The organism is Streptomyces albiflavescens (assembly GCF_014645835.1).
In the GTDB taxonomy this organism is placed as follows: domain Bacteria; phylum Actinomycetota; class Actinomycetes; order Streptomycetales; family Streptomycetaceae; genus Streptomyces; species Streptomyces albiflavescens.
On the sequence record NZ_BMMM01000009.1, the window covers coordinates 275,960 to 333,630 of the forward strand.

The 57,671-nt window shown below is 70.9% G+C and carries 49 protein-coding genes and 2 pseudogenes (1 of these 51 cut by a window edge); 25 read left to right on the plus strand and 26 right to left on the minus strand.

All coding sequences use genetic code 11. The annotated features are described in order from the left end of the window. Positions 1-136: 136 nt before the first annotated feature. The 7 genes from IEY95_RS24985 (at position 137) to IEY95_RS25015 (ending at position 10,243) form a co-directional block, all read left to right on the plus strand. Positions 137-1,336, plus strand: coding sequence for an ROK family transcriptional regulator (locus tag IEY95_RS24985; protein ID WP_189188347.1), 1,200 nt, complete (start codon positions 137-139; stop codon positions 1,334-1,336). A 133-nt stretch (positions 1,337-1,469) separates the two neighbouring features. Continuing rightward, on the plus strand, positions 1,470-2,567 hold the full coding sequence (locus IEY95_RS24990; RefSeq protein WP_189188484.1) for a substrate-binding domain-containing protein: 1,098 nt from the start codon (positions 1,470-1,472) through the stop codon (positions 2,565-2,567). 183 nt (positions 2,568-2,750) lie between these two features. Next, the gene (locus IEY95_RS24995; RefSeq protein WP_189188348.1) at positions 2,751-3,542 is read left to right on the plus strand and encodes an ATP-binding cassette domain-containing protein; all 792 of its coding nucleotides are present in this window, start codon (positions 2,751-2,753) and stop codon (positions 3,540-3,542) included. Beyond that, entirely contained in the window at positions 3,539-4,831 is a 1,293-nt protein-coding gene (locus IEY95_RS25000) for a sugar ABC transporter permease (protein ID WP_189188349.1), read from the plus strand. The genes IEY95_RS24995 and IEY95_RS25000 overlap by 4 nt, the downstream gene beginning before the upstream one ends. Before the next feature lie 275 nt (positions 4,832-5,106). Then, positions 5,107-7,038, plus strand: coding sequence for a 1-deoxy-D-xylulose-5-phosphate synthase (dxs, locus tag IEY95_RS25005; protein WP_189188350.1), 1,932 nt, complete (start codon positions 5,107-5,109; stop codon positions 7,036-7,038). A gap of 144 nt (positions 7,039-7,182) precedes the next feature. Next, entirely contained in the window at positions 7,183-8,706 is a 1,524-nt protein-coding gene (locus IEY95_RS25010; protein WP_189188351.1) for an amino acid permease, read from the plus strand. Between the two features lie 73 nt (positions 8,707-8,779). After that, positions 8,780-10,243, plus strand: coding sequence for an ArnT family glycosyltransferase (locus tag IEY95_RS25015; protein WP_189188352.1), 1,464 nt, complete (start codon positions 8,780-8,782; stop codon positions 10,241-10,243). Between the two features lie 455 nt (positions 10,244-10,698). Here IEY95_RS25015 and IEY95_RS25020 read toward each other — a convergent pair whose 3' ends face one another. Then, complete coding sequence (locus IEY95_RS25020; RefSeq protein WP_189188353.1) at positions 10,699-11,121, minus strand: PIN domain-containing protein; 423 nt, start codon at positions 11,119-11,121, stop codon at positions 10,699-10,701. A 4-nt stretch (positions 11,122-11,125) separates the two neighbouring features. Further along, positions 11,126-12,019 (minus strand): hypothetical protein, encoded by an 894-nt coding sequence (locus IEY95_RS25025; RefSeq protein ID WP_189188354.1) that lies wholly within the window; start codon positions 12,017-12,019, stop codon positions 11,126-11,128. 101 nt (positions 12,020-12,120) lie between these two features. Here IEY95_RS25025 and IEY95_RS25030 point away from each other — a divergent pair, with 101 nt between their 5' ends. From IEY95_RS25030 to IEY95_RS25055, 6 genes are all read left to right on the plus strand, one after another. After that, positions 12,121-13,335, plus strand: coding sequence for a CapA family protein (locus tag IEY95_RS25030; protein WP_229703313.1), 1,215 nt, complete (start codon positions 12,121-12,123; stop codon positions 13,333-13,335). 282 nt (positions 13,336-13,617) lie between these two features. Further along, complete coding sequence (locus tag IEY95_RS25035) at positions 13,618-15,876, plus strand: HAMP domain-containing protein (protein WP_189188355.1); 2,259 nt, start codon at positions 13,618-13,620, stop codon at positions 15,874-15,876. A 6-nt stretch (positions 15,877-15,882) separates the two neighbouring features. Next, a complete protein-coding gene (gene pgsB / locus IEY95_RS25040) occupies positions 15,883-17,502 on the plus strand; it encodes a poly-gamma-glutamate synthase PgsB (RefSeq protein WP_189188356.1) in 1,620 nt (539 codons plus the stop codon). Next, positions 17,499-17,981 (plus strand): poly-gamma-glutamate biosynthesis protein PgsC/CapC, encoded by a 483-nt coding sequence (locus IEY95_RS25045; protein ID WP_145486594.1) that lies wholly within the window; start codon positions 17,499-17,501, stop codon positions 17,979-17,981. The genes pgsB and IEY95_RS25045 overlap by 4 nt, the downstream gene beginning before the upstream one ends. 37 nt (positions 17,982-18,018) lie before the next feature. Then, positions 18,019-19,074 (plus strand): NlpC/P60 family protein, encoded by a 1,056-nt coding sequence (locus IEY95_RS25050; protein WP_189188357.1) that lies wholly within the window; start codon positions 18,019-18,021, stop codon positions 19,072-19,074. A gap of 89 nt (positions 19,075-19,163) precedes the next feature. Next, the gene (locus IEY95_RS25055; protein WP_189188358.1) at positions 19,164-20,180 is read left to right on the plus strand and encodes a PLL family lectin; all 1,017 of its coding nucleotides are present in this window, start codon (positions 19,164-19,166) and stop codon (positions 20,178-20,180) included. Positions 20,181-20,267: 87 nt separating this feature from the next. Here IEY95_RS25055 and IEY95_RS25060 read toward each other — a convergent pair whose 3' ends face one another. After that, entirely contained in the window at positions 20,268-22,400 is a 2,133-nt protein-coding gene (locus IEY95_RS25060; RefSeq protein ID WP_189188359.1) for a 3-hydroxyacyl-CoA dehydrogenase NAD-binding domain-containing protein, read from the minus strand. Next, positions 22,397-23,617 carry a thiolase family protein gene (locus IEY95_RS25065; RefSeq protein ID WP_189188360.1) on the minus strand — a complete coding sequence of 407 codons (1,221 nt, stop codon included), beginning with the start codon at positions 23,615-23,617 and terminating at the stop codon, positions 22,397-22,399. The genes IEY95_RS25060 and IEY95_RS25065 overlap by 4 nt, the downstream gene beginning before the upstream one ends. 236 nt (positions 23,618-23,853) lie before the next feature. Here IEY95_RS25065 and IEY95_RS49200 point away from each other — a divergent pair. Next, positions 23,854-24,123: pseudogene (locus IEY95_RS49200) on the plus strand (carbohydrate ABC transporter permease); the annotation flags it as partial. 156 nt (positions 24,124-24,279) lie between these two features. Here the strand turns inward: IEY95_RS49200 and IEY95_RS25070 are convergent. From IEY95_RS25070 to IEY95_RS25080, 3 genes are all read right to left on the minus strand, one after another. After that, positions 24,280-25,563 carry a ribonuclease D gene (locus tag IEY95_RS25070; RefSeq protein WP_189188361.1) on the minus strand — a complete coding sequence of 428 codons (1,284 nt, stop codon included), beginning with the start codon at positions 25,561-25,563 and terminating at the stop codon, positions 24,280-24,282. A 217-nt stretch (positions 25,564-25,780) separates the two neighbouring features. After that, entirely contained in the window at positions 25,781-26,443 is a 663-nt protein-coding gene (locus IEY95_RS25075) for a response regulator transcription factor (protein WP_019073943.1), read from the minus strand. A 478-nt stretch (positions 26,444-26,921) separates the two neighbouring features. After that, positions 26,922-27,590, minus strand: coding sequence for a DUF3000 domain-containing protein (locus IEY95_RS25080; protein ID WP_189188362.1), 669 nt, complete (start codon positions 27,588-27,590; stop codon positions 26,922-26,924). Positions 27,591-27,866: 276 nt separating this feature from the next. On the opposite strand from IEY95_RS25080, the gene hemE reads away from it, so the two are divergent. Further along, positions 27,867-28,934 carry a uroporphyrinogen decarboxylase gene (gene hemE / locus IEY95_RS25085; protein ID WP_189188363.1) on the plus strand — a complete coding sequence of 356 codons (1,068 nt, stop codon included), beginning with the start codon at positions 27,867-27,869 and terminating at the stop codon, positions 28,932-28,934. 13 nt (positions 28,935-28,947) lie between these two features. On the opposite strand, the gene IEY95_RS25090 is transcribed toward hemE, so the two are convergent. Further along, on the minus strand, positions 28,948-29,766 hold the full coding sequence (locus IEY95_RS25090) for a rhomboid family intramembrane serine protease (protein ID WP_189188364.1): 819 nt from the start codon (positions 29,764-29,766) through the stop codon (positions 28,948-28,950). 120 nt (positions 29,767-29,886) lie between these two features. Between IEY95_RS25090 and IEY95_RS25095 the strand changes: the two genes are divergently transcribed. Continuing rightward, positions 29,887-30,219, plus strand: a complete 333-nt coding sequence (locus tag IEY95_RS25095; protein ID WP_189188365.1) for a hypothetical protein — start codon at positions 29,887-29,889, stop codon at positions 30,217-30,219. 104 nt (positions 30,220-30,323) lie between these two features. Here the strand turns inward: IEY95_RS25095 and IEY95_RS25100 are convergent, their stop codons facing one another. Continuing rightward, a complete protein-coding gene (locus IEY95_RS25100; RefSeq protein ID WP_189188366.1) occupies positions 30,324-31,733 on the minus strand; it encodes an FAD-dependent oxidoreductase in 1,410 nt (469 codons plus the stop codon). A gap of 27 nt (positions 31,734-31,760) precedes the next feature. Further along, positions 31,761-32,762, minus strand: a complete 1,002-nt coding sequence (locus IEY95_RS25105) for a DUF4349 domain-containing protein (protein WP_189188367.1) — start codon at positions 32,760-32,762, stop codon at positions 31,761-31,763. A 173-nt stretch (positions 32,763-32,935) separates the two neighbouring features. Between IEY95_RS25105 and hemG the strand changes: the two genes are divergently transcribed. Together hemG and hemQ are read left to right on the plus strand one after the other, a co-directional pair. Further along, on the plus strand, positions 32,936-34,444 hold the full coding sequence (gene hemG / locus IEY95_RS25110; RefSeq protein ID WP_189188368.1) for a protoporphyrinogen oxidase: 1,509 nt from the start codon (positions 32,936-32,938) through the stop codon (positions 34,442-34,444). 294 nt (positions 34,445-34,738) lie between these two features. Continuing rightward, positions 34,739-35,458 carry a hydrogen peroxide-dependent heme synthase gene (hemQ, locus tag IEY95_RS25115; RefSeq protein ID WP_189188369.1) on the plus strand — a complete coding sequence of 240 codons (720 nt, stop codon included), beginning with the start codon at positions 34,739-34,741 and terminating at the stop codon, positions 35,456-35,458. Between the two features lies 1 nt (position 35,459). On the opposite strand, the gene IEY95_RS25120 is transcribed toward hemQ, so the two are convergent. The 9 genes from IEY95_RS25120 to IEY95_RS25160 form a co-directional block, all read right to left on the minus strand. Next, positions 35,460-37,172, minus strand: coding sequence for an alpha/beta hydrolase (locus tag IEY95_RS25120; protein WP_189188370.1), 1,713 nt, complete (start codon positions 37,170-37,172; stop codon positions 35,460-35,462). Positions 37,173-37,339: 167 nt separating this feature from the next. Further along, positions 37,340-38,125 (minus strand): TIGR04222 domain-containing membrane protein, encoded by a 786-nt coding sequence (locus IEY95_RS25125; RefSeq protein ID WP_189188371.1) that lies wholly within the window; start codon positions 38,123-38,125, stop codon positions 37,340-37,342. Positions 38,126-38,336: 211 nt separating this feature from the next. Next, positions 38,337-39,104 (minus strand): DUF4142 domain-containing protein, encoded by a 768-nt coding sequence (locus IEY95_RS25130; protein ID WP_189188372.1) that lies wholly within the window; start codon positions 39,102-39,104, stop codon positions 38,337-38,339. A 250-nt stretch (positions 39,105-39,354) separates the two neighbouring features. After that, entirely contained in the window at positions 39,355-40,728 is a 1,374-nt protein-coding gene (locus tag IEY95_RS25135) for an MbnB/TglH/ChrH family RiPP precursor modification enzyme (RefSeq protein WP_189188373.1), read from the minus strand. A 159-nt stretch (positions 40,729-40,887) separates the two neighbouring features. Next, positions 40,888-41,682 carry a DUF4142 domain-containing protein gene (locus IEY95_RS25140; RefSeq protein WP_189188374.1) on the minus strand — a complete coding sequence of 265 codons (795 nt, stop codon included), beginning with the start codon at positions 41,680-41,682 and terminating at the stop codon, positions 40,888-40,890. A 175-nt stretch (positions 41,683-41,857) separates the two neighbouring features. Then, entirely contained in the window at positions 41,858-42,466 is a 609-nt protein-coding gene (locus tag IEY95_RS25145; protein WP_189188375.1) for a TIGR03086 family metal-binding protein, read from the minus strand. A 102-nt stretch (positions 42,467-42,568) separates the two neighbouring features. Beyond that, complete coding sequence (locus IEY95_RS25150) at positions 42,569-43,204, minus strand: TetR/AcrR family transcriptional regulator (protein WP_189188376.1); 636 nt, start codon at positions 43,202-43,204, stop codon at positions 42,569-42,571. 307 nt (positions 43,205-43,511) lie between these two features. Further along, positions 43,512-44,003, minus strand: coding sequence for a cupin domain-containing protein (locus IEY95_RS25155; protein ID WP_189188377.1), 492 nt, complete (start codon positions 44,001-44,003; stop codon positions 43,512-43,514). 42 nt (positions 44,004-44,045) lie between these two features. Continuing rightward, a complete protein-coding gene (locus IEY95_RS25160; protein ID WP_189188378.1) occupies positions 44,046-44,417 on the minus strand; it encodes a DUF4267 domain-containing protein in 372 nt (123 codons plus the stop codon). 87 nt (positions 44,418-44,504) lie between these two features. Between IEY95_RS25160 and IEY95_RS25165 the strand changes: the two are divergent. Further along, positions 44,505-44,612, plus strand: a pseudogene (locus IEY95_RS25165) (TetR family transcriptional regulator); the annotation flags it as partial. Positions 44,613-44,893: 281 nt separating this feature from the next. Here the strand turns inward: IEY95_RS25165 and IEY95_RS25170 are convergent. Beyond that, a complete protein-coding gene (locus tag IEY95_RS25170) occupies positions 44,894-45,481 on the minus strand; it encodes a TetR/AcrR family transcriptional regulator (RefSeq protein ID WP_189188379.1) in 588 nt (195 codons plus the stop codon). A gap of 287 nt (positions 45,482-45,768) precedes the next feature. On the opposite strand from IEY95_RS25170, the gene IEY95_RS25175 reads away from it, so the two are divergent. Next, positions 45,769-46,710 carry an alpha/beta hydrolase family protein gene (locus IEY95_RS25175; RefSeq protein WP_189188380.1) on the plus strand — a complete coding sequence of 314 codons (942 nt, stop codon included), beginning with the start codon at positions 45,769-45,771 and terminating at the stop codon, positions 46,708-46,710. Between the two features lie 87 nt (positions 46,711-46,797). Here the strand turns inward: IEY95_RS25175 and IEY95_RS25180 are convergent, their stop codons facing one another. Continuing rightward, a complete protein-coding gene (locus IEY95_RS25180) occupies positions 46,798-49,281 on the minus strand; it encodes a tetratricopeptide repeat protein (RefSeq protein WP_229703315.1) in 2,484 nt (827 codons plus the stop codon). Positions 49,282-49,461: 180 nt separating this feature from the next. Between IEY95_RS25180 and IEY95_RS25185 the strand changes: the two genes are divergently transcribed. Together IEY95_RS25185 and IEY95_RS25190 are read left to right on the plus strand one after the other, a co-directional pair. Next, complete coding sequence (locus IEY95_RS25185) at positions 49,462-49,917, plus strand: carboxymuconolactone decarboxylase family protein (protein ID WP_189188382.1); 456 nt, start codon at positions 49,462-49,464, stop codon at positions 49,915-49,917. A 115-nt stretch (positions 49,918-50,032) separates the two neighbouring features. Then, complete coding sequence (locus tag IEY95_RS25190) at positions 50,033-51,277, plus strand: MFS transporter (RefSeq protein ID WP_229703317.1); 1,245 nt, start codon at positions 50,033-50,035, stop codon at positions 51,275-51,277. A 111-nt stretch (positions 51,278-51,388) separates the two neighbouring features. Here the strand turns inward: IEY95_RS25190 and IEY95_RS25195 are convergent, their stop codons facing one another. Continuing rightward, positions 51,389-52,144: a peptidyl-tRNA hydrolase gene (locus IEY95_RS25195; protein WP_189188383.1), complete on the minus strand. Its 756-nt coding sequence runs from the start codon at positions 52,142-52,144 to the stop codon at positions 51,389-51,391. 72 nt (positions 52,145-52,216) lie between these two features. Between IEY95_RS25195 and IEY95_RS49205 the strand changes: the two genes are divergently transcribed. Both IEY95_RS49205 and IEY95_RS49210 read left to right on the plus strand, forming a co-directional pair. Beyond that, entirely contained in the window at positions 52,217-53,119 is a 903-nt protein-coding gene (locus IEY95_RS49205) for an ABC transporter ATP-binding protein (protein WP_229703319.1), read from the plus strand. After that, the gene (locus IEY95_RS49210) at positions 53,116-53,787 is read left to right on the plus strand and encodes an ABC transporter (protein WP_229703321.1); all 672 of its coding nucleotides are present in this window, start codon (positions 53,116-53,118) and stop codon (positions 53,785-53,787) included. Before IEY95_RS49205 ends, IEY95_RS49210 begins: the two co-directional genes overlap by 4 nt. A gap of 65 nt (positions 53,788-53,852) precedes the next feature. Here IEY95_RS49210 and IEY95_RS25205 read toward each other — a convergent pair whose 3' ends face one another. The 3 genes from IEY95_RS25205 to IEY95_RS25215 form a co-directional block, all read right to left on the minus strand. After that, entirely contained in the window at positions 53,853-54,032 is a 180-nt protein-coding gene (locus IEY95_RS25205; protein WP_189188384.1) for a hypothetical protein, read from the minus strand. 28 nt (positions 54,033-54,060) lie between these two features. Beyond that, on the minus strand, positions 54,061-54,918 hold the full coding sequence (locus tag IEY95_RS25210; RefSeq protein WP_189188385.1) for a polysaccharide deacetylase family protein: 858 nt from the start codon (positions 54,916-54,918) through the stop codon (positions 54,061-54,063). A 124-nt stretch (positions 54,919-55,042) separates the two neighbouring features. Beyond that, complete coding sequence (locus tag IEY95_RS25215) at positions 55,043-55,633, minus strand: TetR/AcrR family transcriptional regulator (protein ID WP_189188386.1); 591 nt, start codon at positions 55,631-55,633, stop codon at positions 55,043-55,045. 92 nt (positions 55,634-55,725) lie between these two features. Between IEY95_RS25215 and IEY95_RS25220 the strand changes: the two genes are divergently transcribed. Beyond that, positions 55,726-56,079 (plus strand): DUF2867 domain-containing protein, encoded by a 354-nt coding sequence (locus IEY95_RS25220; RefSeq protein ID WP_189188387.1) that lies wholly within the window; start codon positions 55,726-55,728, stop codon positions 56,077-56,079. Between the two features lie 22 nt (positions 56,080-56,101). Here the strand turns inward: IEY95_RS25220 and IEY95_RS25225 are convergent, their stop codons facing one another. Beyond that, on the minus strand, positions 56,102-57,671 hold the 3' portion of the coding sequence (locus tag IEY95_RS25225; protein ID WP_189188388.1) for a SpoIIE family protein phosphatase. The gene runs 563 nt beyond the window's last position; only the last 1,570 of its 2,133 coding nucleotides appear in the window; the start codon falls outside the window, past its right edge; it ends in the stop codon at positions 56,102-56,104.

Here is a 57,671-nt window from a genome sequence, read left to right on the forward strand (position 1 = left end):
TGTGTACGGCGGATGGAACCGATTTCTGTCAAGGGCTTGACGCCACAGGTGCATCCAGCGGAGTTTGGGGTTCATAACTTGTACAAGGCTCAGTCACCCGGTGTGACGCGAGCCAGGGGCTAAGGGTGGAGAGTCAATGGAGACTCCGGGGTCGCAGTCGTCGCTGCATCGGGCCAATCTGGAGCGCGTCGTACGTGCGGTGCGCCTTGCCGGTTCGCTCACGCAGGCGGAGATCGCGAGGACGACGGGTCTGTCCGCCGCGACCGTTTCCAATATCGTCCGGGAGCTCAAGGACGGCGGAACGGTCGAGGTCACACCCACTTCGGCGGGCGGCCGCAGGGCCCGCAGCGTCAGTCTGAGCGGGGACGCCGGCATCGTCATCGGGGTCGACTTCGGGCATACGCATTTGCGCGTCGCGGTCGGGAATCTCGCCCACCAGGTGCTGGCCGAGGAGTCCGAGCCGCTGGATGTGGACGCCTCTGCCGCGCAGGGCTTCGACCGGGCTGAAGAGCTGGTCAGCCGCTTGATCGCGGCAACCGGGGTCGACCGGTCCAAGATCGCGGGCGTGGGGCTCGGTGTGCCCGGCCCGATCGATGTGGAGTCGGGGACCCTCGGGTCCACCGCCATCCTGCCGGGCTGGACCGGGGCGAGGCCCGCCGAGGAGCTGCGGGGGCGGCTCGGCGTGCCCGTGCACGTGGACAACGACGCCAACCTGGGCGCGCTCGGCGAGATGGTCTGGGGGAGCGGGCGCGGGGTCAAGGACCTGGCGTACATCAAGGTCGCCAGCGGTGTCGGCGCGGGTCTGGTGATCGACGGCAAGATCTATCGCGGACCTGGCGGCACCGCGGGTGAAATCGGTCATATCACTCTTGATGAATCCGGCCCTGTCTGCCGTTGCGGCAACCGGGGCTGTCTGGAGACGTTTGCGGCGGCGCGCTATGTGCTGCCGCTCCTGCAGTCCAGTCACGGCACCGATCTGACCATGGACGGCGTGGTCAGGCTGGCGCGGGACGGGGATCCGGGTTGTCGTCGGGTGATCGCCGACGTCGGTCGTCACATCGGCAGCGGAGTCGCGAATCTCTGCAATTTGCTCAACCCGAGCCGGGTGGTCCTCGGCGGCGATCTCGCCGAGGCCGGGGAGCTGGTTCTCGGGCCCATCAGGGAGTCGGTCGGCCGCTACGCGATCCCCAGCGCCGCACGTCAACTCTCGGTGTTGCCAGGGGCACTTGGGGGCCGCGCGGAGGTCCTCGGGGCACTCGCTCTCGCACTCAGCGAGATGGGCGATTCGACCCTTTTGGACGGCTCGCTGTCCGCAGTCGCCCCTGCCTTCACTTAGAGAACGCATGGCACCGTTGCCATCTCGTTAAGTATTTACTTCTTGACGTCGCACGTGTGGCCGAGTTGACTTCCAGCCACCTCGGCCGCAACGACGCGGCCTCGTCAGGGAGGTTTCTGAAGTGAACACGCGTATGCGTCGTGCCGCCGTTGCCGTTGCCGCTGGTGCGATGGCCGTCTCGCTGGCCGCCTGTGGCAGTGCCAAGGAGTCCGGTGACAAGAGCGACAGCTCCAGCTCTGCCAAGAAGGGCGACGCGATCAAGGTCGGTCTGCTCCTTCCCGAGAACCAGACCGCGCGTTACGAGAAGTTCGACAAGCCCCTGATCACGAAGAAGATCAAGGAGCTGACGAACGACAAGGGCGAGGTCGTCTACGCCAACGCCAAGCAGGACGCCAGCACGCAGAACCAGCAGGTCGACACGATGATCACCAACAAGGTGGACGTGCTGATCGTGGACGCTGTGGACGCTGCCGCCATCAAGAACTCGGTGCAGAAGGCCAAGGACGCCGGCATCCCGGTCGTCGCCTACGACCGTCTCGCGCAGGGCCCGATCGACGCGTACACCTCGTTCGACAACGAGACCGTCGGCAAGACCCAGGGCGAGGCGCTCCTGAAGGCCCTTGGCTCCAAGGCCAAGAGCGGCAAGATCGTCATGATGAACGGCTCGGTCACCGACCCGAACGCCGCGCTCTTCAAGAAGGGCGCCCACTCCGTCCTCGACGGCAAGGTGAACGTCGGCAAGGAGTACGACACCAAGGAGTGGAAGCCGGAGAACGCCAACTCCAACATGGAGGGCGCCATCTCGGCTCTCGGCAAGAAGAAGATCATCGGTGTCTACTCCGCCAACGACGGCATGGCCGGCGGTATCATCACCGCCCTGAAGGCCGCGGGCATCTCCGTCCCGGTCACCGGCCAGGACGCCGAACTCGCGGGTGTGCAGCGCATCGTCGCCGGTGAGCAGTACATGAGCGTCTACAAGCCGTACGCCCCGGAGGCCGACGCCGCCGCCGAGATGGCCGTCGCGCTCGCGCAGGGCAAGGCGCTCGACACGATCGCCAAGGACAAGGTCGACAGCCCGACCAACAAGGCCGTCCCGTCGGTGCTCGTCCCGGTCACCTCGCTGACCAAGGAGAACATCAAGGACACCGTCATCAAGGACGGCGTCTACACGGTCACCGACATCTGCACCACCGCGTACAAGGCCGACTGCGACAAGATCGGTCTGAAGTAAGTCACCGCAAGTCTCTATCCACGTACGGGAATTCGTTCTTGAATTCCCGTACGGGACTTGCGTAATCGAGCCCCTCCGGCGCCCCGCATCCAACAGCCCCGCAAGCTAAGCGGGGCGCCGGACGGTACAACCCCCCTCCAAAACTTTCTGCACAACCTCCCGCCGGGTCAGGCGGCGAAGGAGATGGTTCACGTGTCCGCTACGCCTGTCCTGGCGTTGCGCGGGGTCTCCAAGCGATTCGGTGCCGTCCAGGCGCTCACCGATGTAGAGCTTGAGGTCCACGCCGGCGAAGTGGTCGCCCTGGTGGGCGACAACGGCGCCGGAAAGTCCACGCTGGTCAAGACGATCGCCGGCGTGCACCCCATCGATGAGGGCGCCATCGAGTGGGACGGCAAGACCGTCCAGATCAACAAGCCGCACGACGCGCAGGCGCTGGGCATCGCGACGGTCTACCAGGACCTCGCGCTGTGCGACAACATCGATGTCGTCGGCAACCTCTACCTGGGCCGCGAGCTGAAGAAGCGCGGCATCCTGGACGAGGTCGAGATGGAGCGCCGCTCGCGCGAGCTGCTGGACACGCTGTCCATCCGCATCCCCAGCGTCCGTATCCCGATCGCCTCGCTCTCCGGTGGTCAGCGCCAGACGGTGGCGATCGCCCGTTCGATGCTCGGCGCGCCCAAGCTCGTCATCCTCGACGAGCCCACCGCCGCTCTCGGTGTCGAGCAGACCGCCCAGGTCCTCGACCTGGTCGAGCGGCTGCGCGAGCGCGGCCACGCGGTGATCCTCATCAGCCACAACATGGCTGACGTGAAGGCTGTGGCCGACAAGGTCGCCGTCCTGCGCCTGGGGCGCAACAACGGCGTCTTCGAGGTCAAGTCGACCTCCCAGGAAGAGATCATTTCCGCCATCACGGGCGCCACGGAGAACGCCGTGACCCGTCGTGCGGCGCGCAGCAATGGGGAGGCTCAGAAGTGAGCATCGACAAGACCTCCGCCACCCCCGACGAGCACGTCGTGGAGAACCCCGAGGCGGCGCAGGCTGCGGTCACCGCGGTCGACCCCCGGCTGCTCGTCCGGGAACAGGGCCTCAAGGGCTACATCACCGAGTTCAAGCGGAAGATGAAGTCCGGCGACCTGGGCTCCATTCCCGTCGTCATCGGCCTGATCATCATCTGGGCGATCTTCGCCAGCCTGAACTCGAACTTCCTCACCGCGGGCAACCTGTCCGACATCTCCGTCGCCATGGTCGGCACGGGCATGATCGCCGTCGGTATCGTCTTCGTGCTGCTGCTCGGCGAGATCGACCTGTCGGTCGGTTCGGTCTCCGGTGTCGCGGGCGCCGCCTTCGCCGTGCTGAATGTCACGCACGGCATGAACGAGTGGCTGGCCTTCGTGCTCGCCATCCTCACCGGCACGGCCGCCGGTGCGATCCACGGCTTCGTGTTCGCGCGCATCGGTGTGCCGGCCTTCGCCGTCACGCTGGCGGGTCTGCTGTTCTGGAACGGCTTCATGCTCCAGATCCTCGGCAGCAACGGCACCATCAACCTGGACAGCGAAGGCGTCGTCGCCAAGCTGACCAGCTACTACTTCACCGATGTGGCCGCCGCCTACGCCCTCGCGGTCGCCGTGACCGCGGTGTACTTCCTCACCTCGTACTTGGGCAACCGCCGCCGTGAGGCCGCCGGTGTGCCGTCCGCGCCGCTGAGCGAGACCATCGCGCGCACCGTGCTCCTGGCGATCCTCTCCTTCGCCGTGGCGATCCTCTACAACCAGTACAAGGGTCTGCCGCTGGCCGTGGTGATCTTCGTCGCGGTGCTGCTGCTCACGGACTTCGTGCTGCGCCGCACCTCGTACGGTCGCAAGATCTTCGCGCTCGGTGGCAGCGTCGAGGCCTCCCGGCGTGCCGGTATCAACGTGGAGATGGTCCGGATCTCGGTCTTCGCGATCTCCGGCACCTTCGCCGCGATCGGCGGTCTGTTCATCGCCTCGAAGATCGCCTCCGCCAACCAGGGCGCGGGCGCCGGTGACCTCCTGATGAACGCCATCGCGGCGGCCGTCATCGGTGGAACCAGCCTCTTCGGTGGCCGTGGCCGCACCTGGAACGCGCTGCTCGGTGTGCTCGTGATCGTCTCGATCCAGTACGGCCTCGCCCTGCAGGGCATCGCCTCTCCGGTCCAGTACATGATCACCGGTGGTGTGCTTCTCGCCACGGTCGTCATCGACGCGGTCACCCGCAAGACCCAGAAGACGGCAGGCCGCGCCTAGCGGTCCGGCCCCTTCCGGCCCTGGACGAAGTGCCCGGTACCAATGGCGGTACCGGGCACTTCCATGTCCGTACCCAGGCACTTCCACGCGCGGACCCGGGCACGCCGTTGTCCGCGAACGGACGTGCGTACGGGCGTAGAGGAAACGTGCGTATGGATGATTTACGGCCGAACGCGCGACGTGCAACGCGGAGCCCGGACGTCGACGTGAAAGGCGGAACATTAGACTCGATTGACCCGGCAAAGCTCGAACAGCTCTACTGCAAGGAGGCACGGGTGCCGCTGCTGACCCGCATCAGGGGACCGCGCGATCTGGACCGGCTCAGCCTGGAGCAGCTGGACCAGCTGGCCGGCGAGATCAGGACCTTTCTCGTCGAAGCGGTCTCCAAGACAGGCGGCCACCTCGGCCCCAACCTCGGTGTCGTGGAGCTCACCATCGCCCTGCACCGTGTCTTCGAGTCGCCCAAGGACAAGGTGTTGTGGGACACGGGCCACCAGTCCTACGTCCACAAGCTGCTCACCGGCCGTCAGGACTTCGCGAAGCTGAAGATGAAGGGCGGCCTGTCCGGCTACCCCTCGCAGGCCGAGTCCGAGCACGACGTCATCGAGAACTCGCACGCCTCCACGGTCCTCGGCTGGGCCGACGGCCTCGCGAAGGCCAACGAGGTGCGTGGCAAGAGCGACCACGTCGTCGCCGTCATCGGTGACGGCGCCCTGACCGGCGGCATGGCCTGGGAGGCGCTCAACAACATCGCCGATGCCAAGGACCGCCCCCTGGTGATCGTCGTCAACGACAACGAGCGTTCGTACGCCCCCACGATCGGCGGCCTCGCCAACCACTTGGCGACCCTGCGCACCACGGACGGCTACGAGCGCTTCCTGGCCCGCGGCAAGGACCTCCTGGAGCGCACCCCGGTCGTCGGCCGGCCCCTCTACGAGACCCTGCACGGTGCCAAGAAGGGCCTCAAGGACTTCATCGCCCCGCAGGGCATGTTCGAGGATCTGGGCCTGAAGTACGTCGGTCCGATCGACGGCCACGACATCGAGGCCCTGGAGTCGGCGCTCGCCCGTGCCAAGCGCTTCGGCGGCCCGGTGATCGTGCACTGCCTCACCGAGAAGGGCCGCGGCTACCAGCCCGCCCTCCAGGACGAGGCCGACCGCTTCCACGGCATCGGTCCCATTCACCCCGACACGGGCCTGCCCATCAAGGCCTCGGGTGCCGACTGGACCTCCGTCTTCGGCGACGAGATGGTCGAGCTCGGCAAGGAGCGCAAGGACATCGTCGCGATCACTGCGGCGATGCTGCAGCCGGTCGGCCTGAAGAAGTTCGCGGACGCCTTCCCGAACCGCATCTACGACGTCGGCATCGCCGAGCAGCACGGCGCCGTCTCCGCGGCGGGCCTCGCCACCGGCGGACTGCACCCCGTCTTCGCCGTCTACGCGACCTTCCTCAACCGCGCCTTCGACCAGGTCCTGATGGACGTGGCCCTGCACAAGTGCGGCGTCACCTTCGTCCTGGACCGGGCGGGCGTCACCGGCACCGACGGCGCTTCGCACAACGGCATGTGGGACATGTCGATCCTTCAGGTCGTGCCGGGCCTCAGGCTCGCCGCGCCGCGCGACGCCGACCAGGTCCGCGCCCAGCTGCGCGAGGCCGTCGAGGTGAAGGACGCGCCGACCGTGGTCCGCTTCTCCAAGGGCGCGGTCGGCCCGGCCGTGCCCGCCGTGGGCCGGATCGGCGGCATGGACGTGCTGCGCGCCCCGGGCAGCAATGTGCCCGATGTGCTGCTCGTCTCCGTGGGCGCGCTCGCGCCGATGTGCCTGGAGATCGCCGACCTCCTGGACAAGCAGGGCATCTCCACGACCGTCGTCGACCCGCGCTGGGTCAAGCCGGTCGACGAAGCCATGGCTCCGCTCGCCGAGCAGCACCGCGTGGTCGTCACCGTCGAGGACAACTCCCGTGTCGGTGGCGTCGGTTCGGCGATCGCGCAGGCCCTGCGCGACGCGGGCGTCGACGTCCCGCTGCGCGACTTCGGCATCCCGCCGCGCTTCCTCGACCACGCCTCCCGCAAGGAGGTCATGGCGGAGATCGGCCTGACCGCTCCGGACATCGCCCGCCAGGTCACCGGCCTCGTCGCCAAACTCGACGGGCGCTTCGACCGCTCGGCGGCGCAGGCCGTGGACTCGGTGGAACCCGCGCGCGACTGACGAATTGCTCGGTCTGACGGGCCGGTTTCGGCACCCTGTAAGGGTGGTGAAACCGGCCCTTTCGCGTGAATCGACCTATGTCGGGGCATATCCACCACGAACCCCCTCGATCATGTCGAGGACGGCAAGGTGGGAGGTACGCCCGTGAGCAGCACCCTCTTCAGGACGAAGAAGGTCGAGCAGTCGATCTTGGACACTGAGGAGCCGGAGCACGCACTCAAGAAGTCGCTGTCCGCCCTGGATCTCACCGTCTTCGGCGTCGGTGTCATCATCGGCACCGGCATCTTCGTCCTCACCGGCAAGGTCGCCAAGGAGAACGCGGGCCCGGCGGTCTCCCTGGCGTTCGTCGTGGCCGGCGTCGTCTGTGCCCTCGCCGCGCTCTGCTACGCGGAGTTCGCCTCCACGGTCCCGGTGGCCGGATCCGCGTACACCTTCTCGTACGCCTCCCTTGGTGAACTGCCCGCCTGGACCATCGGCTGGGACCTGGTCCTGGAGTTCGCGCTCGGCACGGCGGTGGTCGCCGTCGGCTGGTCCGGCTACATCCGTTCGCTCCTGGACAACGCGGGCTGGCACATGCCGGAGGCGCTCAGCGGCCGGGAGGGGGCCACGGGGTTCGGCTTCGACATCCTGGCCGCGGCCCTGGTGCTGGTGCTCACCGTCATCCTTGTGCTCGGCATGAAGCTGTCCGCGCGCGTCACCGAGGTCGTGGTCGCCATCAAGGTGACCGTCGTCCTCATCGTGATCATCGCGGGCGCCTTCTTCGTCAACTCCTCCAACTACAAGCCGTTCATCCCGAAGACCCAGACCGTGGAGGCGGCCGGCAATCTCAAGGCGCCGCTCATCCAGCTGATGTTCGGCTGGGCGCCGTCCAACTTCGGTGTGATGGGCGTCTTCACCGCCGCCTCGGTGGTCTTCTTCGCCTTCATCGGCTTCGATGTCGTGGCCACCGCCGCCGAGGAGACCAAGAACCCGCAGCGGGACATGCCGCGCGGCATCCTCGGCTCGCTGTTCATCTGCACCGTGCTGTACGTCGCCGTGGCGATCGTGGTGACCGGCATGCAGCACTACTCCAAGTTGTCCGTGGACGCCCCGCTCGCCGATGCCTTCAAGGCCATCGGGCACCCCTGGTACGCGGGTGTGATCAGCTTCGGCGCCGCCGTCGGCCTGACCACGGTCTGCATGATCCTGCTCCTCGGCCAGACCCGGGTGTTCTTCGCGATGAGCCGTGACGGACTGCTGCCGCGCTTCTTCTCGCGCGTCCACCCCCGCTTCAAGACCCCCCACCGGCCGACGATCCTGCTCGGTGTGGTGATCGCGATCCTCGCCGGCTTCACCAGCCTCAGCGAACTCGCCGAACTGGTGAACATCGGCACGCTCTTCGCCTTCGTCGTCGTCGCCATCGGCGTGATCATCCTTCGCCGCACCCGCCCCGACCTGCACCGCGCCTTCCGCACGCCCTGGGTGCCGTTCCTCCCGATCGTGTCCGTCCTCGCCACGCTGTGGCTGATGCTGAACCTGCCCGCCGAGACCTGGCTCCGGTTCGTCATCTGGATGGTGATCGGCTTCGTCGTCTACTTCCTGTACGGGCGTTCGCACAGCCGCCTGGGCCTTCACGAGGAAACGACGGTGGGCCAGGTGCTGAAGCGCCCGGGCCGGGGCGAAGAGTAATCGGCCCGGTTGATGCTCCGGCCCCGTATGTCCTGCTTCGGTGGAGACTGCGGGGCCGGATAGCGTGCACCGTATGCTCGCCGAGCTCCTGGGATCACCACGCTCCGTGGCCGAGTCGCGAGGATCGGGCCGCGGCTACTGGAGACGGCTGCTGCCCGTCCTCGCGGTGCTGGTCTGTCTCACCCGTGCCCCCTCCTTCCTGCGCCCGCTGTGGAACCCGGACGAGGGCTATCTCGCCGTACAGGCGCGGCTGCTGGCGAACGGGGGAGAGCTGTACGAGACGGTCGTGGACCGCAAGCCGCCGCTCGTGCCATGGCTGTACGAGGCGGCGTTCGCGGTGTGCGGCTCAGGCTCGCTCACCTCGGTACGGGTCCTCGCGGTGGTGGCCCAGCTGTCGACCGCCGTGCTGCTGGCGTCGCTGGCCCGGCGCCGCTGGGGCGCGGCGGCCGGGCGCACGGCGGGCGTGCTGTATCTGCTGGCCTCCATCGGGCTCAACCCCGAGGACGCGCAGGCCGCGACCTTCGAGATCTTCATGCTGCCGTGCACGGCCTTGGCGATGTGGTGCGCGGACCGGCGCCGTTGGGGTGCCGCAGGGCTCGCCGTCGCGTGCGCGCTGCTGGCGAAACAGACGGGTGGGGCAGTGCTGGTGCCGGTGGTGTGGCTGCTGTGGCGGTCCGCGGCGGCGCCCCGAAGCGGCCTGGTCCGGCTGGGGGTCGGGCTGACTCTTCCCGTGCTGAGCGCGGCGCTGGTCACCGACCCGTCGGGGTTCCTGTTCTGGACGGTCACCGGTTCGAGCGCCTACGCCTCCTTCACCGGCTCCGAACTCCATGTCCTGGTAAGAGGATTGGTCAACACCGGGATCCTGGCGGTGGCCTGCGCGGGCCTGATCCCTCCGGTGGCACGGGTCCTGCGCGTCGCGCGCACCGGGTCGGCGGAGCTCTGGCTGTGGCTGGCCTCGTCGGCGGGGGCGGTCATGCTGGGTTTCCACTTCTTCGGCCACTACTACCTGCAACTCATCCCGCCGCTGGCCCTGTTGGCGACCGCCGCGCTGCAGATCCTGCCCCGTGACCGGCTGGTGACCGCGCTGCTCACCTCGGCCTGCTGCTGCACGCTGTTCCTGGCCTGGGGACTGCTCGCGCCGCGCCCCGAACTCGCCCACGCGCAGCGGCTCGCGGACACGGTGGCCCGCCGTACGGACCCCGGTGACCGGGTCCTGGTATGGGGCATACACCCCGAGACGTACTGGCTCGCCGACCGCACCCCGGCCAGCCGCTATCTGACCGCCGGGCTCCTCACCAACTACAGCGGGGGCCGTGACGGTCCCCAGGTCGGCGAGAAGTACGCCGTCGGGGGCGCCTGGCCGGTGTTCCGGCAGGAGATGAGCGCGCACACCCCCGCCTTGGTCGTGGACGACTCCCGCGGTAAGCCGTACGCCCCCGACCGCGTTCCGAGCCTGCGCCGCCTGCTGGCGGCACGCTACGAGGAGGTGGGGAGGGTCGACGGGGCGGTGCTGTACGCCCGGGTGCCGGGGGAGTGAGGGCCTGTGTCTGAACCCCGGTCGGATCAGCGCCCGTCGTCCGGTGCGTGCGATCGCAAGGCGCCGGAAGGTCCTCGTTGCCTTAGGGGGTTTCTGATGGATCTCCGCGGCGTCGCGACGCCCGGCACGCACTCTCGCCGCACCGGACAAAAGCCCTAGTAGCTCCTCCCCCACGCTCGGCTTCGCTCGCGCGGGGGGACCCCCATCGAGGACTTCCGCCCGGCACGCCGAGAGCACGCACCGAACGCCGCTCCTTCTTCCACGGAGATCCATCAGAAACCCCCTGGTCCGGGTCACCGCGCGGAGGTCGATCTCCCGGCCTCCGGCGCGGAGGGTCGTGCCATGGTCAGCGGAGCTACCACGGCCTTTCGGCAACGCGGCGAGCGTGCGTGCCAGGCGGCGGGCGCCCGGCCGGGGTATCGGACACAGGCTCTGCGGAGCGCGGGCCGCTCCGGTCAGCCCAGTACGGCGCGCGGCCCGGTGACCTGGGCGCCCAGTTCCGCCACCCGGCGCCGCAGCTCGCGGTCGGCCGTCACGACGAGGCAGGGGCGGTCGTCGGCCGCCGCCGTGAGTTCCACGATGAGGTCGTCGCCGCTGCCGGGCGCCTCCTCCACACGCACCCCGGGCACGGAGGCCACGCCCCGGGCCGCGCCCTCGACCACCAGGATCAGCTCCAGCGGCCCGGCCAGGCCGCCCGCTCCGGACCGCGCGAACGGCACCAGCCGGTCCCGCAGGCGTTGGGCGGCGGCGCGGCGGTCGCGCCACCAGCCGTCGGGCACGGACCCGACGACGTTCGCGCCGTCCACGACGAGCAGCGGCAGGGGAGTGGCCGGGTCCGTGCCGCCCCGGGTGTCTCGGTCGTCCGCGTCGTCCGCCATGCCCTCAGGTTGTCACAGGGGTGGTCGCCCAGCGGCGTGTGATCTCGCTGACGGCGGTGGCCGCGCGCTCGGCGGGCGGTCCGTCGACGCGCACCTCGGGGGCGAACTCGACGTGCAGGAACGGCACGTGTGCGGCGTCGGCGGCCCGGCCCTCCACGTTCTCCTCGCCCTCCAGCGGGCAGCTCCGCACCCAGGCCCGGCACACGTGGAAGCCGTGCGTGCGCAGGGCGTCGGCCAGACTGCGGCCGTCCGCGCGGCCCGCCGATCCGGCACCGGTGGAGGCGACCACGTCGTAGCCGGGGGCGGAGGAGGCGGCCATGCCGTGCAGCTGGACCCCGGGCATCCCACGGCGGACCAACTCGGCGCAGATGGCGTAGAAGACGGTGTCCCGGCGGTGCGCCATGTCCGCGGAGTTCCCGCTTCCGGCTTTGCGATGTGCTCCTGCGATCACGAGAACACCGCCGGGGGAGTCGCGCAGAACCCGGACGCCCAGCTGCTCGGTGTCGTGGTCGGCGACCGGGTGCGGGACCTGGACCGACCAGCGCGGACGGTGGTCCAGGTCTATGTAGACCCGGCCCCAGCCGCGCGGCGTCACGGCGTCGTCGGTGCGGTCGGCCACTTCGGTGTAGCGGTGTTCGGAGACCCGGTCGAAGACGGTGCGCACCGTGAAGTCGCGTTGAGAAAGCAATCGTTCCGCTTGTTCGCGGTGGCCGTCGAGGAGCAGGCCGACGGCCTCGGAGATGGCCCTACGGTCCGCCCGGTCGGGCTGCCGGTAGCCGTGGCCCGGGCCGAAGCGGCTGGTGTAGTCCTCCACCTCGCGTGCCAGGTCGACCCGCTGGGCACTCGGGGAACCGGGGCCGGGAGTGGCCTCATCCCCGTCGCGGGTGGCGCGGAGCACAGCGGTCAGCCCGCCGGCCAGACCAGCGATGACCAGTAGAATTGTTGCGATCGTTATGATCCGCGAGCGAGTGGCTCTCATGGTTGTATCAAGATATCCCGGTGAATAAATGCCGTAGCCGCACCCGGTTGACCCTGCTGATCCCGCTCCTCGCCGCCGCCGTCGCCGGCTGCGGCCTTGTCTCGGACGACGGGGACGACCAGGGCGGCGGGCGTTCCTTCACCGTCGCGGCGGCCGGGGACATCCTGATGCATCCCGAGCTGGTCGACCAGGCCCGCAAGGACGCCAAGCACACCGGCAAGGGCGTGGCCGGGCTGGACTTCGGGCCGATGATGGCCGGGATCAAGCCGGTGATCAGCAAGGCCGACCTGGCGATCTGCCACTTCGAGCCGGTGATGGGCACCGAGAAGGGCCCGTTCGAGGGGTTCCCGGACTTCCAGGTGCCGCCGCAGACCGCGAAGACCATCAAGGGCCTCGGCTACGACACCTGCTCCACCGCCTCCAACCACACGCTCGACCACGGGTACACCGGCGTGAAGCGCACGCTGGACGCGCTGGACGCCGCCGGCGTGAAGCACACGGGCTCCTTCCGCACCCAGAAGGAAGCGCTCACCCCGCTGATCATGAACGTCAAGGGCGTGAAGGTCGCGCAGATATCGTTCGCGTACGGCTTCAATGAGCCGCACCAGCTGCCGAAGGGCAAGCCGTGGGTCGCCAACCAGCAGAGCCTCGGCCGGATCAAGGCCGCCGAGCAGCGGGCCCGCAAGGCCGGCGCCGAGGTGGTGATCCTCTCCCTGCACTGGGGCCACGAGCATGAGCCGAGCGCCACCGCCACGCAGCTCTCCTTCGCCCGGCAGCTGGCCCACCACACCGGCATCAACCTGGTCATCGGCCACCACGCGCACGTCGTCCAGCCGATGGAGAAGGTCGACGGCCTCTGGGTCGCCTACGGCATGGGGAACCAGATCGCCCGGCACGAGCAGCCGACGGGGCTGACCGAGGAGGGCGTGATCGGGTGGTTCACGTTCACCGAGCACGGCAAGGGCCACTGGGAGGTCCAGCCCCGCTTCGAGCCGACGCTGCTGCAGATCCCGCCGGACGCCGAGAATGCCACGGACGGCGGCAAGGCCACTTACGGTGACGACGACGCCCGGGACTACCGCCTGCTGGACGTGCCCGCCGCGCTCCGGGACGACCAGGACCTCACCGAAGGGCAGCGGGCCCGGCTGCGGCTCGCCTTCGAGCGCACCGAGGGCACCCTGTACAACCGCGGCGCGGCCAAGGACGGTCTGAAGCCGCTGACCCCGCTGCCCTGACGGCGGCGGCCGCCGCCCGAACGACGCGCACGTCTGCCCGGAACTAGCTGCATAAACGCGGATGTTGCGCAGATCACATGGGTAAGTGCGCAACTTTATGGGGCTCTTACCTATCTGAGTGCTGTGGGTACACCTGAGCAACAGTTGTGCCCATAGCGCACTCAGATTCGAAAACTTGTCCAGGCTTCCCCGTGCGGACCGATCACCCGCACGCCCTGAGAGGACCCTCCCTTGGCGTCACCGCCCCCGTCGCGGCAGCACCGAGCCCGCCGACGAGCCGATATGTCGCTGATCGGAGGCATCCGCCCGCCGATCGCGGTCCTGTCGGTGCTGTTGCTGTCGCTCGCCGGTATCACGGCACTGGTGCTGGGCCGTGTCGACAACGGCGGGGTGCCGAAAGCGGTGCAGACCTCTCAGGAGCACTTCGCGGAGGACGGCGCCATCGCGCTGCGTGCCTCCATCGACGAGTCCGTCACCGACCTCACCCGGTCCGCCGCGCTGTTCAGCGCCGGCCAGCCGGTTTCCGGCGACGCCGTCCTCGACAAGCTCGGCAGCACCTACCAGAAGTGGACGGGTACCGCCGTCGTCGAGATCCGCACCGGCAAGCTGGTCGCGGCCCGCGGCGAGACCGTCCCGCTGACCTCGGTGAACACCTCCGGCCTCGGCGACGAGGGCGGACTCGCGCCGCGCATGGTCAAGCTGAAGAACGGCGAGGCGCGCCTGCTGTCCTTCGCGCTGCTGTCCTGGCCGGGCAAACCGCAGCTGCTGCTCGTGGCCTCCAACAACCTGACGTTCCCCGGCATCAGCCTCGGCCAGTTCCGGTCCATCGCCGTGGTCGACCGCGACGGCGCGATCCTCAGCAGCGACGGCATTCCCGAGCCCGAGCAGGTACGCACCAGCACCGACCGCCAGGAGATCAAGCTCTCCCGCAAGCAGCTGAAGGACTTCGCCCAGCTCGCCGCCCGCAAGGCCCGGCAGGACCCGCGCAGCAGCAAGGAGCCCGGCGCCGGCGGCTACCAGGGCGTCAGCGGCAGCCTGGTCGGCGGGCACGTGCTGAGTGACCGGTCCGTCGCCGGATACGCCACCCTGGCCGCACCCGACCCCGGGGAGGTCACCACCGCCTCCGGCCTCGGCCTGTCCGTGGTGGCCATGGTCAAGGTGGCCGAGGACACCACCCGCACCCAATCCCTGGTGGTCGGCCTGCTGGCGGGCGGCGCGCTCCTCGTCGTCGGCGCCATCGCCGTGGCGGTGCTGCTGGGAACCGTGCAGCGCCCGCTGATCCGGCTGTTCCTGGAGTCCCGCCGACTCACCCGCGGCGATCTGACCCGGCCCGTCACGATCCCCGGCTACGGTGAGGCGCGCCGCGTCGGCCACGCCCTGGAACAGCTGCGCCGCCAGCTGCTCGGCGAGAGCGCCGACGCCACCGGGCCCACGCCGCGCCCGCGCGGACTGCGCCGGATCGGCACCCGGGCGCTGCTCGCGGCCTGCGCCGTGCTGCTGCTGGCCTGGTCGGCACCGCTGATGCTGCTGATCAACCGCGCCGACAGCACGGCCGTCGTACCGCAGCAGCTCGTCAGCGACCAGCGTGAACGCACCGACACGCTCAGCGACCGGGTGCGCCGCGCGCTCAACGAGGGCAGCGCCGACCTGGAGTCGGTCGGCTCCCTCATCGGCAACCGCACCGAACCCGAGGCCATGGAGAAGGTGCTGGAACGCACCCTCGACGAGAACCGGCGCTACCGCTCCCTCTACGTCGTCGACTCCTCCGGCGAGATCCTGGCCCGGAAGGGCAAGGACCCCAAGATGATCCGCTCCCACCGGGTCTCCGACACCCCGATCCGGCTGCTGGGCCACGGCGGCAAGGAGCCCGTCGTCGTCGCCAACGCCGATATCCCCGGCCGGGGCGGCGCGCAGCTGGTCGGCGAGTTCCGCGTCGAGTTCCTCAACGCCCTGCTGACCCGGCCGGGCATGGGCGTGGTCCGCCTCGTCGACGACCACAGCAAGGTCATCGCCGGCAACACCGGCTTCCTCGCCTTCCAGGGGCTGCCCGACGATCACCTCAAGGACCTGGTCGCGGCCAGCGCCCAGCGGCTCGGCAAGAAGGCCCGCGCGAACGGGGTGCTCTACCGCGAGCACGGCGTGCGGATCGCCGCCGCCGCCCCGTTCGCCGGCAGCGGCCCCGCCGAGTCCCTCGGCTGGAGCGTGGTCAGCTGGCAGCCCGCCAACCGGCTCGCCATCCCCGAGTACGACGCCCAGAACCGCACCGTGCTCGCCGGACTGCTCGGCGCCGCCGCGGCCGTCGGCTGCCTGGGCTGGCTGCATATCGTGGTGGCCCGGCCGCTGCGCTCGCTGGCCGACCGGGCCGAGGCGCTGGCCGGCGGCGACCGCAAGACCGTGCTGTTCCCGCAGCACCACGACGAGGTCGGCGCGGTCACCCGCTCCCTGGAACTCATCCGGCAGCAGCTGCAGGACCAGCGCCGGCAGCAGCCCCGCCGCACCCCGCCCCAGGCGTCCGCGCCGCAGCAGTACACAAGGAACTGATCACCCGTGCTCTTCCTCTACACCGTGCTGCTGGTGTGCTGCGCGATCCTGCTCGTCGCGGGCATCGTGGAGCAGCGGCGGCACTTCACCAACCTGGACCACATACCCAGCCGGGTTCTGGTCAACGGCATCCGCGGCAAGTCGTCCATCACCCGGCTGTGCGCGGGCGCCCTGCGCGGCGGCGGGCTGACGACCGTGGCCAAGACCACCGGCACCGCGGCCCGCTTCATCCACCCGGACGCCACCGAGGAGCCGGTCTACCGCAAGTTCGGCATCGCCAACGTGGTCGAGCAGATCGGCATCGTGCGGCGCGCCGCCGCGTACCAGCCGGACGCGCTCGTCATCGAATGCATGGCCGTCATGCCGGCCCTGCAGGAGATCAACCAGTCCAAGCTGATCCGCTCCACGATCGGCGTGCTGTGCAACGTCCGTGAGGACCACCTCGCCGAGATGGGCCCCACCCTGGACGACGTGGCGCGCTCGCTGTGCCGCTCGATGCCGGAGGACGGCATCTGCGTCACCGCCGAGAAGGACCGCTTCCACATCCTCCAGGAGGAGGCCGACTCCCGGAACTGCCGGCTCATCTACGCCGACCCGGAGATGGTCAGCGACGAGGAGCTGCGCGGCTTCAGCTGGTTCACCTTCAAGGAGAACGTGGCCATCGCGCTGACCGTCGCCGAACTCCTCGGCGTCGACCGGGAGACGGCACTGAAGGGCATGTACGAGGCCCCGCCGGACCCCGGTGTCCTCTCCGTCGAGCGCTATCTGACGCCCGAGGGGAAGAAGGTGCGCTTCGCCAACGTCTTCGCGGCCAACGACCCCGAGTCGACGCTGATGAACATCAACCAGCTGCTCGACCTCGGCGCCATCCACCGCCCGCTCAACGTGGTCATCAACTGCCGTCCCGACCGCGTCGAACGCAACGGGCAGATGGGCGAGATCATCCCCGACCTCGACCCGGAGCGCGTCTTCGTCATCGGCCACCCGGCCAAATCCGCCATCGACGCCATCCCCGCCGAGTTCCGCTCGCGCGCCGTCGACCTCGGCGGCGACAAGCGCGACCCGGAGGAGTTCATGGCCCGGCTGCTGGAGCAGCTCGGCCCGGACTCATCGCTGGTCGCGATCGGCAACATCCACGGCCAGGGCGAGATCCTGCTGGAGCACCTCGCCGAACTCCCGCCGGACGACAGCGCTGACGAGCCCGTGGCCGCGGCCCCGGCCGGCCGCACCGGGGCGGCGCCCGCCGTGGTCGAGCACGTCGAGACCGTGCAGCTGTACGCGCCCCGCATCGACCCGTACCAGGGTTACCCGGAGGCGTACGAGTCGCGCTACGCGCAGCAGCCGTACGTCCCGCAGGTCCCCGTGCAGCGCGACGCCCGACACCCGTACCCGAACCCGGACCCGGAGCAGGTGAGCCAGGCAGGGTACGGCCAGCCGTACCCGGACGACGTCTGGGCGCAGCAGTACCACGGTGACCAGCCCGCCCCCGCCGCGCCGCAGGCGCACCCGGACAGCGGCCCCTCGCTCGGACAGGTCCCGTCCAGGGGGCTGTTCGAGCCCCGCATCCCTCCCCAGCCTTCCGCCGACGACAGCCAGCAGTGGCACAGCCCAGGAGAACAGCGTTGATCCCCTCCGTCCTCACCCCCGAGATCGCCGCGATCGGCATCGGCCTGGGGTTGATGTTCTCGCTGATGTGCTACCTGACGACCAACCTGTCGCCGGGCGGCATGATCACGCCCGGCTGGCTCGCGCTCACCCTCATCGAGGATCTGCAGCGGGCCGCGCTGGTGGTCGGCGTGACCGTCCTGACGTACCTCGCCACGCTGCTGATGCAGAAGTTCGTCATCCTGTACGGCAAGCGGCTGTTCGCGGCCGTGGTGCTCAGCGGCGTGCTCATCCAGGCCACCGTGATCATCGTGCTGCAGATGGAGTTCCCGCTGCTGTACGCCAACCAGACGCTCGGGTTCATCGTCCCGGGCCTGATCGGCTACCAGCTGGTCCGCCAGCCCAAGGGCGCGACGCTGCTGTCCGTCGGATCGGTCACCCTCGCCACCTATGTGGTGCTGACCGCCGGCATCCTGCTGGGCGCCATGCCCTCCGCCTGAGCCCGCCTGTTCCCGACGCACACCAGGAGCCCTCACCATGCCGAAGCGCAAAGGCCGCCCCGTCGTCCACGCGGCGACGGTGCTCGCGCTGCTCGCGGGCAGCGCGTACTTCACGTACGAACTGCGCAAGGACGACCAGGCGAAGGTCCCGGCCGCCCAGACGGTCACCGACAACGCCCTGCAGAACTCGGGCAAGGCGACCGGCAAGCAGACCTGGGAGCGGCTGAACGACCCGGCGCGTTCCGTGCTGCGCGACGCCAAGGGCGCGGTCATCGCCACCTTCACCGACGGCGCCCGCACGGCCACCCTCAAGGGCTCGTCCCGCACCTTCACCGAACCGGCCAACACCAGCACCAAGGTGGTCACCGACGACTGGGTCCGTCTCATGCCGGAACCCTGGACCAAGGGCGCCCAGAACCAGCAGTGGTTCAAGGACTGGTTCAAGCAGTACTACGGCAGCCAGGAGGACGACGTCTTCGCGATCGCCTTCCAGTACGTGCAGGGCTCGCCGGTGAAGAAGGACTCCGCGGGCGTGCCGTACGAGGGCGACGCGGTGTTCGGCCCGTACAAGGCGGACGGTGTGGACCGCCTGGAGCAGAACGACTTCTACGACTACCTCGGCATCCCGTACACCTTCCGCAACGGGACCACGATGGAGCCGCGCACGGAGCGCTACCGCGCGCTGGACTGCTCCGGCTTCATGCGGATGGTGTGGGGCTACCGGTCCCGCTACCCGCTGATGGCCACCGACACCCTCGGCGACGGCCTGCCCCGCTCGGCCAACGGCATGGCCCGCTCCAAGGTCGGCGTCGACATCATCAAGCTCCAGGGCCCCTCCCCCTGGTACACCCGCCCGAAGAACATCGACACGCTGCAGCCGGGCGACCTGCTGTTCTTCAAGATGGACCACCGCACCGCCGACCACATCGACCACGTCGGCCTCTACCTGGGGCTGGACACCGAGGGCCACAAGGTCTTCGTCTCCAGCCGCAAGGAGCAGAACGGCCCGACGATCGGGGACAAGGGCGGTGTCTCCCGCATCGACGGAAACGGCTTCTACGCCGAGCTGTTCCGCAGCGCCAAGCGCCTGTGAGCGGGCGATGAGGGTCCTCGCGCCGGGGAGAACTCGAGAGCTCGGGGGAGGGCCTCGGCTCCCCGTCCGCCCCCGACTAAAGTGAACCGGTGAACGGCGACTGGCTCCTACGCGGCCGCGACGGCAGGCTCAGTGTCTACCTGCTGTCGGAGGCCGCCGTCCTATGCCGGGCCGAGCGCGGCCCCGGCGGCCCCTGGGACCCTCCGCGCACCGTGGGCGGCGACCAACGCCTGCATCCCGTGCTGGCCTTGGGCCAGGGCCCCGACGGCTACGCCCACCTCGTCTCCTGGCGCCCGACGGTCCGTGACGAGTCGGGCCTCGTGCACTCCACGCACTTCCGGCCGCGCCTCGCCGCCCTCGACTGGAACCCGATCGGGCATCCCGACAGGACGGGCGGCCGGACCGGCACACCCGCTGTCGCGGCGGACGCGCAGGGGCGCGCCCATGTCTTCGTACGCAACAAGGGCGGCGGAGTGAGCATGCTCGCCCAGAAGGAGAAGGGCGGCTGGGACCCTTGGCGCGACCTCAAGGGACGTGAGGTGCAGGAAGACCTCGCGGCGGTGACGGGCGAGTCCGGACGCGTCGAACTGTACGCGGCAGTCCCGGGCGGCATCCTGCACTGGCGCCAGGAGGAGCCGGGCGCGCAGCCGGTCCTGGAGGAGGCGCTGGAGACGCCGGTACGCCCCGGCACCCTCCGAGCCCTCGCCACCTCCCCGGAGTCCACCACTCTCTTCTTCACCGACGAGTCCGGCGACCTGTGCGCCTGGCGCCCCGGCGGCAAGCCGGTGCCGCTGCTCGCCGTCGCGGGGCCCGGCCCCGTGTCCGCCATCCGCTGCGAACTCGACGGCCACGACTGCACGTTGCTCGCCCAGCGCTCGGCGAGCGGACGCGTCGTCTTCGCCGCGTACCCGACGGAGCAGGAGTCGGCGGGCGCCTGGTGGGCCGAGTCGGGCCCTCAACTCCCCGCCGACGCCCGGGTGTCACTGGGGGAGGACGAGGACGGGAGGGTGGTGGCGGCGAGCCTCTCCCCGGGGAGTGGGGAACTGCTCCTCACCCGACGGAAGGACGAACCGGGACTGGCACTGGAGGCGTGGCGCCCGGTATGAGGGAAGTTTCTTTCGCCCAGCACGAAACGCCGGGTGCCCTGCACACCGGGCAGGCGTGCAGGGCACCCGACAAACACAGCGGAGCGCTTACGCGGGGACGGAAGCCACCCCCGCCTCCAGGAACCGCTTCCCGTTCACACGCTCGGAGACACCCTCACGGTCCAGGTAGGGAGTGATCCCACCCAGGTGGAAGGGCCAGCCCGCGCCGGTGATCAGGCAGAGGTCGACGTCCTGCGCCTCGGCGACGACACCCTCGTCGAGCATGAGCCCGATCTCCTGCGCGACGGCGTCCAGGACGCGGTCACGGACCTGCTCCTCGGTCAGGACGACATCGCCCTGCTCGAGGAGAGCGGCCACCTCGGGGTCGAGCTCCGGCTTCCCGGAGTCGTACACGTAGAAGCCGCGCTTGCCCGCCTTGACGACGGCCGCGAGGTTCGGGGAGACCGTGAAACGGTCGGGGAAGGCCCGGTTGAGGGTCTCCGAGACGTGCAGCCCGATCGCGGGGCCGACCAGCTCCAGCAGCACGAGCGGCGACATCGGCAGACCCAGCGGCTCGACCGCCTTCTCGGCGACCTCGACCGGCGTGCCCTCGTCGATGACGTTCTGGATCTCGCCCATGAAGCGGGTCAGGATGCGGTTGACGACGAACGCCGGGGCGTCCTTCACCAGAACCGCCGTCTTCTTGAGCTTCTTGGCGACGGCGAACGCCGTGGCGAGGGAGGCGTCGTCGGTGGCCTCACCGCGCACGATCTCCAGCAGCGGGAGGATCGCGACCGGGTTGAAGAAGTGGAAGCCGACGACCCGCTCGGGGTTCTTCAGCTTCGACGCCATCTCGGTGACCGAGAGGGAGGAGGTGTTGGTGGCAAGGATCGCGTGCGCCGGAGCGACCGCCTCGACCTCCGCGAACACCTGCTGCTTGACGCCGATCTCCTCGAAGACGGCCTCGATGATGAAGTCCGCGTCCGCGAAGCCCTCGGCCTTGTCCAGGACACCGGAGACCAGGGCCTTCAGGCGGTTGGCCTTGTCCTGGTTGATACGGCCCTTGCCGAGCAGCTTGTCGATCTCGGCGTGGACGTAGCCCACACCCTTGTCGACGCGCTCCTGGTCGATGTCGGTCAGCACGACCGGCACCTCCAGGCGGCGCAGGAAGAGCAGGGCGAGCTGCGAGGCCATCAGGCCCGCGCCCACGACGCCGACCTTGGTGACCGGACGCGCCAGGCTCTTGTCCGGCGCACCCGCCGGACGCTTGCCGCGCTTCTGGACCAGGTTGAACGCGTAGATACCGGAGCGCAGTTCGCCACCCATGATCAGGTCGGCGAGCGCCACGTCCTCGGCGTCGTAACCCTTCTGCAGGTCACCGTCCTTGGCCGCGGCGATGATGTCCAGCGCGCGGTACGCGGCCGGAGCCGCCCCGTGCACCTTGCCGTCGGCGATGAAACGGCCCTTGGCGACGGCCTGGTCCCAGGCCTCGCCGCGGTCGATCTCCGGGCGCTCGACGGTGATGTCGCCCTTGAGGACGGACGCCGTCCACAGCAGCGACTGCTCCAGGAAGTCCGCGCCCTCGAAGATCGCGTCGGCGATACCGAGGTCGAAGACCTGCCGGCCCTTGAGCTGCTTGTTCTGGTTGAGCGAGTTCTCGATGATCACCGAGACGGCCTTCTCCGCACCGATCAGGTTCGGCAGGATCGTGCAGCCGCCCCAGCCGGGGACCAGACCGAGGAAGACCTCGGGCAGCGAGAAGGCCGGCAGGGCCTTCGACACCGTGCGGTACGTGCAGTGCAGACCGACCTCGACGCCGCCGCCCATCGCCGCGCCGTTGTAGTACGCGAAGGTCGGGACCGCGATGCCCGCGAGGCGCTTGAAGACCTCGTGGCCGCCCTTGCCGATGGCGAGCGCGTCCTCGTGCTTCTTGAGCAGCTCGACGCCCTTGAGGTCGGCGCCGACCGCGAAGATGAACGGCTTGCCGGTGATGCCGACGCCGACGATCTCGCCGGCCGCGGCCTCCGCCTCGACCTGGTCGATGGCGGTGTTGAGGTTCGCCAGCGAGGCCGGGCCGAAGGTGGTCGGCTTGGTGTGGTCGAAGCCGTTGTCCAGCGTGATGAGCGCGAAGCGCCCGGCGCCGAACGGCAGGTCCAGGTGGCGGACGTGCGCGGACGTCACGACCTCGTCCGGGAACAGCTCGGCCGCGCCCTTCAGAAGCTCAGCGGTGGTGGTGCTCACTTGTCGCCTCCGTCGAAGTGCGGGTTCTCCCAGATGACCGTCGCGCCCATGCCGAAGCCGACGCACATGGTGGTCAGGCCGTAGCGGACGTTCGGCTGCTCCTCGAACTGGCGGGCCAGCTGCGTCATCAGACGGACGCCGGAGGAGGCGAGCGGGTGGCCGTACGCGATGGCGCCGCCGTACTGGTTCACGCGCGCGTCGTCGTCGGCGATGCCGTAGTGCTCCAGGAAGGCGAGCACCTGGACGGCGAAGGCCTCGTTGATCTCGAAGAGGTTGATGTCCTCGATGGAGAGCCCCGCCTTGGCGAGGGCCTTCTCCGTCGCCGGGATCGGGCCGTAGCCCATGACCTCCGGCTCGACGCCCGCGAAGGCGTACGAGACGAGACGCATCTTGACCGGCAGGTTGTTCTCGCGGGCGAAGTCCTCGCTCGCGATGATCGAGGCGGTGGCGCCGTCGTTCAGACCGGCGGCGTTACCGGCCGTGACGCGGCCGTGGACGCGGAACGGCGTCTTCAGACCGGCCAGGTTCTCCAGCGTCGTACCCGGGCGCATCGGCTCGTCGGCGGTGACCAGGCCCCAGCCCGTCTCGCCCGCCTCGGCGTTCGTCCGGCGTACCGAGATCGGCACCAGGTCCTGCTGGATCTTGCCGTCGGCGTACGCCTTGGCGGCCTTCTCCTGCGAGCGCACGGCGTATTCGTCGGCGCGCTGCTTGGTGATCGTCGGGTAACGGTCGTGCAGGTTCTCGGCGGTCATGCCCATGAACAGGGCGGACTCGTCGACCAGCTTCTCGCTGACGAACCGCGGGTTCGGGTCCACGCCCTCGCCCATCGGGTGGCGGCCCATGTGCTCGACACCACCGGCGATGACGGCGTCGTAGGCACCGAAGGCGATCGAGCCGGCCGTGGTGGTGACGGCGGTCAGCGCGCCCGCGCACATGCGGTCGATGGAGTAGCCCGGGACGGACTGGGGGAGTCCGGCGAGGATGCCGGCCGTGCGGCCCAGCGTCAGACCCTGGTCACCGATCTGCGTGGTCGCGGCGATGGCGACCTCGTCGATCTTCTTGGGGTCCAGGCCGGGGTTGCGGCGCAGCAGCTCCCGGATGGCCTTCACGACGAGGTCGTCGGCGCGGGTCTCGTGGTAGATGCCCTTCGGGCCCGCCTTGCCGAACGGGGTGCGGACGCCGTCGACGAAGACGACGTCCCTGACGGTACGAGGCACGATGGCTCTCCTCCAGATGCGGGATGGCACTGCTGCGATGCGCAAGCGCTGAGCGCGCGCTCAGGACCCATGCTACTTACGGGTAACGTAGCTGCCCAGTCCCCCCGGCCGGAGCGGCGAACGTCACACACCCCGCCGCGTCTCAGAAGGCACCCGGCGCCGCACGCTGTGCCCACATTTTTCAAGCTCTCGGCTCCGCCGGAGCAGCGGGGAACCCCCGTCGCCCGAGGCGTGAGGAGATCATTTTCCCGCTGCTGAAGCCCGCGATCGCGACGGTGGTGATCGTCAAGGGGATCACGGTCTACAACGACTTCTCCATCCCGTTCCTCTCCATGTCGTCCGAGGATCTTGGCGTGATCTCGACGTCGCTGTTCCGCTTCATGGGGTCCTTCGGCGCGCACTGGGAGACGATTTCGGCGGGCGCGGTGCTCGTCATCCTGCCGACCTTGGTCGTCTTCCTGCTCCTGCAGCGCTTCATCTACAACGGCTTCATGAGGGGCGCGACTACAACGGCTTCATGCGGGGCGCGACGAAATAGGCGAGCCCCGCGCCCCGTCGGGGGCGCGGGGCCGGTGCCGTCGTGCGGCTGCGCCGCGTGGGCGCGAGCAACCCGGAACAACCCGCAGCCGCCGCAGGCTGAACCCCTCACGGCGGCCCGGCGCTCAGCTCTTGGCGGCCTTCACGGAAAGCGCGGCCACCAGAACCGGCGTGACCTGCTCGACCTGCCAGGGCCGAGCCCCGTAGCCGACGAGCGCGGCGCCCACCGAATCGGCGTCCACCTGCTGCGGAGGCTCCCAGCAAACCCGCCGCACCGTGTCCGGAGTGATCAGATTCTCCTGCGGCATGTTGAGCTGCTCGGCCAGCACCGACACGGCGGCGCGCGCGGCGGAGAGCCGAGCGGCGGCGGCAGGGTCCTTGTCGGCCCAGGCGCGCGGCGGCGGAGGCCCGGTCACCGGCTGCCCCGGCTGCGGCAGCTCGGCCTCCGGCAGCGCCTTGGCACGGTCCACCGCGGCCTGCCACTGCTCCAGCTGACGCCGCCCCATCCGATGCCCGAACCCGTTCAACGCGGCGAGCGCGTGCACGTTGGCCGGAAGAGAGAGTGCGGCCTCCACGATGGCCGCGTCCCCGAGCACCTTGCCCGGCGAGATGTCCCGGCGCTGCGCGACCCGGTCCCGGGTCTCCCACAGCTCCCGGACGACCGCCATCTGCCGGCGGCGGCGCACCTTGTGCATTCCGGAGGTACGGCGCCAGGGGTCCTTGCGCGGCGGCGCGGGCTCGGCCTGCGCGATCGCGTCGAACTCCTGCCGGGCCCACTCCAGCTTGCCCTGCCGGTCGAGCTCCTTCTCCAGGGCGTCGCGCAGGTCGACGAGCAGCTCCACGTCGAGCGCCGCATAGCGCAGCCACGGCTCGGGCAGCGGCCGCGTCGACCAGTCGACGGCGGAGTGCCCCTTCTCCAGTACGAAGCCGAGCACGCTCTCGACCATCGCGCCGAGGCCCACGCGGGGGAACCCGGCGAGGCGTCCGGCCAGCTCGGTGTCGAAGAGCCGCGTCGGCACCATGCCTATCTCGCGCAGGCACGGCAGGTCCTGGGTGGCCGCGTGCAGCACCCACTCCACTCCGGAGATCGCCTCGCCGAGGCCCGACAGATCGGGGCAGGCGACGGGGTCGATCAGCGCGGTCCCCGCTCCCTCGCGGCGCAGCTGCACCAGATAGGCGCGCTGGCCGTATCGGTACCCGGACGCGCGTTCGGCGTCGACGGCGACGGGGCCGGATCCGGCGGCGAAGGCGGCGATCACCTCGGCGAGCGAGGCGTCGTCGGCGATTACGGGCGGGATGCCGTCTCGGGGCTCAAGCAAAGGGATCGGCGCCGATTCGACGTCGTCCGGAGGGGCGCCTCCGGTGGTGCGCAGTGAGCTGTCTGCTGCGGTCTCTTGGGCGTCGGTCACCTGTCAAGGGTATCTGTGTATGGACAACGCCCGCCGACGGAACGTTCCGTCGACGGGCGTCTGAGGGTCGTAAACCAGTCAGGTCGGTGAAAGTTCCGGTTCACGGTCGGGGGAGGGCGCGGCTCACGGTCGGTGGGGGCTCGTTGCGGTCGGTGGAATCGGTTGTCCCCCCGGGCTCGGTGGATTCAGCTCGGTGGATTCAGTGGATTCAGTGGATTCAGTGGATGATCCCGGTGCGCAGGGCCACCGCCACCATCCCGGCGCGGTCGCCCGTGCCGAGCTTGCGCGCGATGCGGGCGAGGTGGCTCTTGACGGTCAGCGCGGACAGGCCCATGGAGACGCCGATGGCCTTGTTCGACTGGCCCTCCGCGACCAGGCGAAGGACCTCGACCTCGCGGCCGGACAGCTCGCGGTAGCCGCCCGGGTGGCTCGGGGCGCCCGGGGGGCGGCGGTGCATACGGGCGGCGGCCGAGCCGATGGGTGCGGCGCCGGGCCGGGTGGGGAGCCCGACGTTCGTACGGGTGCCGGTGACGACGTAGCCCTTGACGCCGCCCGCGAGGGCGTTGCGTACGGCGCCGATGTCATCGGCGGCGGAGAGGGCGAGGCCGTTGGGCCAGCCCGCGGCTCGGGTCTCGGAAAGGAGGGTGAGGCCGGAACCATCCGGCAGGTGGACGTCGGCGACGCAGATGTCGCGCGGGTTGCCGATTCGGGGGCGGGCCTCCGCGACGGACGACGCCTCGATGACGTCGCGCACTCCGAGCGCCCACAGATGGCGGGTGACGGTGGAGCGGACCCGGGGGTCGGCCACGACCACCATGGCGGTCGGCTTGTTCGGGCGGTAGGCGACCAGGCTTGCGGGCTGCTCGAGGAGAACGGACACCAGGCCTCCTGGGGTGCGGGACGGGAGCGGCTATGGGGATGGAGCCGCGACGAACCGTGCTTTCAAGGTCACAGACCTCTTCGGCACCAAACCCCTCGTCCTTTAGAGAATGATCACGATTTGGTGAGTAACAATCCGTGCAATTCGGACACGCGATCGATCATCCGAAGATCGAACCGAGTCGCTCCGCGTCAATACGCGGCCGAAAGTGGCCGTATCGACAAAGAACCGGTAAGAGTCGGCGAGGGGTGCGCGAGTCGCCGTGCGGGTCCGCGCCTACCGCTGCTCTCCTGGACTCGGCGGGACCGCGGGCACGGCGACGTCAGCAGGACTGCGGCCACGGTGACGTCAGCGGGACTGCGGCCACGGTGACGTCAGCGGGACTGCGGCCACGGTGACGTCAGCGGCACTGCGGCCACGGTGACGTCAGCGGGACTGCGGCCACGGTGACGTCAGCGGCACTGCGGCCACGGTGACGTCAGCGGGACTGCGGTCCCCGGCGCTGCGGAAGGGAGACCACCGACGCGTCGCCCGGGGTCACCGGCGGGAGCCCGGCGACCTGGCACAGCAGATCGCACCACGCCGCGAGGTGCGTGGCCGTGTCCGGGACGCCGCCCAGGCCCTCCCGGGGGGTCCACGACGCCCGGATCTCGATCTGGGAGGCGGCCGGGCGCTCAGCGAGGCCGCCGAAGTAGTGCGAGCTCGCGCGCGTGACCGTGCCGCTCGCCTCGCCGTACGACAGACCACGGGCCTGGAGTGCGCCGGTCAGCCACGACCAGCAGACCTCCGGGAGCAGCGGGTCGGCGGCCATCTCCAGCTCCAGCTCCGCGCGGACCAGGGTTACCAGGCGGAAGGAACCCTGCCAGGCGTCGTGCCCCGCCGGGTCGTGCAGCAGCACGAGCCGGCCGTCGGCCAGATCCTCGTCGTCCGCGACGACCGCGGCCTCCAGCGCGTACGCGTATGGGGCCAGGCGCTGCGGCGGGCGCGTCGGGTCGATCTCGATCTCCGGCCGCAGCCGCGCGGCCCTCAGCGCTTCGACGGCTGCCCGGAAGGGCAGCGGAGCCGTCTCCGTCGCATCCCGCTCCCCCTCCTTCGCGTCGTCCATTCCGCCAGCGCCGTCCGACAGTCGTCCCTGAGCCGCAGCCATGCGGGGAAGATTAAGGGGAACGGAGGCTCCGCGCAGGGAGAGACACCCGTGCCTCCGACGGTTCGGCGGGAACGGCTCGGTTTCGCCGTGTTCGTGACGTTGACCGGGTGTGGCCGTGGGCGGTTCGTCCCCGGGGTCCGGTCGTGTGGGGCGCTGCGGGTGGTCCCCGGCCGCTCGCGCCCGCGCGACGGAGCCGCACGATGTCACCGGCCTCGCGTCCCTTCGCCACGCTGCCCCCGGAATGGGGCGCCGGTCGGCCGTGCGAGACTTTCCGTCGTGAGTGCCAACCACAGCCCCGCCGGGCAGCAGCCGACAGCCACGTACGAGTCCGCCTTCCTCAAGGCGTGCAGGCGCGAACCCGTGCCGCACAGGCCGGTGTGGTTCATGCGGCAGGCCGGACGCTCGCTGCCCGAGTACCTCAAGGTGCGCGAGGGCATCCCCATGCTGGAGTCCTGCATGCGGCCCGAGCTGGTCGCCGAGATCACGCTCCAGCCGGTGCGCAGGCACAACGTGGACGCGGCGATCTACTACAGCGACATCGTCGTCCCGCTGAAGGCCATCGGCATTGACCTCGAGATCAAGCCGGGTGTCGGCCCCGTCGTCCAGAATCCGATCCGTACCCGCGCCGATCTGGCCCAGCTGCGCGATCTGACCCCCGAGGACGTCAGCTACGTCACCGAGGCGATCGGCCTGCTCACGGCCGAACTCGGCGCCACCCCCCTCATCGGCTTCGCGGGCGCGCCTTTCACCCTCGCGAGCTATCTCGTGGAGGGCGGTCCGTCCAAGAACCACGAGCACACCAAGGCGCTCATGTACGGCGACCCGCAGCTGTGGGCCGACCTGCTCGACCGCCTCGCCGAGATCACGTCCGCCTTCCTGAAGGTGCAGATCGAGGCGGGCGTCAGCGCCGTCCAGCTCTTCGACTCCTGGGTCGGCGCCCTGGCACCCGCCGACTACCGCCGCTCGGTGATGCCCGCGTCCACCAAGGTCTTCGAGGCCGTCGCCTCCTACGGCGTCCCGCGCATCCACTTCGGCGTCGGCACCGGTGAGCTGCTCGGCCTCATGGGCGAGGCGGGCGCGGACGTGGTCGGCGTCGACTGGCGCGTCCCGCTCGACGAGGCCGCCCGCCGCGTCGGCCCCGGCAAGGCCCTCCAGGGCAACCTCGACCCGGCCGTCCTCTTCTCCACCACCGAGGCCGTCCAGGCCAAGACCCGCGAGGTCCTCGACGCCGCCGCCGGTCTCGAAGGCCATGTCTTCAACCTCGGCCACGGCGTCCTGCCGACCACTGACCCGGACGCGCTGACCCGGCTCGTGGAGTACGTCCACACGCAGACCGCGCGCTGACCTCCCGCCGCTGTCACCAGCTGGGCCGCGCCCGCCTGCCCCACAGCAGGCTGCGCGGCTCCGGTGGGGGCGGGGTGCCCGGGCGGAGCGGCCAGGCGAGCAGCATGCCGGCGAGGAAGCCGACCACGTGCGCGGCATACGCCACCGTTCCCGCGGTCGAGACGCCGCCGCCGGACGAGTACACGGCCTGCAGCACGAACCAGAAGCCCAGCACCATCCATGCGGGCAGCCGCAGCGGCAGGAAGATCAGGAACGGGACGAGGACCCAGACCCTGGCCTTCGGGTAGAGCACCAGGTAGGCGCCGAGGACGCCGGCGATCGCTCCCGAGGCGCCGATCAGGGGGTCGCCGGAGTCCTCGTTCAACAGCGCGTAGCCGTACGCCGCCGCGTAGCCGCAGGCCACGTAGAACAGCGTGAACCGCACATGTCCCATGCGGTCCTCGATGTTGTTGCCGAAGATCAGCAGGAACAGCATGTTGCCCAGCAGATGCAGCCAGCTGCCGTGCAGGAACATCGCCGTGAACACCGACAGCGGCGGCGACTTGTCGTAGTCCGGCGGGCCCACCACGCAGCCGGCCCCGTGCGGGCCGAGACCGACGTCGCCCGTGGGTACGAGGCGCGGCATCTGATGGTGGATCAACTCCTGTGGCACCGCGGCGTAGTGGTCCAGGAACGCCTGCAGATGGCACAGCTGGGACAGGCCGCTGTCGCCCGCCACCGATCCGGCGATGCCGGGGGTGTAGAGGAACACGAGAACGTTGGCGGCGATCAGCGCGTACGTCACAAAGGGCGTGCGCCGTACCGGGTTCACGTCATGGACGGGTATGACCACAAGGAACTAGTGCCCTCGATGCGCCGTCACTGAACGCCGCCGTCCCCGCGTGCGTATGTCTCCTCAACCGCCCGCGCCGCGACGAAGACGCGACGCGAGGAAGACGTGAGGACACAGGCGATGAACGAGCGAGTTACTCCTCCGATGCATGCCCTGCCCGACGGTGAGGCGGAGATCGCCCTGGTGCTGCACCTGCCCTGGGAGGACGTCGCCGCGCTCGGCCAGGAGGCGGGCCGGCTCGCGGCGCGTCTGCAGCGTCCGGTGACGCTCGACGAGGCCGTCAGCCACCGGTTGCGGTCCGCGCGGCCGGCGGCTCACGCGAAGCCGGCGCAGTCGCCGCCCGCGGTCGCCGCGCCGGCGTCGGTGTCGTCGCTGCCGGCGCGACCGCCCGCGGAGCAGGCCCGGCAGGCCATCGACCGGATCAACGGGACCGGGCAGCACGAATCCGCGTAGGTCCGCCCCGTAGGTCCGCGGAAAACCGCGGGCCGTCCTTGGTCGCGCGCACGCGGCGGAGCCGCACAATGTCGCGGCCCCGCAACCCCGTTGGGGTGCTCCCCTTACGCGGGGTTCCTGCGTACCGCCGCCACCGCCTTGCGGGCGGCGACCAGCACGGGGTCCCACACGGGTGAGAACGGGGGCGCGTAACCCAGGTCCAGTGCTGTCATCTGTTCCACCGTCATGCTCGCGGTCAGAGCGACCGCGGCGATGTCGACGCGCTTCGCCGCGCCCTCGCGGCCGACGATCTGTACACCGAGCAGCCGTCCGGTGCGGCGCTCGGCGAGCATCTTCACCGTCATGAGGGCGGCGTTCGGGTAGTAGCCCGCACGGCTGGTCGACTCGACGGTGACGGTCTCGAACTGCAGGCCCGCCCGGTGCGCGTCCTTCTCGCGCAGCCCGGTGCGGGCGATCTCCAGGTCGCAGACCTTGCTCACCGCCGTGCCGACGACACCGGGGAAGGTGGCGTACCCGCCGCCCACGTTGGAACCGATGACCTGCCCGTGCTTGTTGGCGTGCGTGCCCAGCGCGATGTGCCGCTCGCGCCCGGAGACCAGGTCGAGCACCTCGACGCAGTCGCCGCCGGCCCAGATGTTCTCGTGGCCGCGCACCCGCATCGCCAGATCGGTGAGCAGCCCGCCGTGGTCGCCGAGGGGCAGCCCGGCCGCCTTGGCGAGCGTCGTCTCGGGGTGTACGCCGATGCCGAGCACGACCACGTCCGCCGGGTACTCGGCGTCCTCCGTGGCCACCGCCCGGACCCGCCCGTCCTCGCCGGTCAGCAGCTTGGTGACCTCGGCGTCGTTGACCATGATGATGCCCAGGCCCTCCATGGCCGTGTGCACCAGGCGGCCCATGTCCGGGTCGAGCGTGGACATCGGCTCCTTGCCGCGGTTGACGACCGTCACCTCGTACCCGCGGTTGATGAGCGCCTCGGCCATCTCCACGCCGATGTACCCCGCGCCCACGACCACCGCCCGGCGGCCCTCCGTCGCCGCCAGCGTGTCGAGCAGGGCCTGCCCGTCGTCCAGGGTCTGGACGCCGTGCACGCCCGGCGCGTCGGCGCCCGGCAGGTCGGGGCGGATCGGGCGCGCGCCGGTCGCGATCACGAGCTTGTCGTACGACGTCCACTCCTCGGCCCCGGATTCGAGGTCCCGGGAGCGCACGCGGGCGCCCGCGACGTCGATCCCGGTGACCTCCGTACGCATCCGCAGGTCGATGGCGCGCTCCCGGTGCTCCTCGGGCGTCCGCGCGATCAACTGGTTCCGCTCGGGGACGTCGCCGCCCACCCAGTACGGGATGCCGCATGCGGAGTAGGACGTGAAGTGCCCCCGCTCGAACGCCACGATCTCCAGCTCGTCCGGCCCCCGCAGCCGGCGCGCCTGTGACGCGGCGGACATGCCCGCCGCGTCACCGCCGATCACGACCAGTCGCTCTTTCGCCCTGTCAGTCCCGCTCGTACGACTCATGGTCATGGGAACACGCTACGCGGGCCCCGAATTTCACTCCTCCTCGCCGCCCTCTCCGCCGCCGCGCACGGGCGGGGCCACCGGCAGCGACGCCGCGGCGGCCGGAGCCGGAGCCGGGGCCGGGCGGCGCGGCAGCCGGGGCCGCACGAGACGCATCCACACCAGGACGATCAGCGCCAGGCCCGCCGCGAACGGGAGCACCGCGCCGATCGCGAGCGCGAGCCAGCGCAGCATCGTGACCAGCACATGCCAGCCGCCGCTGAGCGCGTCCACGAAGCCCGGGTCCTCGTCCTTCTTCTCGGCCTTCTTCACCGGGGTCTCGGACAGCGAGAGCGTGATCGTGGCCAGCCCGGTGCGGTCCTTCAGGGACGCCTGCTGCGCGAGCAGCGCCTCCAGATCGGACTCACGGCTGCTCAACTCCCCTTCCAGGGTGACCACATCGCTCAGCTTGGTCGCCTGGTCCATCAGTTCGCGGACCCGGGCCACACTGGCGCGCTGCGACTTGATCCGGCTCTCCACGTCCACGACCTGGTCGGTGACGTCCTGTGCCTTGGCCGTCCGCTCGACGACCTTGCCCGCGCCCTCCAGATCGGCCAGCACCTGGTCGTACCGCTCGGTGGGCACGCGCAGCACGAGACGGGTGCGCTCGTGGCCCTTCTCGTCGCGGGTGGTGGTCTCGTTGCCCACGTAGCCGCCGGCGTTCTCGGCCGTGGTGCGGGCCTCGTCCAGGGCCTTGGGTACGTCCTTGACCTGCACGGTCAGGGAGGCGGTGCGGATGATGTGGCTCGCGGTCACCTTGGGCGGGGCGGTGGCCTTGGAGTCGTTCGCCGCGCCGCTGCCCGCGGCGCCCGAGTCCGCCTTCTCCGCCGCGCCCGGGGCGGCGGCCTTGTCGGCGGCTCCGCCGGCGTCGCTGGACGAGGTGTCGTTGGCGCCGCTGCAGCCCGCCAGCGCGAGGACGGCGGCGAGGAGCATCCCCGCCAGAGCATGGACAGGGCGTAGGGAACGTCCGGAGCGTGCGGAGCTTCGAGTGCGCATATGGGCTACCCCCGAGGGTCGTGACAACTGTGCCGTGCCGACTGACGCTCCTTCGACGCCCGAGTGGGCCGGGACGTTGGCCGGATCCGGTCCCGATGCGGTCACAGTCGGGACTCGCACAGGACACCGGGACTCATGGCGGGCGTGTCAGTGAGGTCTGAGAAGGTGGAGGCATGCGCGCACAGGAGACTCGTACGGGTACGGGACACGTCGTGGTCATCGGGGGCGGGATCGCGGGACTGGCCGCCGCCCACCGATTGCTGGACCGCGGGGCGCGCGTGACCGTCCTGGAGGCGTCGGACCGCGTCGGCGGCAAGCTGCTGCCCGGCGAGATCGCCGGCGCGCGCGTCGACCTGGGCGCCGAGTCGATGCTCGCGCGCCGCCCCGAGGCGGTGGCCCTGGCCCGCGAGGTGGGCCTCGCCGACCGCCTCCAGCCCCCCGCGACCGCGACGGCCTCCCTCTGGACCCGCGGCGCGCTGCGCCCGATGCCCAAGGGCCACGTCATGGGCGTCCCGGGCGCCGCGTCCGCCCTCGCCGGCGTCCTCTCCGAGGATGGCCTGCGCCGCATCGAGCGCGACGCCGACCTGCCCCGCACCGAGGTGGGCGACGACGTGGCGGTGGGGGAGTACGTGGCGGCCCGCCTCGGCCGCGAGGTCGTCGACCGCCTGGTCGAGCCCCTCCTGGGCGGTGTCTACGCCGGCGACGCCTACCGCATCTCCATGCGTCTGGCCGTCCCCCAGCTCTTCGCCGCCGCCCACACCCACACCTCCCTGACGGAGGCGGTCCGCGAGATCCAGACCAAGGCCGCCGCCACACAGCAGACGGGCCCGGTCTTCATGGGCATCGACGGCGGCGTCGGGCAACTGCCGCTCGCGGTCGCGGAGTCGGTGAGGGCTCGCGGGGGCGAGATCCTGACCGGGATGCCGGTGACCGAGCTCCGCAGGACCGGGGCGGCGGGTCCGGGCGGTGACGGCTCGCCGCTCGCGGCGGACTCCGCGGAGGAGCGGCCGCACGCGGCGTGGCGTGTTGTCGCAGGAAGCCCGGGACGCCCCGGAAGCCTTGGGAGCGGAAGCCTTGGGAGCGGTGGAAGCCGAGTCCTGTACGCCGATGGCGTCGTCGTGGCCCTGCCCGCCTCGGCCGCCGCCGCGCTCCTGCGTGCCGAGGCGCCCGCAGCCGCGGCCGAGCTGGCCGCCGTGGAGTACGCCTCCATGGCGCTCGTCACCCTCGCCTATCGCCGTGCCGACGTCGCCCTGCCCGAAGGGAGCGGTTTCCTGGTGCCGCCCGTCGACGGGCACACCATCAAGGCGTCCACCTTCGCCTCCCAGAAGTGGGGCTGGATCGCCGAGGCGAACCCCGATCTGCTCGTGCTGCGCACCTCCGTCGGGCGGTACGGAGAGACGGAGGTGCTCGGACGGGAGGACGCCGACCTCGTCCAGGTGTCCCGGCACGACCTGCGGGAAGCGACCGGCCTGGACGCCCAGCCCCTCGCGAACCGGGTGACACGGTGGGACGACGGGCTGCCGCAGTACCCGGTCGGGCACCATGCCCGAGTGGCCCGCATCCGCGAGCACGTCGGCAAGCTCCCCGGCCTAGCCGTGTGCGGCGCGGCGTACGACGGGGTCGGCATCCCCGCGTGCATCGCGAGCGCGTACGCGGCCGTGGACCAGCTCGGCCGGGAGTGAGCCGCAGGGGCGCGCCGGTGTCGAAAGACCGAGCGCGCGGGGGCCCGAAGGGCTGAGCGCGGTCGAGCTCCGGACACGGGCTGAAGCGCCCCTGGGGGCGCACGAGCCAAAGAACTGGAGCGCCCCGGAGGCGCACGAGCCAAAGAACTGGAGCGCCCCGGAGGCGAACAAGCCAAAGAAGCTGGAGCGCCCCGGAGGCGAACGAGCCAAAGAAGGAGGGCGACCTCGGCGGACCGGACGGCCCGATCGCGAACCCGGTGCAGAGTCCGCACGGCGGCGCGGGAGAATGGACCCATGAGTGACGACGCCCCCGCCAAGATCCCGAACGCCGGCAAGAAGGCCAAGGACCTCAATGAGGTCATCCGCTACACCCTGTGGTCCGTCTTCAAATTGCGCGACGTGCTCCCCGAGGACCGCTCCGGCTACGCCGACGAGGTCCAGGAGCTCTTCGCCCAGCTCGCCGCGAAGGACGTCACCGTCCGCGGCACGTACGACCTGTCGGGGCTGCGCGCCGACGCCGACCTGATGATCTGGTGGCACGCCGAGACGAGCGACCAGCTCCAGGAGGCGTTCAACCTCTTCCGCCGCACCAAGCTGGGCCGTGCCCTGGAGCCGGTCTGGTCGAACATGGCGCTGCACCGCCCCGCCGAGTTCAACCGCTCGCACATCCCGGCGTTCCTCGCCGACGAGACGCCGCGCAACTATGTGAGCGTCTACCCCTTCGTGCGCTCCTACGACTGGTACCTGCTGCCCGACGAGGACCGCCGCCGTATGCTCGCCGACCACGGCAAGATGGCCCGCGGCTACCCGGACGTGCGGGCCAACACGGTCGCCTCGTTCTCGCTGGGCGACTACGAGTGGATCCTCGCCTTCGAGGCCGACGAGCTGTCCCGCATCGTCGACCTCATGCGTCACCTCCGTGCCTCCGAGGCCCGGATGCACGTCCGCGAGGAGGTCCCGTTCTACACGGGCCGCCGCAAGGACATCGCCGAACTGGTCGCGGGCCTCGCCTAGGTCAGGGCGCCTGCCGGGTGGTCTTCGAGTCCGCGGTGTGCTGAGAGCCCATCGAGTCCTGCGAGTCCTGCGAGTCCTTCGCGCTCGCCGCGTTCCCTGAGGTCTCTTCGCTCGTCGAACGATCGCCCGGCGCGACCGCCTTCGGCTCCGCGTGCGGCGCGCACCCCGTGCGCCGCGCCGGGAGCCGACCCTCCAGCAGATACGCGTCCAGGTAACCGTTGACGCACTGGTTGGGCCCGCCCCCGATCCCGTGCGTCCCGGACTCCTTCTCGGTCACCAGGACCGAGCCGGACAGCCGCCGCTGCAGCTCCCGGGCCCCTTCGTACGGGGTCGCCGCGTCCCGTTCGGCCGCGAGGATCAGGGTCGGCGGCAGCGCCCCGGGCCGCGTCCGTACGTCGAGGGGCTTCTGCCGCGGCACCGGCCAGTACGCGCACGGCAGGTTCGTCCACACGTTGTCCCAGGTCTCGAACGGCGCCATGCGTGCGAGGCGCGTGTTGTCGCGGTCCCAGGTGCGCCAGTCGGCCGGCCAGGAGGCGTCGTTGCACTCGACCGCCGTGTAGACCGCGTTGCCGTTCTCCTGCTCGGCCGCCGCGTCCGGAGACGGACCGGCCTGCTCGATCAGCGGCTTCGGGTCGCCCTTCAGATAGGCGGAGAGCGCCGTGGCGCGCTGCGGCCAGTAGTCGTCGAAGTACCCGGCCTCCAGGAACGCGCCCTGCAACTGCGCGGGCCCCACCTTGCCGCCCGCGGGCGAGGCGGCGAGCTGCGCACGCACCTTCTCGTAGCTGTGCCGTACTTCTTCGGGTGTGCCACCGAGCCCGTACACGTCGTCGTGTTTGGCGACCCAGGTGCGGAAGTCGGTCCAGCGGCGCTCGAACGCGACCGACTGGTCGAGGTTGTTCCGGTACCAGATCAGGTCGGGGTCGGGATTCACCGCCGAGTCGAAGACCATCCGGCGTACGTGCGAGGGGAAGAGCGTCGCGTAGAGGGCACCGAAGTACGTCCCGTACGAGGCGCCCATGAAGGTCAGCTTCGGCTCGCCGAGCGCGGCGCGCAGTACCTCCAGGTCGCGAGCGTTGTTGAGCGAGGTGTAGTGGCGCAGGGCGCTGCCCGAGCGCTCGGCGCACCCGCGCGCGTACGCCTTCGCCTCGGCGATGCGCTCCTGCTTGTACGACTCCGAGGGGAACGTCGGCGCCTGCGAGGGTGCCTTCACAAAGCGCTTCGGGTCCTGGCAGGACAGCGGCGCGGAGCGGTCGACCCCGCGCGGTGCGTAGCCGACGAGGTCGTACGCCGCCGCGATGCGCTGCCACGCGGGCAGGAACCCCGCCAGCGGGAAGTCCATGCTGGAGGCGCCCGGGCCGCCGGGGTTGTAGACGAGGGAGCCCTGTCGCGGCACCTTCCGCTTCGAGTTCTTCGCGTCCTTGCCGCTGGCCTTGACGCGGCTGACGGTCAGCTTGATCCGCTTCCCGTCGGGGTGGGCGTAGTCGAGGGGCACCGTGACCGTGCCGCACTGGAGGCTGCCCGGGGCGTCCTGCTCCTTGGCGCACTTTCCGAAGTGGATGCCCGTGGCCGCGGCGCGGTCGGCGGCGACGGCGGTGCCGCGCATCTCGGCCGAGCCTGCCGGATCCTGCCAGGCCGGTTGGCCGGTCGCCGGAGCGGCGACGAGGGCGGTCAGGAGCATGGACCCTGCGGTTCCGTGGAGGACGGCGGCTCTCATCGCGAATCCCTTCAACGCGCGGCAGCGACAAAAGGGATGTTTCGTTCGGTGATTGGCGAAGTAAAGCACCGGGCCGCCGGTGTCGGCCCCTATGACCCCGATGCGCCCCCCTGGGGCGCCCGGAGCCCCTTTTTGCGAGCCGCCCCTCAGCCCCTTGCCGGGATCCTTCACCAGCCCCTTCGCTCGGGGCTGCGGTCGCGGTGCGTGAACGCCGCGCGCAGGTCCGGCTCGCCGATCGCGCGGACACCGCGGACGGCGACGGAGGTGAGATACGTACGGTCGTCGTCGGCGTCGTCGGCGCGCCGGGCGAGGGTGCCGAGCAGCCGCTGTCCGGCCGGGGAGGCCCAGCGGGTGTAGGGATGCACCTCGATGCGGGCGATGGCGAGGCAGCTCAGTGTGAGGACCAGCGGGAGCGCGAACCAGACCGCGACCGGGACCTCGTTCCCGGTGGTCTGGGCGGGCAGCAGCAGGGCCACGGCCCCCAGCGCGAGGACGGCCGCCGCGGCGGCCTGGACCTGGCGGACGGCACCGGCGATGGTGGTGCGGGCGCCGTCGGGGACGGCGAGGCCCGCCGCGACCAGGTGGTCGGCGAGGCGGCGAACCGAGTCCGCGGCGGCCGCGGTCGTGCGTACGGGTGCGATCCGGGACTGACCCTCCGGGCCGATGGCTCCTATGACCGAGCGCTCCATGTCGTCGCGCCCGCGTGGGTCCACGACGGTCGCCCAGCCGGTGTGCGCGAGCAGCAGCCGGCGCTGGCGGGCCATCGACACCAGGGTCAGATCGGCGACCCGGGCGGGGCCGCCGGAGAGGAACGCCGCCTCGTACAGCGTGAGGTCGTGCCCGCGGGCCGCGTTCGCGTCGACTGCCGCCGCGCGTACGGCCGCCAGGCACAGCCGGGTGCAGGAGGTGCCGGCCGCGGCCCAGGCCAGGAGCAGGAGAAGGACCCAGAACATGGCGTTTTTCTATGCCAAGGGCCGGGCGGGCGCCATGGGTTATTCACCATGTGGACGGAGCGTTGCCGGTATGTGACGTTCCGCCGTGCTCGCGCTCCCACTCGGAGTGCGGCTTCTCCGCTTGGTTCTGCGCGGCGCCCGTGGAGCCCTGCGGGGCTAGGGGGTTTCTGATGGATCTCCGGCGACGCCGCGGAGATCCATCAGAAACCCCCTAAGGAGTTGAGGAGGGCTTGGCGCGCGAGGCGGCCGGCGGCAGGGGGTAGCCCGACGACGGGGTCACCGGGATCGGCGAGCCCGGGGACTGCGTAGGGCCGGGCGGGGCCGGGGAGTTGGTGAGCGGCGGCGGACTCGCGGTGGCCGCGTCCTGGGCGAGGGCGTCGAAGTCGACGTATCCGGTGGCCTCGAGGACCTTGATGTGGTCGAGCACGGTGGTGTTCGCGTCGTCGGCGAGGTCGCGTACGAGCGAGTTGCGGGTGTTCGCGCGGACCTGGGCGACCACGGAGAAGACCTTGCCGTGAGCCTTGCGCAGGATGTTCGCGAACTTCTGGTCGTAGTCCGTGCCGTGCGCCGCGCTCAGCGTGGCCAGCCATTGCTGCTGCTGCGGGTTGGGCTGGTTGGGCAGCTCCAGGCCGAGCCGCGCGGCGACATTGCGGACTCGGGCGTCCAGGAACGTGTGGCCCTCGATGAGGTGCTCGCCCGCCGTGCGCACGGCCTGGGTGGTGCCGCGCTCCTGGGCCTGCTGGCCCGCGGGCAGCTCCCACAGTCCGGCCAGCCGGACCTTGGTGATGAATTCCCGGTCCAGGGCAGACAGCGGACCGAACTGGGTCGACACGGTCTGTGCGTTCAAGGTGTCCAGGCCGGTGCCGGAGCGGTCCGCGTACGACCAGACCGGAAAGACCAGCGCGACCAGGGTCGCCGTGAGGCCCGTGATGACGAGCCCGGTGCCACTGACCAATCCGGTGCGGTTGATGGATCGCATGGTGCCTCCTGCTTGCGGCACCGCACGCTAGTGCGCTTCGGGTGCGAGTTGGCATATTACTGCGGGCGCTACGCCAACTGCCGTACGTGGAGAAGGGATTGGCCGGGGGGTGAAACGCGCCGGATGCGGTACTTCAGGCGCACGCCAGACCACCTCAAAGCCGTGGAAACCGGGCACGCACATCCGTCGCACAGGGGGCCGTGTTAACCCCGGCACACTCCCCGGCGGTGCGGGGCCGCCGCACGCGTACTCAGCGGCGCAGCAGCACCCGGCGGGTGGCGCGGGCCAGCCGGGCCGTGGGGCGCTGCGACAGCGGGGCCGGGCCCGAGCGCGCCAGCCACCAGTCGCGCAGCCGGCGCCGCGTCTCCGCGTCCTCGGGGCGTCCCGCGAGGAGCAGCTGTTCGGCGAAGTCGAGGGCGTCGCGCCGGTAACCCCCGGTCATCGGATGCCCTTGCGCATACGCGAGAAACGCCGGCCGGTACCCCTCCGCCAGGATCTCCGGCAGCTCCGCGGCCACCTTCGCGACCACGTCCGCCCGCTTGGCGGCGAGCGCCCGCGCCTGCACCCCGAGCCGTACCCGGTCGAACCCCTCGGGCACGGGGGTGCCCGCGACGAGCGCGGACAGCAGCGCGGCCTGTGCCAGCGCGAGCCGCTGCCGGGCGGGGGCGGAGTCCTGCGCTCCGGCCGCTCCGGCTGCTCCGGAGGGAGAACCTGCTGCGTCCGAGGCGTCCGAGGCGTCCGAGGCGCCCAAGGCGACTGAGAGGTCCGAGGGGTTCACGGGAGCGGCACTCGTGGCCTTCTCCAGGGTCCCCCGAATCGCCCCCAGTTCCCTTTCGAGCTCCCCGGGCTCCGGAAAGTTCTCGTCCCGTTCGAGGAGGACCCCCGGCGGGCTCACCCGGGAGGCGAGGTCCGCCAGAATGTCCAGGACCTGCCGGGGCACGGGGTGGGCGTGACTGTCGTGCCAGACGCCGTCGCGTTCGAAGCCGCCGGCGACGTGGACGTAGGCGATGGCTTCGACCGGGAGTTCGTCGAGGGCCTTGGCGGGGTCCTCGCCTCGGTTGACGTGGTTGGTGTGGAGGTTGGCGACATCGATGAGAAGGCGTACGCCGGTGCGGTCGACCAGGTCGTAGAGGAACTGGCCCTCCGTCATCTCCTCGCCGGGCCACGAGATCAGCGCGGCGATGTTCTCCACCGCGAGCGGAACGGGCAGGGCGTCCTGCGCGATACGGATGTTCTCGCACAGCACGTCCAGGGCGTCCCGGGTGCGGGGGACCGGCAGCAGATGCCCGGCCTCCAGCAGCGGCGAGGCGGTGAGCGGCCCGCCGGCCCGTACGAAGGCGATGTGCTCCGTGACGAGCGGTGAGCCGAGCGCCTCGGCCCGCTCGGCGAGCGCGGTGAGGCGGGACTCGTCGGGCCGGTCCGCGCCGCCGAGGCCGAGCGAGACCCCGTGCGGCACGACCGTGACCCCGCGCTCGCGCAGCCGCAGCAGCGACTCGGGGAGATGCCCGGGGCACAGGTTCTCGGCCACGGCCTCGACCCAGTCGATGCCGGGCATGCGCTCCACGGCCTCGGCGATCTCCGGCCGCCACCCGATTCCCGTCCCCAGTTGCGTCAGCTGCTTCATGTCCCCTCCTCCGTCAACTCCGTCAACAACCTCGACCAGACCCTGCGTGTCGTCTCCTTACGACGGACCTGTTCCGGCGTGACGGAGTCATGGCCCCGGGACCCGGGGCCGAACCCATCCGAACGGACCTTCAGAGCAACATTTGAGGTTCCGCGCGGGCTACTGGAGCACCTTGTCCGAGTCCGTGGGCTGCGGTCGGCTGGTGTTGATGTTGGCGTCGGGCTGCGGCAGCGCCGACGGGTTCGACGAGACGTTGACACCGGCTCCCGGCTGGACGGGCGGCGCGGAGGCCGTCGACGCGCCGACGGTCGGCGCCGGGGGACCGGTCGGGCTGGCGGTCGACGTGGCGGCCGCGGCCGCGGCGATGGCGTCGAAGTCGACCGCTCCGGTCTTCTCCAGCATCGTGATGTGGTCGAGCACCGTCAGGCTGGTGTCCGAGGCCAGCTGGCGCACCAGCGTGTTGCGGGTGCTGTTGCGGACCGCGCCGATCGCCGGAAAGATCTTGCCGTGCGCGGACCGCAACAGGTTCGCGAACTTGTACTCGTACTCCTTGCCGGACGCCGCCGTCAGCTCCTTCAGCCAGCCCTGCTGCTGCTCGTTCGGCTGGTTGGGCAGCTCGACGTTGAGCTGGGCCGCCACGATCCGCACCCGCTTGTCGAGGTCGGTGTGCCCGACGATCAGGTGATCGCCCGCCTCCTTGATCGCTTGGGTGGGAGCCCGCTCGATCGCCTGCTGGCCGGCCGGCAACTCCCAGAGGCCGGCCAGTCGCACGCGTACGATCAGGTCGCGGTCGGCGGCGGTCAGCGGCCCCCAGCGTGTGTTCACCGTCCCGGCCGCGAGATTCGCCGCGCCCGTGCCCGAACGATCGGCGTACGACCACACCGGGAACGCGAGTGCGCCGACGGTGGCGACGAGTGCCGCGATGACGAGGGCCGTACCGTTGATACGCCGCAAATGTGCCTCCCGGGTGAACCAACTGGTCGTTGGGAACCTGTGCTTGGCCAGTGCCAGCAGGTACGTACGGGAAGGCTGTGGTGTTCAACCCCGTCGGCGATCAGTCGCCCGAGCCCGGGATCGACCGCCGCCGGGCTCCCGAACCGGCGGTTCGACGCCGACTCGCGCGGTGCCGTCAGTTCGACAGCGGCCACTTCTCCGGGTCGCGTCCCAGGAGTCGCAGCGCTTCTTCCAGGGAATCCGCCCCGGCCGTCACCTGGAGGGCCGACGCGAACGCGAAGCTCGCGCCGCGGCCCGCGGGATCCGTCGGTACGCGGCGGGCAACGGCCAGCCCCGCTTCGAGGACATGGCCGGGCAGGTCGAGCCCGACGCCCAGCGTGGCGGCCACGTCCCAGGCGTGCACCACGTAGTCGATGAAGTGGAACCCGACGGCCACCCGCCCCGGAAACCCGCCCCCGAGCCCAGACAGTACGAACTCCCGCTCCCCGACACCCGGTTCGGCGAACGCGGCGAGCACCGTCGTCGCGGCTCCCCGGTAGGTCCGAGCCGGGTCGCTCATGTCCTCCGGCTCCCGCCAGTACGCCTCCTCGTGCCCCGCCCCGCGCGCGGCCGCCGCGAACCCGTGGTGCTGTGCGGCCATGTGTGCGACCAGTCGCCGCAGTGTCCACCCGGCGCAGGGTGTGTCCCGCTCCCAGTCCGTCTCCCGCGCCAGCCCCACGACCCTGAGCGACTCGTGTACGGCGATCCGGTCGAGCTCGACGATGTCCGGTCCAGTCGTTGTCATCCGGCCTCCTCGGTGAGGAGCCGAGCATAAAACTATGCGAACGGTCGTGCTACTAGTTTGGTGTCTCGCCATGGAATCCAACTTCCCTGCGACTTAGGAGACTTAGGGGATCCGGGACGGATCAGTCGCCGCCGCCCGCAGTCGCGAGGTGATCGCGACACGGGCCCTGTGGTAGGCGACCGTCTCGTCGCGCAGGACGGAGACGGCGTTGGCCGTTTCCATCAACGCGATGAGTTCGAAGGCGAGTTGAGGGGCGTCGATGTCGGGGTGGAGGTCACCGAGGTCACGGGCCTCGGCAATCGTCCGCTCCACGTGGTCCGTCCACTCCCGCTGGGCGCGGACCACCGCGTCGTGCACGGGCCCCGACCTGGCGTCGAACTCGGCGATGACCTCGTAGAAGAAACAGCCGCCCGGGAAGACCCTGCCCTGGGAGTAGTCCAGCCAGAGTTCGCACAGCCGCCGGACGCGGCCGACCCCGGCCGGGGTCTCGGCCGCCGGCCGGATCACCTGCTCGACGTAGATGCGCGCCGCCTCCCGCACGGTGGCCAGTTGGAGCTCCTGCTTGGAGCCGAAGAGCGCGAAGACTCCGCTCTTGCTGAGCCGGAGCTCGGTGGCCAGACGTCCGACGGACAGCGCCTCCAGTCCCTCGACGGAGGCGATGTCGACGGTGCGGCTCAGCACCAACTGCCGTGTACGGTTGCCGCGTTCGACCCTGCCGTCCAGCCGGGTGCCGGCCATCGTGACCTCCCCAGATCCCTCTGTGTGGCAAGAGCCTAACCGGCGCGGGGCGCGCCATCGGGTGCCCGGTCGGCCATGCCGTTCGGTGCCCTAGGGGGCTTCTGATGGATCTCCGCGGCGTCGCGACGCCCGGCACGCACTCTCGCCGCACCGGACAAAAGCCCTAGTAGCTCCTCCCCCACGCTCGGCTTCGCTCGCGCGGGGGGACCCCCATCGAGGACTTCCGCCCGGCACGCCGAGAGCACGCACCGAACGCCGCTCCTTCTTCCACGGAGATCCATCAGAAACCCCCTAAGTGCCCCGCGACTCAGCGTCGTCCGTCCCATGCCGGACTCTGCCGGAAGTACGTGTCGTACAGCTCCTGGACCTCCAACAGGCTCTCCGGCGGCACCTTGCCGAAGGCGATGCGCTCCAGGTGCCGGAAGTACTCGAAGCGTTCGACACCGGGCGTGATGACGATGAGGATGTCGGCGTCGTGCCCCGGCGCGGCGGAGAACGCGTGCGGAACACCGGGCGGTACGACGACGAGGTCGCCGCGCTCGGCGGTCACGATCTCCTCGCCGGAGAGCAGTTGGGCGGTGCCGTCGAGCATGTAGAACAGCTCGGCGGAGCCGGCGTGGTGGTGCGGCTTGGCGCCGTCGGCGCCGTCGGTGAGGGTGGCGCGCAGCGTTGACAGCGCGCCACCGGTCGAGCTGCTGTCGGCCAGCAGTTGGATGGCGGTGGGGGCCCGGCCGATCACTTCGGCCTCCGCGGAGCGGACGATCACGGACTTGTCGAAGTCCGGCACGATCAACGACATCTCATGACTCCCTGATGCAGGCGATGGTTCGGATGATGACTTTCAGACCGCGAAGAGCAGGGCAGCGCTGATGAGGACAACGACCGCTGTGGCGAAGTGAATTCCGAACGCGACCGCCTTCGTGCCGCCGTGGCGCAGCACTATCAACGTGTCGCCGAGCGGTGTCAGCGCCACGAGCAGCATGAACCATGCCTCGGCGGTCGCGCCGGCGAAGGCGAGCAGTGCCAGGCCCATGACGCCGAAGGTGGCGTCGCGCAGGCCCTTGATCGCCAGGTAGGCGGCGTCGCCCTGCGGCTTGGCGGGAACGCCGTACGCGGTGGCGGCCGGTTGCGGCTGCAGCAGGAACCGTGCACCGATGAACAGGACGAGGAGGTCGAGCACGATGGCAAGGCCGTAGGCCGTGGGCGTGAGCATGTCGGATCTCCTTGCTAGCAGTGCTAGGGACAAGAGCGAAGTTAGCGTAGCGCCGACATAAATGCTAGCGATGCTAGAATTGCGGTCATGTCGATCCAGCCGCGCCGAGAGCCCGAACGAGCGGAGCGCGAGCGGCTGATCGTCACGGCCGCGCGGGAATGGGCCGAGACCGAGGGCTGGGACGCGGTGACCACACCCGACTGGCTCCTGATCGGCCACTTCACCCCGCCCGCGTAGGGGCCGAGTGACAGCCGCGGAAGCGTCGGCCGTGGAACGTCGGCGGGCCGGCGTCGGATGGAGCGTGGTCGGCTCGAACGCCGGATGTCCGGCCGCGCAGGCTTCCCCCTCATCCGTAGACGAGTACCTGCTGTCCTGACGGAAGGTGATGTCCTCGGGTCAGTCCTCACATGGGGAGATCGTGTCCATCACGCACCAAGTCGTATGGAGGATCGTGCCGTTCACGGACGCCACGATCCTCACGGGTGGCGTAGTCCTGCGATGAGGAGTGCGACCAGTCGGCGTGCGTCGTAGCGGGAGTCGCTTTCGGCGCCGATGCAGAGGTTTCCGATGCCGCGCATGAGTTGGTAGGCATCGAGGTCGGAGCGGATCTCGCCGGACGCCGCGGCAGCGTCGAGGAGCTGGGTGCACACCGGCAGCAGGCGGTCCAGGAAGTAGGCGTGCAGCGTCTCGAAGCCGGCGCTGTCGCTCTGCAGCGCGGCCGCGAGCCCGTGCTTGGTGACCAGGAAGTCGACGAAGAGGTCGACCCATCGTCCCAGGGCGGCGTGGGGTGTCGGGCTGGTCGTCAGCAGGGCCGGGCCGGCCTCGGCGCAGGCGTCGACCTGGTGGCGGTAGACGGCGATGACGAGGTCCGCCCGGGTGGGGAAGTGGCGGTAGATCGTGCCCATCCCGACGCCGGCCTTGGCCGCGATGTCACGCACCGGCGCTTCCACGCCCGACGTGACGAAGACCGCGGCGGCCGCGTCCAGCAGGGTCTGCTGGTTGCGGCGGGCGTCCTTGCGTCTGGATCCGGCTGAGCTTCCCGCGTCCTGGCCGCTGTCGTTCATCGCGACACTCCTTTCGTGACCGGTCTTGCAAAGCGGAACAGCGCTCCGTATTGTTTGCGGAGCGACGTTCCGTTTCACCATGATGGCAGACCAGAGGGTCGTCCACCAGGCCGCTGTCGCCATCACGCTCCACCCGGACGGAAGAGCACGCGACCGCCGATACCCGGCGTCGATGTGGCTGCGCATGAGAACCGCTGCTCGCTTCCCACCCCGCCCGGCCTGCGGCGCCACCGATCGCCGGGCCCACCGAACCAAGAGTGCGAAGGCACTGAACGGAAGGCACTTCCATGTCCGACTCGAAGACCGCGAACGCGCAGAAGATCGCGGGTACGCCCACCACGGTGATATCCACCAAGCCGGTCGTCCTGTCCGCCCCGGGCCGCGGTGAGGACCTCCAGGTCCGGGTGTCCGCCCCCGCGACCGGCAGCGATCTACCCGTCATCGTCTTCTCGCACGGCTACGGCTGGTCGATGAACGGCTACGCCCCGCTGGCGGACTACTGGGCCGCGCACGGCCTCGTGGTCATCCAGCCGACCCATCTCGACTCCCGGACCCTCGGCATTCCCGCCGAAGACCCCCGGACGCCGCGGATCTGGCGCTTCCGTATCGAGGACCTCACGCGCGTGCTGGACGGATTCGACGTTCTGGAAGCCTCCGTACCGGGCCTCGGCGGGCGCCTCGACCGCGACCGCGTCGCCGTGGCCGGCCACTCCTGGGGCGCCCAGACGGCGAGTGCGCTGCTGGGCGCACGAGTCCTCGGCTCCGACGGCGTTCCCGGGGAGGACATGTCCGACCCCCGCGTCAAGGCGGGTGTGCTGCTCGCCCTGACCGGCCTGGGGGACGACCTGACCCCGTTCGCCGCCGAGAACTTCCCCTTCATGAAGCCGTCCTTCGACACCATGACCACACCGGCCCTCATCGTCGCCGGGGACAACGACCAGTCCCACCTGTCCACGCGCGGACCGGACTGGTTCACCGACCCCTACACCCGCAGCCCGGGAAGCAAGAGCCTGCTCACGCTGTTCGGGGCGGAGCACTCACTCGGGGGCATCCCCGGATACGAGGTCGCCGAGACGACGGACGAGAGTCCCGCGCGCGTCGCTCTGATCCAGCAGCTCACCTCGGCCTTCCTGCGCAGCGCCCTCCACCCGGAGGACACCAGCTGGAGGGCGGCGGCCATCGCACTCGAGGAAGACCCCAACGCCCTGGGGAAGCTGCAGAGCAAGTGAACAACCGGCCCTCGATCGCAAAGGATCAGGACTAGCCACCGCGAGGTGCCGCTCTGCCGGTGGCGGCACCCGCCCCGTATCCCCATGTCAGGCCCCCGGTTCGAGATCCTGCAGGATGGCCGCGGCCGCCGCGCGGTGCTCGGCGGCCGCGGCCGGAGCCGTCTCGTCGAGCAGGGCCGCGATGCCTTCGTGGGCCAGTGCCTCCTCGTACCGGTGCCCCAGTTCCGGGGCCAGTTCCAGTGCCTCCCGGTGCAGCCGCAGGGCCTGATCGGGCAGGCCGGCCAGCCGGCAGGTCTCGCCGTAGCTGTTGAGGAAATGGATCTTCCAGTGTTCCTCGAACAGCTCGTCAAGGAGCGCGAACGCCTCCCGATGGCCGGCCAGCGCCTCCTCGTACCGGCCCATCTGCCGCAGCGCGACGCCCAGGCAGTTGAGGCACCAGGCCTCGTTGTGCTTGTGCCCGTCCTCGCGGGCCAGCGCCAGCGCCTGATGGAGATGTTCCGCGGCCTCGTCCGGGTCCTCGTGCGCGATGGCCACGCCGAGAGTGATCCGGGCCGTCAGTGTGGGCGGCCCGGCGGGGTCGGCGTGCGGGATCTCCAGCGCCTCCCGGGCCAGTCGCGCCGCCTCCTCGCGGTGTCCCAGCTGCAGCATCGCCCAGGCCTCGTACGCGGTCGCATGGGCCGTGCCCATCGGACAGTCCGCGTCCGCGTACAGCTTCCCCGCCAGCCGGAAGAGTTCGAGCGGCTCCTCGACATACCCCTCGTCCCACCTGAGGTAGCCGCGGCGCATGGTCAGTTCCGCCTCCGACCGGGAGTCACCCGCGTGGGACAGCAGCGGCGCCGCCTCCTCGTACGCGGCGGCGGCCTCCGCCATCCGGCCCGCGTTGTACCGTGCGAATCCCAGGTCGCTGTGTGCCTCGGCCAGTTGCAACGGATCGCCGAGCCGCTGCGCGGCGGTCAGCGACCGCTCGAAAAGGGCGTTGAGCATCGTGGTGCCGCAGCGCCGCGCGAAGTAGGACCGCATGAAACGCGGCAGTTCGCACAGGTGCGTGTCGGCCCCGGCGGCGTCCGCCGCCTCGAAGGCGGCCAGCAGGTTGGTGTACTCCGTGCCGAACCAGGCGAGGGCCGCGTTCTTGTCGGTGAACCGTGGCAGTTCGGCCGGGGGCGGGCCCACGGAGGCCGCCCGGCTGAGGGACAGGAACGGCATCGCCGCGTCGGCGGCGGCCGCCGCGTGCACGTAGTAGTCGAGCACCCGGCCCAGCGCCTGGTCCCGCTCCGCCGGTGAGTCCTGCTCCGTGGTGGCCCGGCGCGCGTGCTGGTGCACCAGGTCGTGCAGCCGGTAGCGGCCGGCCGCCGGCTGCTGCACCAGGTGCGCGTCGAGCAGGTCCTCCAGCATCGCCCGGGCGCTGCGCAGCGACACGTCCGCCAGCGCCGCCGCCACGTACTCGTCGAAGGACGACCCGGGCAGCAGACCCAGCAACCGGAACAGCCGGCGCCGACCCCGGTCCAACTGCCGTACGGACATGGCGAACGCGGTGTCGAACTCGCTCGCGCCCTCCGTCATTCGTTCGACGAGGATGCCCACGGTCCAGCCGGGCCGGTGCCGCAGCCGGGCCGCGGCCAGCCGCACGGCCAGCGGCAGATGGCCGCACAGCCGCAGCACCTCGGCGGCAGCCTCCGGTTCGCGGGCCAGCCTGCCGTCGGGGCCGCTGGGGTCGCCGCTGGCGCGGGCCAGCAGCTGTGCGCTCTCCTGCGGGGGCAGCACGTCGAGCGAGACCGGGGGCACCTCGTCCAGGCCCAGCAGCCGGTTGCGGCTGGTGATCAGGGCGACGGAGGGTCCGGCGCCGGGCAGCAGCGGGCGGACCTGGTCGGCGTCGGCGGCGTTGTCGAGGACCACGACGGCCCGCCGGGCGGCCAGTTCCGACCGCCAGCAGGCGGCCAGCTGCTCGACTCCTCCCTCCTGCGGGACCTTCTCGGAGGGGACGTCGAGCGCGGCGAGCAGCGCCCGCAGCGCGGGGTCGGGACCGAGCGGCTCGCGCCCCTCGGTGAAACCGTGGAGATCCAAGTAGAGCTGGGCGTCCGGGTAGTCGGCGGCGAGCCGGTGTGCGGCGTGTACCGCCAGACAGGTCTTGCCGACGCCCGCCATGCCGTCGACGGCGACCACCCGGCTGCTGTCCACCGTGGCGAGCAGGGCGGTGAGCTGGGCGTCGCGTCCGGTGAAGTCGGGCACGTCGCGCGGCAGATCGTTGCGGGGTGGGCGCGGGGCGCCGGCCGGCGGTGACGGGGGCTGGACCTGGCGGCTGGTCTTCGGGGGCGCAGGGAGGGGGTTCGAGGCCCGTTCCCACAGGGGACGCAGGGGGCGGGGGTCGCGCTTGACGAGGCGGCACAGGGCGATCACCGCGGGCCAGGGGGGCAGGGTCTGCCCGGTGAGGTAGCGCGACAGCGACGAGGAGCTGAGGCCGGTGTCGCGTGCGAGGGCCCGTACGCCGCGCCCGGACAGCTCCTGGAGCAGGCGCAGCCGTTCGGCCAGCTCGTCCTGCGGGTCGGCCTTCGCCGTCCTTTGTTGCCCCTCCACCGTTCCCCCGTCTTCCCGTCCCGCTCCGGCAGAAGTGTGCCGAGTCAAGTCGTGGCTGTTCAAGGCCGTTTCAGCTGTCCCACGGTGTCCCATCGCCCTCGTCGTGGCAAGCCCGTCCGGCTGTGATGGAGTCACGCCCCGAGGGAACGGGGCACCGACCCGGAAGAGGAGAAAACCGAGATGCAGTCCCGTATGCAGAACCCCGCCGTCGTCCTGTCCGACGCGATGCAGCCCATCCAGCAGATCTTCAAGGCCGTGCACTCCGGCGGGGTGGACGAGCAGACGCTGGAGCTGGTGCATCTGCGGGTCAGCCAGATCAACGGCTGCAGCGCCTGCGTCGACGCCGGCGCCAAGACGGCCCGCAAGGCCGGAGTGAGCGACGAACGCCTGGCCACGGTCGCCGCCTGGCGGGAGGCCCCGTACTTCACCGATGAGGAGCGGGCCGCCCTCGAGCTGGCCGAGGCCGCGACGCGGCTGGCCGACCGCCCCGACGCGGTGAGCGACGAGGTCTGGGACACCGCCGCCACCTACTTCGACGAGAAGCAACTGGCCGCGATCGTCCTGATGATCGGCGTCACCAACCTGTTCAACCGGCTCAACGCCACGACCCGCCAGATCGCCGGCGCATGGGGATGAGGGGTGCCGGTCCCGGACAGCGGGCACGAACCCGCTGTCCGGGACCGGGCCCCTTCGGCTCCGTCCCTCCGCCTCTGCCCCACTGAGACCCCCGACAGCCATCGAAGGAGTCCCCGTGTCCACCGCAGCCGACACCACCGGGCCCGCCGCGGCGAACCGCTCTTACCGCGACGTCCTGTCGCGCAACCGGCGGATGGCCGGCCTGCTGCTGGGCGATCTGCTGGCGAACGCCGGCACGGGCATGCTGATCGTCGCGATGCCCGTGCAGACGCTGGCCGTTCACGGGACCGTGGACGCGGCGCTCGCGATCGGGATGGTCGAGGCGGCGCCGTTCCTGCTCTCCACGGTGCTCGCCCTGGTCATCAGCCTGGGGCGGTTCTCCGCGCCGCCGCGGCGACTGCTGCTCGCGGACTGTGCGCTGCGCGCCGTCGCGTTCACCGGTCTGGGCGTGCTGGCGATGGCGGGCCGGCTCACGCTGCCCTTGCTGGTCGGCGGGCTGCTGCTGGGCAGCATCTGCAGGATGGCGGGCTCCAGCAGCCGCCGGCTCCTGGCCACCTCGATGGTGGATGACGCGGACCGGTTCGCCGTCAACGGGCTGCTGGGACTGGGCAGCAACTTCGCGCTGCTCGTCTTCGGGCCGGTGGCCGGAGGGCTCCTGGTGACGTGGGCGGGCGCCGGCTGGACGCTGTTCGCCGACGCGTGCGGGGCGCTGATCCTGCTGGCGTCGGTGCTGCGGTGCGTGCCGCGGGCTCCGGCCGTCCGCGCGGAGGGCGAGGCCGGGCCGAAGCGTGAGTCGGGGTGGCGGATCCTGCGGCGGCGGCCGGTGGCCGGGCGCCTGCTCGTGGTCGTCTTCTTCTTCAACTTCCTCTACATGCCGATCGAGGTGGCCCTGCCGCTGTACGTGCGGGAGACGTTGCACACGGGTGCGTCCGGCCTGGGGCTGCTCTGGACCGCGCTGGGCGTCGGGGCGCTCGTGGGCGCCGGCCTGGTCGACCGGCTCCGCAGGCTGCCCCAGCGCCCGCTGCTCATCGCCGTCATCGCGCTGTGGGGGCTGTGCCCGATCACGCTGGCCGGCGTCGGGAATCAGACCGCGGCCATGGTCGTCTTCGGTCTCGGCGGCCTGATCTGGGCCCCGTTCACCCCTGTCGCGTACAGCTTCCTGCAGTCGGGTCTCGGCCCCGGCGAGCAGCAGCCGGTGGTCACCCTCTGGACGACGGGCTCTACGGTCGCCGCCCCGCTCGGCCTGCTGGCCGGCGGCCCGCTGATCGCCCTGACGGGCATCCACACCAGCCTGGTCCTCTCCGGCCTCCTGACCCTGCTGCTGGCTCCGCTGGCGGCCTGGGGCGTGCTGAACGGGTAGCGGCGCCGGTCGCCGGGCTCCGAAAGTGCCGCTGGACACGCTGCAGGCACCCGCCCGGGAGCGGCTCCGAAATCCTGCCCGGTGAGATGGCGGCCTGCGACCCCGAGCGCCTCAGCGCCAGGCGGCCGGTCCTCGCACATGCTGGGGCAGAGCGCCGACCCGGTCGTATCCCTCGGCTGCGACGGTAAGCCCGGGCGCGATCTCCGTGAAGCCCGCGTCGTGGACCAACGGGATCCCGGAGGCGGTCAGTTCGCGCCAGCGGGCCGGGTCCGCGGTGCGCACGGCGAGCGCGTAACCCGCGTCGCGCCAGGCCGCGCGCTCCTCGTCGGACAGTTCCCACCAGGCCAGTTGGGCGCCGTGGCCCACCTGCGCCATCGTCTTGCCGGCCGACATGTCGAGCTCGGGGTTGAGCCACAGCACGGGCACCGTCGGGTCGGCGTCCACCGGCGGCTCCGGGTCGTCGAGGTCCGTGCCGGAGACCTGGAGCCTGGCCAGGTCCTTGGGCCAGCCGTCCAGCGGGATCGGCGGGAAGACGCGCACCTCGGCGGACTTCCCCGTCACCGTGATGCCGGGCAGCGCCTCGGCCCGCCGCCACTCCGCGCCGCGCGCCCGGCGGACGACCTTGCGGATCCGCGCGTCCTGCCAGTCCCGCATCGCCTGCGCCCATTCCCCGTCCCCGAGCGAACGCTCGTCGCCGAGGATGGTGAGCACGGCGCGGGCCGCGGTCTCCAGCGCATCGGTACGCGCCGGGGGAGCGGCCTTCTCGATACGCACGACCAGGGGCAGCACGAACTGCGGTGCCTCGTCGCGCGCGGTGCGCTCGGAACGGAAGGGGCTGTCGCCGGGAACGGATGGATCACTGGTCACGTCCTCCAGTCTGCCAGGGCGGGAGACCGGTCCTTCCGCGGGCGGTCGCGAGGACGAGCGAGGAGGGGCGCCATGAAACGTGAGCTACGGCTGGAGGGCGTCGGCCGTCGTTACGGCATCCACGGACCCTGGGTGCTGCGCGGGGCGGACCTGGATGTGACCCCCGGCACTCTGATCCGCGTCGAGGGCCCCAACGGCACGGGAAAGTCCACCCTGTTGAGGCTCCTCGCGGGGATCGACGCGCCGACCGAGGGCCGGATCACCGGGCGCCCGCGCACGGCCTACGTCCCCGAGCGCTTCCCGGCCGCCCTCCCCTTCACCGCGTCCGGCTACCTCACCCACCTCGGTGCCGTCCACGGCCTGACCCGTACCGCCGCCGCCCGCGCCGCCGACGAATGGCTGGAGCGGCTCGGCGCCGCCGGGTACGCCCGTACGCCCCTGTCGGAGCTGTCCAAGGGCAGCAGCCAGAAGGTCGCCGTGGCCCAGGCCCTCCTTGCCGAGCCCGAGCTCCTCGTGCTCGACGAGGCCTGGACCGGCCTCGACGCCGCCGCCCGCGCCGAGCTGGAACGAGCCGTCGCAGAGCGCACCGCCGCCGGCGCCGCTGTGGTCTTCGTCGACCACGACCCGAGGCGCCTGTCGGGGGTGCCCGACGCGACGTACACGGTGATCGCGGGGTCACTCAACCGCCGTACGGACAGCGTCACTTCGGTCGTGAGCGGACCGCACGTCGTGGTCGAGGCCGAGGGTCCGCCGGACGCGGAGCCGCCCGCCGAAGCGGCCGGGCTGTCGACGTCCGTGCGGCGGACCGCACCGGGGACGACACATTTCACCGTGCCCGAGTCGCACTCGGACGTGCTGCTCAGGTCGCTGCTGGGCGCACGGCCGCCGTGGCACGTGGTGCGTGTGAGCCGAGCACACCCGCAGGACGCGGCCGAGAGCGCCGTAGACCCGCTCCACACCGAGAGCCGCCGATGATCGCCCTGCTCCGCTACCAGACCGCCCTCCTGCTGCGCTCCCAGCGCTGGTTGCCGCCGTTCATCCTGTACGCGGCGTTCCTCGCGATCGGTGTGCAGAGCGGCCGGCCGGTGCTCGACTCGCTCGGCTACTCGGCAGCGGCCGTGCTGCCCGTCGCCGCCTGGCTGGTGCGGATCTGCGCGACCAACGAGCCGCCCGCCGCGCGCAGTTGTGTGGGAGCGGCGGTCGGCCCCGGGCGCGCGCACCTGGCGTGTCTGGCCGTGGCGCTGGGGGCGGCCGTGCTCATCGGGGTGGCGGCGACGCTGGTCGTCACGGTGATCAGCGATCCGACGAGCACGGACCATCAGAAGCGGGTGCCGGTGCTCGCGGCGGCCGGTGCCGGGCTCCTCGCCGCGCTCGTCTGCGCGCTGCTCGGCACGGCCGTCGGCGCGCTCACCACGTGGCCACTGCTGCGCTCGCCGGGCCGCGCGGTTCCCGCGATGCTGCTCGCGGCGCTGCTCGCGCTGGTGGTGACGGGCTCACCGGCCCACGCCGCGCTCACCGACCTGATCACCGGCTCGCGGGCGGGCACGGTCCCCGCGCCGTTGCTGCCCCTGGCCGCCGCCGTACTGCTCACGGCCGCCGCGATCGCAGCGGCCTGCGTGTTCACCTCGCGAAGGTCGGCCTGAACGGGCGGTGCGCCGGGCCTGCCGCCGGTCGATCCGCACAGGCGATGCGCTTCCGGCCGGTCAGCTCAGCCCGAGCAGGCGGTGCGCTGTGCCTCCTGCCACTCGCAGACGGGGCACAGCGTGATCCCCTTGTACGACTCCGGGTACTCCGTCGGCTTCCGGCACAGCACGCACTCGGCGAACGGGGGTCCGTCCGCCGCGGGGGCCGGATCCGCGTCGGTGCCGGTGGCGCAGTAGTCGCTCATGGCTCCAGGGTAGGGGCGGCCCGGCCGTTCAGTGGTCAGGGTGCGCTGCCGTCCCGATCAGCTCGGACACCTTCACGAACCGGTACCCCTGCTTGCGCAGCTCGGGAACGATCGTCCGCAGGGCCTCCTCGGTCGTCGGCGCCGCACTCCGCGTGCAGTGCATCACGACGACGGATCCGGGCTTCACGCCCTGGAGGACCTGCCGCGCCACGGCATCCGCGTCCGTCGCGAACGCGTCACCGCTCACCACGTCCCACTGCACGGCGGTCACACCGACGGAGCTCAGCGTCCGCAGGGCCTTCTGGTCGTAGCACCCACCGGGGAAACGGAAGTACGGCATCGCGTTCCGCACGCCCGCCTTCTTGAAGGCGGTGTACGCCTGCTCCACGTCCGCCCGCATCCGGTCCTCGGGCACGGTCGGCAGGCCGTAGCAGTTGTCGGTGAAGGCGTAGTGGCTGTACGAGTGGTTGGCGATCTCGAACAGCGGATCCTGCCCGATGTCCTTGGCCTCCTCCGGATACTCGTCGGCCCACCGTCCCGTCATGAACACGGTCGCCGGCACCTTGAACGCGCGCAGCGTCGCGATCAGTCGGGGATTGTCGAAGTGCTCCCCGTCCGCCGCCCGGGGCCCCTCATCCGCGGTCATGTCCGCGTCGAAGGTCAGTGCGACGGTCTTGTCGGGCGTCCGCGGACCGTTGGTGAAGACGGGGGTCAGTCCTGCGGGACCGGGAGCGAGCGTCGGGGGGCGCGACGGCGCGGCACTGGCGGACGCGGGTTGCCCTGGACGGGCGGCTTGCGGGGTGCCGGGGGCACCACAGGCGGCGAGTGCGACCCCCAGGGCGCTGAGGGCGCAGGTCGCGGCGAATCGTCGTACTGGAATGATCACCGTATGAAGCTATCGTCACAAATGTGACTATTCGGCCCTCCTGGGTGTGTGCCGCGCGGATGCGGCCCCGAAGTCACCTGCCTGGAGCCGCGACCCGGGGTCCGGGCCGGCACGGCATGACCTGCTACGCGCGGTGGAGAATCGCGTCCATCGTCGCTTCCAGATACGCGGGGAAGTCCTCGCGCGAGGGCAGCGCGGAGGGCACGGCATGGCTGAGCTGGGTGTGCCCCAGGTAGAAGCTATACGCCAGCAGCCCGCGCCGCCGCGCCTCGTCCTCGGCGAAGCCGAGTTCGGTGAAGAGTCCGGCCAGGTAGTCGATGCGGCGCTCGGTGACCTGCCGCAGCGCGGCGGCGACTTGAGGGTGGTCCGTGCTGGCGAGCAGCGAGAGCTCGAGCGGATCGGCGCCGGCCGGCTTGGTGACCTCGGTGAACAGTCTGCGCAGACGCTTCTCCGGGTCCGGCTCGGTCTCGACCGCCGCGATGATCTCCTCGGTGTCCGCCTCGACCCAGCGGGCGAGCGCCGCCTCGATCAGTGCCTCGCGATGGTCGAAGTGCCAGTAGAAGCTGCCCTTCGTGGCGCCGAGGCGGGCCGCGAGCGGCTCGACGGCGACCGCCGAGAGGCCGCCGCCTTCACCGATGGCGGCGAGCGCGGCATCCGCCCAGTCGCGGGCGCTGAGCCTGGCCTTCTTGGTCTGTCGCCGTTGCACCATGACCATACGCTACCGTATGGTTTCCATACGCCAGCGTATGGAGGTACGTGATGGTCAAGGACAGGCCCTTGTCGGTGGGGTTTCCCGAAGGCGCTCGGTTGATCAGAACAGCCGTGGACCGGCCCGACTATCAGGACGCGTACGCCATGGAATTGCGACCCGGGATGCCGCGCGATCCGGCGGCCTGGACGGGCATTCTGCGTGACGCCTTCCCGATCGAGGCGCAGCAGGACGGCGAGGCGCTCATGAACGTCAGCACGGCCGGTCTCGACGCCTGGGCCTCGATCGTCGTCGACGAGAAGTACGTCACCCTCTGCAGTTCGGTGAAGACGAACGCCTGGCGCTCCAGGCTCTATTGGGGCGCCGTGAAAAGGGTTCACCCCTTCATGGCCCGCGCCATGATGGTTCGCACCCATCGCAGGCTTGCTCGCGCCGCACAGGACGCCGCGTAGGTGGCCGGCCGGTTCCCGGGTTCTATGGCAACCCCTGGCGGCGAGGGGCCGCACGGTCCGGCGTGAAGGCGCGTGCGCGGGCGACCAGCAGGGCGACGTCGTCGTGGACGTCGGTGTGCCGGAGTTCGCGGAGGAGCCGGTCGCAGGTGTCCTCCAGGGGGCACTCCGGGGCGTCGAGGACGCGGAGGAGGACATCGAGGCGCTCGTCGATCGGGTGGTGGCGCGATTCGACCAGTCCGTCGGTGTACAGGACCAGCTGGTCGCCAGGGGCGAGGCTGAGGCGGGTGGTTTCGAAGGGGACGCCGCCGACGCCGAGCGGGGTGCCGGTGGGCAGATCGAGCAGCTGGGGGCGCCGGCCGCTGCGGATCAGAGCGGGCGGCAGATGGCCGGCGTTGGCGATGTGGCACTCGGCCCGGTGGGGATCGTAGGCGGCGTAGACGCAGGTGGCGATGTACTGCTCCAGCCTTGATGTGATCTTGTCGAGGTGCTGGAGGACTCGGGCCGGGTCGAGGTCGAGGTCGGCGAAGGCGGCGGTGGCCGTGCGCAGACGGCCCATGGCGGCGGCCGCCTGGATACCGCTGCCCATGACGTCGCCCACGACGAGCGCCGTCCTGTCGCCGCCGAGCGGGAGAACGTCGTACCAGTCGCCGCCGACCTCGTAGGCGGCCTGTGCCGGCAGGTAGCGGGAGGCGACCTGCAGGCCGGGGAGGTGGGGCGGGTGGTCGGGGAGCAGGCTGCGCTGCAGGGTCTCGGCGGCGTTGCGCACACTCTGGTGCGTCCGGGCGTTGTCGATGCACACCGAGGCGCGGGAGGCGAGTTCGGTCGCGATGGCGAGGTCGTCCTCGTCGAAGGGCCGGGGGTCGCGAGCGCGGGTGAGGCCCAGGAAGCCGAGGGTGGTGCCGCGTGCGGTGAGGGGGACGGCCAGGTAGGAGTGCACTCCGGCGCGGGCCAGGAGGGCGGCGGCGTGGTTGTCGCGGGCGATGCGGTTGAGATCGCTGCTGTCGGCGTGAGAGATCAGGACGGGCCGGCCGGTGCGCACGCACTGGGTGGCCAGCCGGTCGCTCTCGTATGCGGCGATCCGGCCGGGCGGATCGGCGGCCCGGACGGCTTCGGTGGGGTAGCCGGCCTTGACCGCGAGGGCGCGGAAGGCCGCGGGGCCGCTGCGGGAGGCGGGGCGGTGCTCGTCGAGGACGGACTCGAGCAGGTCGACGGCGGCCACGTCGGCGAGGGCGGGAACGGTGACGTCGGCCAGCTCCTGGGCTGTCTGCCCGACGTCCAGGGTGGTGCCGATGCGGGCGGAGCCGTCGGCGATCACGGCGAGACGCCGCCGGGTCTCGGTGGCCTCCATGGCCGACTCGTATCGCTCGGTGACGTCCACCACCAGGTCGGCCACCCCCAGAACGCGGCCCTGGGTGTCCTCCAGCCGGTACAGCGAGATCGACCAGGCGTGTTTTCTGAGCTCCGGGTCGGCCGGGCTGCGGCCGACGATGGTGGACTGGTCGACCAGGGGGACCCCGCTGCGGAGGACCTCCCGCATCGCGGCCTCCGGCACCTCGAACTTCGTGTCTCGCATGATCTCGCGGTAGGCGCGG

What these genes read in the sequence shown, in the direction of transcription:
- IEY95_RS25050 (WP_189188357.1), top strand. Translation starts at nt 18,019, where the DNA reads ATGCCGAAGCGCAAAGGCCGCCCCGTCGTCCACGCGGCGACGGTGCTC.
- IEY95_RS25100 (WP_189188366.1), bottom strand. Translation starts at nt 31,733, where the DNA reads ATGACCATGAGTCGTACGAGCGGGACTGACAGGGCGAAAGAGCGACTG.
- IEY95_RS25160 (WP_189188378.1), bottom strand. Translation starts at nt 44,417, where the DNA reads ATGCTCACGCCCACGGCCTACGGCCTTGCCATCGTGCTCGACCTCCTC.
- IEY95_RS25015 (WP_189188352.1), top strand. Translation starts at nt 8,780, where the DNA reads ATGCTCGCCGAGCTCCTGGGATCACCACGCTCCGTGGCCGAGTCGCGA.
- IEY95_RS24985 (WP_189188347.1), top strand. Translation starts at nt 137, where the DNA reads ATGGAGACTCCGGGGTCGCAGTCGTCGCTGCATCGGGCCAATCTGGAG.
- IEY95_RS25125 (WP_189188371.1), bottom strand. Translation starts at nt 38,125, where the DNA reads ATGTTCTGGGTCCTTCTCCTGCTCCTGGCCTGGGCCGCGGCCGGCACC.
- IEY95_RS25105 (WP_189188367.1), bottom strand. Translation starts at nt 32,762, where the DNA reads ATGCGCACTCGAAGCTCCGCACGCTCCGGACGTTCCCTACGCCCTGTC.
- IEY95_RS25150 (WP_189188376.1), bottom strand. Translation starts at nt 43,204, where the DNA reads ATGGCCGGCACCCGGCTGGACGGCAGGGTCGAACGCGGCAACCGTACA.
- IEY95_RS25130 (WP_189188372.1), bottom strand. Translation starts at nt 39,104, where the DNA reads ATGCGATCCATCAACCGCACCGGATTGGTCAGTGGCACCGGGCTCGTC.
- IEY95_RS25035 (WP_189188355.1), top strand. Translation starts at nt 13,618, where the DNA reads ATGTCGCTGATCGGAGGCATCCGCCCGCCGATCGCGGTCCTGTCGGTG.
- IEY95_RS25145 (WP_189188375.1), bottom strand. Translation starts at nt 42,466, where the DNA reads ATGACAACGACTGGACCGGACATCGTCGAGCTCGACCGGATCGCCGTA.
- IEY95_RS24995 (WP_189188348.1), top strand. Translation starts at nt 2,751, where the DNA reads ATGGTTCACGTGTCCGCTACGCCTGTCCTGGCGTTGCGCGGGGTCTCC.
- IEY95_RS25205 (WP_189188384.1), bottom strand. Translation starts at nt 54,032, where the DNA reads ATGAGCGACTACTGCGCCACCGGCACCGACGCGGATCCGGCCCCCGCG.
- IEY95_RS25020 (WP_189188353.1), bottom strand. Translation starts at nt 11,121, where the DNA reads ATGGCGGACGACGCGGACGACCGAGACACCCGGGGCGGCACGGACCCG.
- IEY95_RS25080 (WP_189188362.1), bottom strand. Translation starts at nt 27,590, where the DNA reads ATGGCTGCGGCTCAGGGACGACTGTCGGACGGCGCTGGCGGAATGGAC.
- IEY95_RS24990 (WP_189188484.1), top strand. Translation starts at nt 1,470, where the DNA reads ATGCGTCGTGCCGCCGTTGCCGTTGCCGCTGGTGCGATGGCCGTCTCG.
- IEY95_RS25170 (WP_189188379.1), bottom strand. Translation starts at nt 45,481, where the DNA reads ATGAACGACAGCGGCCAGGACGCGGGAAGCTCAGCCGGATCCAGACGC.
- IEY95_RS25215 (WP_189188386.1), bottom strand. Translation starts at nt 55,633, where the DNA reads ATGGTCATGGTGCAACGGCGACAGACCAAGAAGGCCAGGCTCAGCGCC.
- IEY95_RS25175 (WP_189188380.1), top strand. Translation starts at nt 45,769, where the DNA reads ATGTCCGACTCGAAGACCGCGAACGCGCAGAAGATCGCGGGTACGCCC.
- hemQ (WP_189188369.1), top strand. Translation starts at nt 34,739, where the DNA reads ATGAGTGACGACGCCCCCGCCAAGATCCCGAACGCCGGCAAGAAGGCC.
- IEY95_RS49210 (WP_229703321.1), top strand. Translation starts at nt 53,116, where the DNA reads ATGATCGCCCTGCTCCGCTACCAGACCGCCCTCCTGCTGCGCTCCCAG.
- IEY95_RS25135 (WP_189188373.1), bottom strand. Translation starts at nt 40,728, where the DNA reads ATGAAGCAGCTGACGCAACTGGGGACGGGAATCGGGTGGCGGCCGGAG.
- IEY95_RS25185 (WP_189188382.1), top strand. Translation starts at nt 49,462, where the DNA reads ATGCAGTCCCGTATGCAGAACCCCGCCGTCGTCCTGTCCGACGCGATG.
- IEY95_RS25095 (WP_189188365.1), top strand. Translation starts at nt 29,887, where the DNA reads ATGAACGAGCGAGTTACTCCTCCGATGCATGCCCTGCCCGACGGTGAG.
- IEY95_RS25120 (WP_189188370.1), bottom strand. Translation starts at nt 37,172, where the DNA reads ATGAGAGCCGCCGTCCTCCACGGAACCGCAGGGTCCATGCTCCTGACC.
- hemG (WP_189188368.1), top strand. Translation starts at nt 32,936, where the DNA reads ATGCGCGCACAGGAGACTCGTACGGGTACGGGACACGTCGTGGTCATC.
- IEY95_RS25155 (WP_189188377.1), bottom strand. Translation starts at nt 44,003, where the DNA reads ATGTCGTTGATCGTGCCGGACTTCGACAAGTCCGTGATCGTCCGCTCC.
- IEY95_RS49205 (WP_229703319.1), top strand. Translation starts at nt 52,217, where the DNA reads ATGAAACGTGAGCTACGGCTGGAGGGCGTCGGCCGTCGTTACGGCATC.